This is a genomic window from Winogradskyella sp. SM1960 (assembly GCF_020179375.1).
GTDB lineage: Bacteria > Bacteroidota > Bacteroidia > Flavobacteriales > Flavobacteriaceae > Winogradskyella > Winogradskyella marina.
In genome coordinates this window covers 288357-332302 of record NZ_JAICBG010000005.1, presented here as the reverse complement: position 1 = coordinate 332302, position 43946 = coordinate 288357, and the positions used below count along the sequence as shown (strand labels likewise).

Sequence of the window (43946 nt, the reverse complement as noted above, 5' to 3'; positions counted from 1 at the left end):
TCATTCTCGTAATAGCTAACAATGTATTGTGTTGGGTCTTGACCGTTTAATATTTCGTCTGCCTTTGTAGTTAAATCAAAGCTTGCAAAACCATCGGCTGAGATATCATCACATGCTTCTAACGGTGTTGGTGCTACTAACTGTGGTGTTGGCTCTACGATTAACTCTAATTCAACAATTGTTGCACAGTCGGTTGCTATCGTTGGACTTTCTATTCGAGCGTAAAGCGTTTGGGCATTTTGAACAATATTGAAATAGTCTACTGTGGTATCTATAGCGTTTGCTCCGGTATTGGCATTAGTTTCGGTTTCGTGATAGGTAACTTCTAAGCCCGTGGCTCCTCCGGTAATTTCAGCATCTGCATCGGTGAGTGTAAACACCCCTGTACCGTCATTATCTGGATCACAGTATATAAGCGGTTGTGGTGTAAAGGCTATTGGTGCTTGTTGTACTATGAGTTCTAAACTTGTAGTATCATAACAGCCTGTGGTAGTGTTTTCTACTCGCGCATAGATAACTTGACCATTAGTTGTATTGGTGTACAACGTTGGTAGTGGACTTGCTCCTGTTTCTGCATCTCCTAAGTTTTCATGGTAGCTTACGGAATAGGCTGGATTGCTCCCTGTGATCTCACTATTCTTAAGGCTTAAATCCATTTCTGTTATACCGTCTGGTGTGCCATCATCACAGACTTCTAATGCCGTTGGTGCGATTACGGTTGGTAAAGGGTTAACGATAATGTCAAAACTTGTTGTGCTATAACATGTTGGATTCATCGTGTCTACAAACCTAACATAAATTGTTTCCTGATTTATAGTAGAATTTATATACGTCGTCGGTAAGTCATTTACGTTATTATTTGCATCTTCTAGGCTACCATGAAAAGTCATGGTATATCGCATTGCATCTTGTCCTCCTAATATTTCTGCTTCTTGACTGCTTAAATCAAAAGTACCAAAACCGTCATTGTCAGTATCACAGATTTCTATATTATCTGGTGTTGTGGCTATAGCTCTGTCGTTAACAACTAAGTTAAAAAGAGCTGTCTCAGACACAGTGTAACAACTAGAATCACCTAAACTCGCTACTCTCACAAATATCGGTTGTGGGTTTGCTGTATTGGGAAAGTCTGATGGTAAAGCTCCGTCTCCTGAATCTGCTTCTGCAAAACTTAAATGATAAGTAACCGTGAAATCTACGGCTGATTGCGCCCCTAATATCGTTGCATTTTGTGCGCTTAAATTAAAGGTTTCAAAACCATCATTACTTGTATCGTCGCATAACTCTAGATCTGAAACTGGATTAATGGTAGGCTCAACAGCTGTAGATATTGAGAATGATATAATATCTGCACAAATTTGAGATGCATCTGCTAAACGTGCCCAAATCATTTGAGGACTAGCAGTATTAGTATAAAGGTCTGGTAAAGGGTTAATATTATCTATAGCATCTTGTTCCGAAAGATGGTAGCTTACAGAAAAAACTGTTGAATCTTGGTCACCTATTATAAGATCGTCGTTTACTCGTAAATCAAATTCCTCTGTGCCTGTTTCACTACAAAGAACTAAATTCGAAGCTGTATTAGCCATTGGGCTATCTCTAAATTCAACAATAATAGGATCGGCAGAACCTGAACAAACATTGTCTAATTCAAAATCGGCATAATAAACTCCTGGCTCTGTTACTGTAAGTGTTGATGACACTTCACCAGGAATAACTACATCATCTTTATACCAAACATGGGACCCTAGTTCAACCCTTGTATCTAAAACAACTTCCGATCCACCACATTGTGCAGTACCAGCTGCAATTGTAACGTCGTCACCTAAATCACCTCCTAAGTTAAAACTACCACCTTCAATAAAAACACCAGAATCAAATAGGTTATCCCTATCATCTCCAATAACCAATTTTATGGTATAAGTTTCACCTGGAATAACTGTTGATTCTGCTAAAAACTTAGCTGTTCTACCATCAAAGGCAATTGGAGGTCCATTAGTAGGAGTATAAGCTCCAAAGTGACGCTCATTAACTGCTCCACAAGACCCATTATCTGGGTGAATATTAGTCACCAAAATAGGCTCCATTGAACCCGGTATAACTGCCAAATTAGAAACGTTACCATCAGAGTCTGTCAATAAAAAAGCAAATGCATCTGAAAAATCACATTCAAACGTACCCATATCGTATTCTTCAGAAGCCATTAAAAACTCAAAACTGAAAGTATTAGCCAACGGTACAAAATCAAATTGAATATATGTCGCATTATGAGAATCAACACCTAACTCATCATCTAAATCATCATCTCCAGGCCAAACCCCAGACCCATCGCTTAAAGTTCCGTTATCATTGGGCCCTCTAGCCTCACTCGCATCACCACTTGTAAGCAACAAACCATCTTTAAAAGGGAAGTCTAAACCATTACTAATAAAATAGCCGATACCATTTGGTTCATCTGAACTATAAGAAGTACCCGTTACAGCAACGATATTAGATACCGTAGCACATGGACTATCTATTAGGACATCTTCAATTAATTGTTCAGGAGTAAACGTTTCTTGGTCTACAACAACATTTGGACCCAATACAAAGACAGTAATGGTCTCTGTTGCTGAACAGCCTTGTGGATTGTTATCTGTAACAGTTAAGGTAACCGTATATGTTCCGGCTGTACCGAACACATTAGTAACATTGGTGCCTGTTGCTGTATTATTATCTCCAAAATCCCATTCATAAGAAGCATCTGTTCCATCTAGAGAAAACGAAGCACTTGCAGAAAAATCAACAGATTCAAAAGGAAGTATACTAACAACACCTGTCGCATTAGTTGCTGGCGTGGTTTCATCTATTGATACTACAATATCTTGACACGGAGTTGCACATAATATATCGGCTTCCCAACCATTAAGATTACCACCATCATTAGACACAAACTTTATAGTTAAACACCCAGAATCATTATCTTCTGAAGCTGAAATAATCCCTGGATTAGATGTTCCATTAAAGGTTCCTAACAATGGATCTGATACATCATCACCATCATAAATATACATTGTGTCTGGTTCCGGACCTAACTGTGTTGTAAACAAAGTAAAATCAAGAATGATAAACTCATTTTCATTTTGAGGGCATATGGTCGTTATAATATTTTCATCATCACCATAATTTCCAAACTCACCACCAGAATCATAAAATTTATAGGGAGCACAACGTGTAAACGTCCCATCTTCCATTAATATATCTTGAGCAAAACCAATTGTTGAAATTAAAAAAATAAAAAGATATAGGAGTTTTTTCATAAAAAAGTACTTCAATTCATAAGTGCGTAAATTCTTAAATAAAACCCAAAAAACAAACGCGAAAATTCTATTGAGCTCGAAATTTAATCAAATTATATTAATTGACTTAAGATTACAGTTATAAAACAACATCTAAAGGTTGAATGTTTCAGCTTGATATTTCATACTTTTGCAAATAAAATAATGGCACATAAAATGGCACAGACCAAAATTTCCATAGTCACAACATCTAACGATACCATAAAGAAGTTTGAAGCTGATCGATTTCTAACCAATCACAACAGCTTTGAATTCAACAATATAGACGACGCAAAGCATTCACCTTTAGCTCAGCAATTATTCTATCTTCCATTTGTTAAAAAAGTATATATCGCTTCTAATTTTATAGCCATTGAACGCTATAATATAGTTGAGTGGAAAGACGTAGAAGATGATGTTGCGCAGCAAATTGAAGACTACATATCTAAAGGTGGCATCATTGTTAGTGAAGATGCTGTAAAACCTAAAGCTGCAGTTACTGTATATGCAGAAAGCACCCCTAATCCTGGTGTATTAAAATTTGTTTGTAATAAAGTTTTAGTTCCAAGTTTGTTTGAGTTTAAGTCTATTGAAGAGGCTAAGCCATCACCTTTGGCAACGGCTTTATTTCAGTTTCCATTTGTGAAAAACGTATATATGGAAAAGAACTTTATCTCTATTACTAAGTTTGATATTGTTGAATGGGGAGATATCACACTTCAATTACGTGAGTTTTTAAAATCTTATGTCGAAGAAGGTAAAACTATTTTAAATGACAATGCTCCTAAGCAGTTAGAAAAAACAGAAGAAGCCATTGAACAAAAATTTGAAGCCTTAGATGATACTTCTAAAAACATTATAAACATCCTTGAAGAGTATATAAAACCAGCGGTTGAAAGTGATGGTGGAAATATAGAATTCAAATCTTATGATGCTAATACCAAAAAAGTAGAGGTTTTATTACAAGGAGCTTGTAGTGGATGTCCTTCTTCAACCTTTACTCTAAAAAATGGTATAGAGAATATGCTGAAGGAAATGCTAAATGACAACTCTATTACAGTTAATGCTATAAATGGGTGAAAATTTGTACCTTTAGATGTGACGATTTCAATTTTTTTGTGTCATATATTATAGTTGTATTTATAGTAAATGAAGTGATTTTTAACATAAAATAAAAGTTAGAAAGTATCGTAAGAGAAATTTAAAAAAAATTCTTAGACCTTAATCAAACAAAAAGTCGAAGTTCAAGACTAAAGTGTTATAATATTAAATTAATTTAAATAAACATAGTTATGAAAAAAGTTAAAATACTCTTAATAGTATTATGTTGTGCTTGTTATGCTATTAACGCACAAAACGTAAATGTGGATTCAAGAGGTAAAATTATTTCTATTAAAGCCGTTGATACAAATATTGATACTGAGGGATCAAAATATATAAATAAAAACTTCACACCGATTACTATAGCACAATTTGAAGATAAAATTTATAACGGAAGATATAATGCATTTAGTGGTGAAATGGAAGTTAATTTAGGCGATAATAAAGTGCTTTTATTAGATAACAATACTGATTATGAGATTACATTTAGTCATAGTAAGAAACTCTATAGAACAGAAAATTTCACTAATAATAAAGGAATAAAAAAAAATGGCTTTTTAGTTGTTGTACATGAAACAAATAAATCTGCACTTTTAAAAGAAGAATCAATAACATATCATAAAAAAGTTGATGCGGCTTCGTCCTATGAAAAAGACATACCTGCAAGATATATTAGAAATAAAGATGCTTATTATATAGACTATAATAATACGATTACATATATTTCTCATAGAAGGAAAGATTTATTAAAATCCTTCCCAAACGAAGCAAGTAAGTTAAAATCTTATATAAAGAAAAATAAAATTAATCTCAAAGAGGAAGATGATTTAATTAAGTTAGTTGATTATATGTCTAATCTCTCAAAATAAAATATAAAAATTAATAAAATGAACATGGACACACAAAAATGGATTGACGAAGGTTACAATTTTATAATTGAGTTTGGCCCAAAAGTACTTGGAGCTATTCTTATATGGATAATTGGTAACTGGGTTATTAAAGTACTTCTGAAAAGCATTAAAAAAACAATGGATAAAGGTGACTACGATGAGAGTTTAAAAAAATTCTTATCAAACCTTATTAATTGGATCTTAAAGATCGTTTTAATTGTTGTTGTTCTTGGAACTGTTGGTGTAGAAACAACATCCTTTGCCGCAATTCTTGCTGCAGCTGGTTTAGCCATTGGTTTAGCACTTCAAGGTTCTTTAGCTAATTTTGCTGGTGGTGTATTAATTATGATTTTTAAACCGTTTAAAATTGGGGATTATATTCAGGCACAAGGTGAAGCTGGAAGTGTTAAGGAGATTGAAATCTTTACAACAAAACTAACAACACCAGATAATAAAGAAGTTATTATTCCTAATGGTAGCCTATCTAACGGCAATATCACTAATTATTCTACGGAAAACAAACGTCGTGTTGATTGGACTTTTGGGGTTGGATATGACTCTGACATTAAGAAAACCAAAGAAGTTATTTTGGAAGTCATTCAAAAACATCCTTTAATCCTTCAAGATCCAGCACCTGCAATTAACGTATCTGAATTAGCAGATAGCTCAATTAACTTTTTTACTAGAGTTTGGGTGAACACACCAGATTACTGGGCTGTAAAATTTGATATTACAGAACAGACTAAAGAAGCCTTAGATGCAGCTGGTATAGATATTCCTTATCCTCATCAGGTGGAAATACATAAAGAAGGTTAATGCTTCTTTTTTAAAGCTACAAAATCTTTTAAATAATAAGGTTCAAAATAAGCGACATCTTCGGTGTCGCTTTTTTTGTGCTTGTTTTCAGCTAAAAGCGCCATCTCATTTGCAGAAGGTAATTTCCCTTCAATAAAAACAGCATTAGGATGCTGAATTAAGCTTTTAGTCTTTTCAACACCATTACCTATAAAATAAACCTTATGATCTTTAAGAAGGTCACTATAACTCTCTTCTGTAAGAATTTCGGCCTGTATTTCTCTATGTAATTCTAAATTTGAATTATAAATAGCAGCATACACTTCCATACGTCTGGCATCTAACATCGGGATTATAAATCCATCTCTAAAGTTAACTTGATGCGCCAAACTTTCTAAGGTAGACACTGCAATTAAAGGTTTATTTATCGCAAAACATAAGCCTTTAGCAGACGATACACCAATACGCAAACCTGTATAAGATCCAGGACCTTTACTTACAGCAACCGCATCAATTTCTGAAGGTTTATATTTTGAAATCTTAAAAACCTCATCAATAAAAAGGTGTAATGTTTCGGCATGTGAAAAGCCTAAACTATTATCTTCTTTTAAAACTAAAGTCTCTCCATCCTTAGACAGAGAGACTGAGCAATTTGTTGTTGCTGTTTCTATATTGAGCACTAATGCCATTGGCAAATTGGTGTTTGTTATTCCTCTGTATTAGCCTTAGAAGCCTCTGAGGAATTTTTATTTGTTATTTCAATTAAATCCCCAGGGTTTAAGTTTTTAGAAACCATTATATAAGGACCAGTTATAATTTCATCGTCTTCAGATAAACCTGAAACAATTTCAATATTAGTATCATCTTGAATACCTGTTTTTACAACTCTTAGTTTTGCTTTTCCATTATCGTTAACAAAGACACATTCAAACTTTTGTTCTTCCGAATCAAACTCACCAGAATCTGTCGTCATTGTTTTTTCATATGGCTTTTTGGTCGAACTTGTATCTGTTTTAATCACAATGGCACTAATAGGAACAGAAATAGCACCTTTTCTCGTTTTTGTAATAACATCTACTGTAGCTGTCATTCCTGGCCTAAAAGGCGAATAGCTTTCAGGCTTTCCTTCTGTTAGATCTTTATAAGATTCTTCAATAATTCTAACCTTAACTTTAAAATTAGTTACCTGGTCTGCTGCTAAAGTTCCTGCTGCAGAATTAGCGATTTCTGTAACAACACCCTTAAATTGTTTTTTTAAATAGGCATCAACTTCAACAATAGTAGAATCTCCGATAGACACTTTTACAATGTCATTTTCATTAACATCGACTTCAACCTCCATGTTTTTTAAGTTTGCCACTCGTAAAATTTCTGTACCAGCCATTTGTTGCGTACCAACCACACGTTCACCTAACTCTACACTTAATAATGAAATTGTACCGGTCATTGGTGCATAAATCGTAGTTCTATTTAAGTTGTCTTTTGCTTCATTTACACTAGCTGCAGCACTTTGCACGTTGTAATATGCCGAGTTCTTCCCAGCCACTGCAGTTTCGTAAGCTGCAATAGAACGGTCCCAATCTGCTTTAGAAATTACACCTTTGTTAAAAAGCGTTTCGTTTCTCTCGTAATCGGCTTTAGCTTGTTTTAAATTTGCTTCAGCTTGTTCTAAACCAGCTCTCACATTTTGATAAGACGCTTGGGTTCTACTCACCGCAGATTGAATTAAATCGGGATTCACACGAACTAACAAGTCACCCTTTTTAACCTCTTCTCCTTCTTTGAATGGTAATTCTAAAATTTCACCTGAGACTTCTGAAGATATTTTGACTTCAATTTCTGGCTGAATTTTCCCAGTAGCAGATACGGTTTCTACAATATCTTTTAAAGTTACTTCTTTAACAGTTACCGCTTTAAATTCTCCTTTTTCACCAAACCATCCCATTTTAGATCCAGCAACTAAGATTAGTAGTACTACAACGACAAGTGTGATTATAATTTTTGTTGTTTTGCTCATAATTAAAACTTTAGTTCAGTTGCAGGAATTCCAAAATATAATTCGAGTACCTTCAACTTAAAAATGTAATCGTATTTAGCACGATTCAATTCAATATTTGCATTATCAAATCTTAGTTTAGATTGACTAAAATCGAATGCGTTAGTTAAACCTACGTCGTAACGTTCTTTGGCATAGTCATAGGCTAATTGTTGCGATTCTACTGCTGATTTTGCTGCTTCATAAGATTTTAATGCTCCTTTAGCATCAACATAAGCTTGAAATACCGTAGATTCTAAATCTAATTCTGCCTGCTCTAATTGAAATTTAGTTCGTTCTAAATTAATTTTATTTCGTTGAATATTGCCTTTGGTTGCAAATCCATTTAAGATAGGAATATTTAATTGTAAACCATAAGAAATACCATCATTTTGATATAGTTGATCTACAAAAGGATCTGCACCAACTTCTACAGCAAAAGTGTTTGGAACCTCACCAACCACCACTTGACCAGTTCCTTGAACAGTACCAATTTCTTGTGTAATTGTTGGGTTGTTTGGATCTATACGTTGATCAAATGAAGCTGCATCTGTATATCGTGTATCATATCCAAAGAACGCTGATAGCGTTGGGTAATTAGCACTTTTAGCAATTTGTAAATCTTTATTTGCTAGTTCTACATTTTGCTCAGCAATTTTAATTTCGGAACGTGTTTCTTTTGCTTTAGATAATATTTCGGATACACTTTTTTCTGAAATGCCTTCGTCTATAATATCATAACCTTCATCTTCGATATCAAAATTTTCGTAATCTTTAATTAATAATAACTGTGCAAGACTTATCAATGATATCTGAATGCTGTTTTCTGCATTTATTATAGATTGTTGTTCACTAGCATCGGTTGCCTTTATTTCTAAAAGGTCACCCCTTGGAAGTGATCCAGCATCTACTAATTCTTGAGTTCTTTGAATCTGTGCTTTGGTGACTTCGTTTTGAGACTTAAATACTTTAAGATTAGCCTTATTTAATATGACTTGTAAATAATTATTAGCAACAAAAAGTGAAATATCGTCTTTCATTTTATCTAAACGATACTGACTTGCAATTTTTGAGATGTCTGCACGTTGCAATTCTCTAAAATTTCTAAGTCCATCAAACAACGTATAACCTACATTAACGCGACCTGTAACGGATAAAAATGTAGTGGTTTGCGCGTTGTTTGTTACCGGGTTAAAACTTAAACCCGTATTCTCCGAAACTCCACTATTAGCACTTATCGAAGGTAAAAAATTACCAACAGCAGAAAGTCTCTCGATATCTGTTGCTAATACGTCTAATTCACTTTGCTTAACAGAAATATTATTCTCCAAGGCATATTCTACACACTCTTGTAGCGTCCATTTTTTATTTTGTCCTTGTACTATAACTCCAAAAAGAAGTAATGTGACTATGATTGATTTTTTCATGATACCTATATGTCTACGTAAACCTTAAAGTGTTACATTAAATTCTAAAAATTATTGTTGCGCGTATTTTGGCACTCCTTGTACTTGATTCCAAACTTTTATTTTATCTGTTTTTGAAATCCCATTTTTTACTTCTACAAAAATACCATCACTAATTCCTAACGCAATATCTTTTCTTTCAAATTTTTGATCTCCTATCTCAATCTCTACGTATGGTTTTTTTGTTTCTTTATCGTACTGTACTAAAGCTTCCTTTATGGCTAAGACCTTTTCAGCCTTATCTAAAATAATAGAAGCATTTGCACTTAAACCAGCTCTAATGAATGTTGAATCGATTTTCTTTAACGTTCCTTTTATTTCAAATTGTATGGCTCCATTTTCTGCAATTCCTTTTGGCGCTATGTAATCTAATACAGCATCGAAGCTTTTATTTTCAATAGCACCAACAGTGATTTCTAACGGTAAGCCTTCTTTTATTTTACCGACTTCACTTTCATCTACTTTCCCTTCAAAAATCATTTGTTTTATATCAGCGATAGATGCAATTGAAGTTCCTTCATTAAAGTTATTAGCTTCTATAACTTGGTTGCCGGCTTTTACAGGCACATCTAAAACCATCCCAGAAACCGTAGCTCTTACTTGTGTCTGTGCAATATTTCCTAAACCAGATGTGGTTCCTGTTTTTATTATATCATAGTTCTGATTGGCAGAGTTCACATTAATTTTTGCTTGTTCTACACTTTGTTTGGCTTGTAGGTACGCATTATTTATACCCTCGAAATCATTTGCTGAAATAACTCCTTTATCGAACAGTGCTTTTTGCCTATCGTAACTGGCCTGCTGTGTTTGTAAATTTATTCTTGCTGTTTGAAGTGCTGTTTGATTAGAGGCTATGTTATTTTTAGCACTTGTCAGAGAAGAGGCATTAGGGATAACCTTAATTTGAGCTATAAGATCCCCTTGCTCAACATATTCTCCAGCATCTATAAAAATCTCTTCGATAACACCAGAAATGTTAGGTTTAATTAAAATTTCTTCCTTAGGAACTATACTTCCTGTTGCTACCGTTTTAACAATTATAGTTTCTTCTGTAGGAGATTCCGAAGTATAAGTAATAGGATCTTCTTGGTTTTTTTGCCATAAATAATATAGCGAAACTCCAAATACAGCTACAATGGCTATAAGTAGGATTATGGTTTTAGTTCTCTTCATGATTGTGATTGATATATTGTTTATTCTATTCTTAAAGCGTCTACAGGTTTCATCTTTGTGGCACTATTAGCAGGAATTAATCCGGCTAAAACACCTGAAACTATTAATATTATTAAAGCGGTAAATACAACTTCCATGCTTACGCTTGGATTTGCAAAATTTTCTACTGATCCGGCATTATCTAAAATGGTATTCATTACCCAAATTACCAGAGCAGCAAATGAAATACCAACCATACCAGATAGTATCGTTAATATTAAACTTTCTTGTAAAATTTGTGATTTTATATTCCAAGGACTGGCTCCTAAAGCTCGTCTTACTCCAATTTCTTTGGTGCGTTCTTTAACAACAATGAGCATAATATTACTGATGCCAATAATACCAGACATTAACACTAAAGCTCCTACAAAATACCCAACTAAAGATAATATTGAAAACAAGCCATTAACGCGCCCAAATTGTTCTGACAAATCAAAATGACCAATAGCACGATCGTCTGTTGGATCTACTTTGTGTCTAAATTTCATTAAATCGAAAACTTGCTGTTTTAAGGATGTGATACTGACGTCATCAACGGCAGTAATCGCCATCCAACCCACATCTTCACCTCTATTAAAGGCCTGACCAAATGTTGTAAACGGAATATAAATGGTACTGGCATCTTGCTCATCATCACCTTGGCTATTACTCATTTTAAAGGTTCCAACAACCAAAAAATTCACACCATTTATTTTAACATAGGTTCCTAATACCGCTTCACCTTTATCGTAAAGTCCTTTTTCAACACCTGTACCAATAACACATATTTTTCGTTTAGCATCAATATCTGAATAACTAATAAAACGGCCTTGAAGAATATCTAAAGGCTGTTGATTTATAAATTCTGGATAATCGCCATATATTTCAAAAGCACCTGTTTTTGTTCCTCGTGTTACGTTATTTGCTCCATTATATCCACCTAACTGGTTTCGAGGTGACACATATTTTAAATTAGGAATCTCTGATTTGATAGCAGTAATATCATCTATTTTATAGTTAAAATTACGCCCTTTTGGCAACCCCTTATAAGGTTTTGAAGTACCTCGCGTCCACATAAACATAGAATTTGTCGCAAAATCCCCAAAGTCTGCAGTGACTCCATTTTTAAGACCATTAGTTAAGGCTAACAATAGTACTAATATGGTGATTCCCCAAAACACTCCAAACGCTGTTAGAAACGTTCTAAATTTATTAGCGTTTAATGCTTCAAGTATTTCATCCCAACGGTCTCTACTAAACATATTATTCGTCTCTTAATGCGTCAATTGGTTTAATCATAGCGGCTCTATACGCTGGAATAAAGCCTGCCAAAGCACCTGCAAACACTAACAAAAACACTGTAGTTAGTGCAATATTAAAATCTACTTGTGGGTATTTTATAAAATCACTCTCTATCAATGGTCCTACAAGTTCTAATAACCCGAGCCCAAAAATTAACCCAAATAAACCAGAGAACATGGTTACAAATACAGCTTCTTGTAAAATCATCCCAACAATAGACATTGGCAAGGCTCCTAAGGCTTTCCTAATGCCGATTTCTTTAGTACGTTCTTTAACGATGATGAGCATAATATTACCCACACCTACAATACCGGCAATGATCGTTCCTATACCCACAAACCAAAACACAGCTCTGATGGTCGCAATTAATGAATAGATTTTTTGAGCTTGCTCTAATGTATTATTTACTCTTACAGCACTTACATCGTCTGGCGCAACAGTATGAATTTCTTTAACTTTCTGTTCTATGCCTAAAGCAATGGCATTAGACATGGCTACGGCTTCATCAAAATTATCTGCCATTTTCACTGTAAATGCCATGTTTCTAATATTCTCTCCAGCATTAAAAACTTTTTGAGCAGTAGTAAGAGGAATATAAACCTGACCTTCTTCTCGATCTCCACCTGGATCATAAAAAACCCCAACCACCTTAAAGTTCATTCCGAAGACTTGAATGTTTTGATTGATTGGATCTTCTCCATTAAAAAGATCCGTTTTTATTTTATTACCAATAACGGCTACTTTTTTAGTCTCTTCAATATCAGATTGACTAATAAATCGACCAGAACCTATATCGGCATTTTCAATAAACTGATTGTCTGGCATGGTTCCTCTAACACGGTAATTTCCGGTTTCATTATTATAAGTCACTGTTCCTCCCCAAATCATATAATCTTTAGTTCGGTATTCGAAAAAGTCATCATATGCATTTTCAACAGCGTCGAAGTTGGTGTTTTTAAGTTGAATATAACGTCCCGGATTTAAACCTTTATAGCCTTTGGTAGTTACACCTGTCCAAACGGAAATTTTATTGGTTGCATCTTGTTCAAATTGCGACTTTACACCATTGGCAATACCTTCACTAAAGCCAAGAAGAATTACTAAAATGAAAATTCCAGAAGCTACCGAAAGCCCTGTTAAAAACGTTCGCAATTTATTTTTGCTTAAAGTTTCAAAGATTTCTTGCCAACGTTCTATATCAAACATGTGCTGATGCTCTAATTTGTTCTACAGGACTATCGTCGATAATTACTCCGTCTTTTAGATTTACGATACGCTTAGTCATATGTGCAATATCATCTTCGTGAGTAACAACTAAAATCGTTTTACCCTCGTCATTGATGCCTTGAATAAGATCCATAACCTCATAAGATGTTTTGGTATCTAAAGCACCTGTTGGCTCATCTGCTAACAATACTTTTGGATCACTTGCGAGTGCTCTAGCAATGGCTACACGTTGTTTTTGACCACCAGAAAGTTCGCTAGGCAAATGATGCGACCATTGTGCTAAACCTACTTTTTCGAGATAATGCATGGCCTTTTCGGTACGCTCTTTTCGTTTTACCCCTTTGTAGTATAAAGGCATAGATACATTGTCTAATGCACTTTTGTAATTGATTAAATTAAACGACTGAAAAATGAACCCTAGAAATTGATTCCTGTATTGTGCCGCAATTTTTTCATTAAGATTTTTAATAGGAACTCCATCGAGAATATACTGACCTTCATCAGCTTCATCTAACATGCCTAAAATATTTAATAATGTAGATTTCCCTGAACCAGAAGATCCCATGATAGATACTAACTCTCCTTCTTTTACATCAAAATTAATACCTTTTAAAACATGGAGTGAATTGGTTCCCATGTGGTAAGATTTGTGCAAATCTTTTATTTGAATCATAATTGTAGTTGGTTAGCTATTACAATTTTAATGAAATTCGTAAAGTTATCATCCCAACGAATTGTTAATACTAAATAAACGACAGGCTATTCCTATATATTGTTTGGCTTCCTGTAACTGATTATGTATAAGACGATCTAACACAAAAAATGTTACAAATTCTCGTCTATATTTTCTAATTTATTTGGTTTATTAAATTTTCTGTAAATAATAAAACCAATTGTACCAACCAAAATGTAAGGTACAGCCATTAAAAAAACGATACCATCATTAATGCCTTCCGCCATGGATTGATCTTCACCACTTTCTAAAACTGCTCTACACATTGCGCATTGTGCATTAGTTTTAAAAACAAAGAGAAAAAACAGAAGAGAAAAAAGAATTTTACGTTTCATATTTAAGTATAATAAGGGGAAATCATTAGATAAACTACAACTCCGGTTATAGCAACATATAACCAAATCGGGAAGGTGATTTTGGCAATTTTTTTATGACGCTCTATATCGTTAGTTATTGCTCTAACATACGTAATCAATACAAACGGAATGATAATAATAGATAGTATGATATGCGTAATTAAAATAAAGTAATAGATATACGCAACGACCCCTTCTCCACCAAATTTTGTTGAATCGCTTGTCATATGATATGCTACATATAGCACCAAAAACACCACGGAACAATAAATAGCTGTAGTCATTAAATTTTCGTGTAAAACAACATTTTTATTTTTTATTGCCATAACGGCACCAATTAAAAGCACAGCTGTAAATCCATTGATTGTAGCATAAATAGGCGGCAAGAAAGTTAAAGGCTCTACATCATAACCCAGACTGCGAAGGTTAACGCCAAATAAGGCAGCCACTACTAATGGAATTACGATAGATAATACAACAACCCATTTGTTATATTTTTTTGCTTTTACGTGATCTACTTCACTCATCGTTATTCCTTTAATAATTTAGCAATATCTTCCTTCAGAATTGTTATTTCTTGAGCCATACCATCTTCGTCTACTCCTTCTTCTTCAGAAACTAAACCATTGTAAAAGATCTTAGGGTTTCCAAAATCGTCTTGCCTAGACCTAATAAAACCTTCTTTATCTATTAAGGCAAAATTACCTGAATGTTCGAATCCGCCTTCAACACTGTCGTCTTTTGCTGTATATAAATTAAAGCCTTCATTGGCTAAATTATAAATAGCCGATTCATCACCTGTCATTAGGTGCCAATTAGGGTTGGTAATACTATATTTTTCGGCATAAGCTTTTAAAACTTCTGGAGTGTCTATTTCTGGTGCAATTGAAAACGACGCGATTCCAAAATCTTCAATTCCGGTGAAATCACTTTCAACCTCCACTAAGTTTCTATTCATTATTGGGCAAATAGTTGGACAGGTCGTAAAGAAAAACTCTACAACATAAACTTTTCCTAAGTAGTCTTCATTTGTGACTGTTTCACCGTCTTGATTTGTAAAACTAAATGCAGGTACTTTTTTAGGCTCACCATTAATTTCTAAATAACTTAAGTCACTTTTCTGTGAGTTTCTCGCAGTAATTGTTGAAACCCCTTTACTTCGACTATCATCTCTGATGATATCTCCATCGTTTACACGATCTATAATTTTTGGAATGAATATAATTCCGAAAACCAAAATTATAAATGCAATTCCGACGTACGAATAGTTTGATTTATTACTCATTGATCTTGTTTTAATTCTCTATTTCTTCTCGAATTTGAATCTTCAAATTCACCTTTTCGTTTTTCACGATATTCTGTAAATAGAATTCTAACATCATCACTCATCATATTTTTAATCTCAGCAACCTCTATCGTATTGTATCCATAAACACTAAAGGCCGGTTTATTTTCCTCTATCTGTCTTTCATCCCTTCCGTCTAGTCTACCACGCTGATTTAGATTTTTATCAATGATATAAACATTATTTACTGCAAGGTTTTCAGATAGAACATCTTTTGTTTTTAAGGAACTATAAAGCGATTTTATATCACCTTCCGTACCAAATACATAATGCCAATATTTTAAATCTTCGTATGTATTTATTTCTTTTTTTAGTAGTTCTATATCAGCTTCCGTTCCTTTTGGGACTACAATGACTATTTGAAAATTTTTAAATCCTTTAAACTTGTCATACACCAACTCCTTGAGATTTGAAGCGGAAATCATATAATCTAAAGGTGAGTTACCTAAAAACCCTAATACGGTTATATGATCTTTTAAAAGTACGTTTTCGTTACTGTCTGCACTAAACCTATTAATATCAGCGATCTTACTATTTACAACATCTAAGGGATCATAGTTGTGCTTTGCGGGATATAGCATCAATAAAAACGCCACAGGTAAAAAGAATAATATACTAAGAACTATATAGCGTTTTACTTTATTTGCTTTCATCTTTTCAGAGCTAAAATCCGTGTTATACTTGGTTAAATCACCAATTACCTGTTTATAAAATCGTTGGTATGCAAAAATAGAAAAGGTGGTTTATATAAACCACCTTTTACCTGTATTTAACACTTAGTTAAGTGTATGCTTTTATGTTTAAAAATCGCGGGTGATTATAGAGTCTTCACCATGGTATGCATGAAATACATAACCACCTTCTTGTAATAAGATAAACACCAAATACGCAATTAGAAAAACACTAGTCCAAACTACCATTTTTCTCATGCTAGAGGTTTCATCTCTAATGTGCATAAAATCCCATGTAATATAATAGGCTTTCACAATTGTAAGTAAGATAAAAATGAGGTTCAATGGTTTCATATAAACAATTGGTGATAGTATAATGTTACCAAGTGTTGCAAAGAATCCCCCTTCAAAAGGATCTAACCAAATATCCATTAAAATAGCTGGTTTATAGATACCTAAAACAACTTCTATAGCTGTTATTACTGTTAGAAGCCATAAAACTCCCCAGATTTTTTGTGTGTTAGATTTAAATTTCCAACGTCCTCTAAATATCTCTAATTTATGTTCTTGTGCCATAATTTAATCTTAAGTTTCTTTTTATACTAAATAGAAGAATGTGAATACAAATACCCAAACTAAATCTACAAAGTGCCAGTAAAGACCGACTTTTTCAACCATTTCATAACTACCTCTTCGTTCATAAGTTCCAAGAACTACGTTGAAGAAAATAATAATATTAAGAATTACACCTACTGTTACGTGAAAACCGTGAAAACCAGTAATAAAGAAGAAAAGGTCTGCAAATAGTGTTGGGCCATACTCATTAACTTTAAGGTTTGCACCTTTAACTACCAACTTCCCATTTTCTTTAATTTGCCTAAGCGATTCACTTCTAGACAATACTGTTTTATGACCGTCTTCATCTAAATATTGTGTTCTTACTCTAATATTATCGTTTGCGGCTAGACCTGTATAGATTTCATCAACTGAGAAAAGTGGTAGTGGAGCTTCTTCTGTAAACCATAGTCCATTACTACGATCGTGCTCTACACGATCTCCAGCTACTGGAATTGCAATATCTTCAATTGCGATACGTTTAAATTTCTCTTCACCATCTACATTTACATATTCGCCAAACTGTAAAATATTGCCCGAATTTGTCTGTACAGCACCATAATCTCCTTGAATAAATGTAGCCCATTCCCAAGCTTGAGAACCAACGAATACAGCTCCACCAATAATGGTTAAGAACATGTAGAAGGTAACTTTGGCTTTATTCATATGGTGACCAGCATCTACAGCTAATACCATCGTTACTGACGACATAATAAGAATAAACGTCATAAACGCTACATAGATCATAGGGTGTTCTTGACCATGTAAAAACGGTACGTGTGTAAACACTTCATCCGCAATCGGCCATTCGTTTACAAACTTAAATCTTGCAAAACCATAAGCGGCCAAGAAACCTGAAAATGTTAATGCATCGGATACAATGAAAAACCACATCATCAATTTTCCGTAACTTGCTCTAAGAGGTCTATTACCTCCACCCCAAGTTTTTTCTTCTGTACCAGTACTAGCTACTGTAGAATCCATAGAGTTTATTTAAATTTTTAAGATTGGACAAAAATAATCAAATTATATATCTAAAAAAATATAAAAACAAAAAGAGCACAAGCCAAAGCATATCTACGAAATGCCAAAAATTGGCTGCTAGTTCAAAACCCAACATATTGTTGGAGTTATACTTTTGTTTAAAATGATTATAAATTACAACTATCAAACATACCAAACCAGCAATAACGTGCGTTATGTGCAATACTGCAATCACGTAAATGTAAGACATCGTTATATTACTTGTTGGTCCTGTAAAATTATAACCCATTTCTATAATTTCGCCAAAACCTAAAAATTGACTGTAAACAAACCCTATTCCTAAGCCCAAAGTAACCAATAACCAGATGGTTACCTGCTGCATTTTATTTTGTTGTAAAGCCCGTTTCCCTAAAATAAAGGTTAAACTACTTAGCAAAATAAGTACTAAACTTATAAAAAATCCATTTGGTAATTGAAAGTCTACCAACCAATCTTCATGTAACCGTTGTTTACTACTCACAATAAAAGCACTAATTAAACCGGCAAAAGACATAATTAAGCCTCCAATACCAAACCAAAGCATCATCTTTTTAGATCGTGCTGTTTTTACCTGATGAGTTCCTTGTGTTAAATCCATTTATCTTAAAAATTTATCCGCAACATAGATTATTTGCAATAGGGTAATATAAAACACACTAGAAAGCATGAGTTGTTTTGCTGCTTTTATAGAACGCTTTTTAAATAACTTAAGCGCATAAGTTAACATTACTAAGCCGAGTACAAACACTAAAATTGCACCTACTATTGACAATTTTAAATCACCTGTAAACCCTAAAACCGGTATAACAGATACAATAATCGTCCAAACACTATACATTATAATTTGTACAGCTGTTCCTTTATCGGGTTTTCCGGTTGGTAACATGTGAAAACCACCTTTTTTATAATCTTCGTGTAAAAACCATCCTATAGCCCAAAAATGGGGAAATTGCCAAAAAAATTGAATAGCAAATAGTGTTCCTGCTTCAATTCCGAAACTATTTCGAGCGGCAACCCAGCCCAACATAAACGGTATGGCTCCTGGCAATGCACCAACAAATACAGCTAAGGAGGTTTTCGTTTTTAACGGTGTATAAACACTCGTGTATAAAAATATGGAAATAGCTCCATACATCGCTGTTTTCGGATTAATTATATATAAGGTTATTAACCCTAAAATTGTAAAGGTTGTTGCTATAACGAATGCTGTATTTACAGACATTCGACCTGCAGGAATTGGTCTATTTTTTGTTCTTTCCATAAGCGCATCTAAGTCGCGCTCAATGATTTGGTTATATGCATTTGATGCACCTACCATAAAATAGCCACCAAAAGCTAATAAAACGAGGGACGTAAAACTTATGGTTTCTGCACCAAGAAAATAGCCAGCAATAGAAGAAAACACAACACTTAAGGACAATCCCATTTTGGTAATTTCCTTAAAATCTGTTATCACAGAAGTTGTTGATATCGAAGATTTTGTATAACTCAAACTATACGATTTTTTTTCTTTTTAAAGCGGAAGCAAAGATAGTTTGAAAATTGATTATGACCAACGTTAAACTTTAGTTTTATTCATACATCAATCTAGCAGCTTGTGGCTAGGTTAATAAAAACACCTTCTTTATCTCGACACCAAAACTACGCTTGTATGATTTTAGAAATATCTATATATCATTATACCAATTGAACAAATCTGTACGTACACCAATACTAAACCAAACGGTATTAGAGTCCATAGTTGATGCCGTTACTGCATCTGGATTAAAATCTCTATAAATAATATTAGTAAATAACTTAAGATTGGTTTCAGGATTTAAAAGATAACCAGCTTGTATTTCTGTCATAAAGCTATTGGTTTTATTTCCTTGACCAATAGTAACACCTGTATCGGCATTTCGATCATTGTAGTTTCTATAAATATCTCCTCCATAAGAAAAGCTATCTTCATCGGTGTTATAATCAAAACCACGTTGCCCAATGATAAATTTAGCATCACCAAACCAGCGTTTATAATTATAACGTCCTATTACAACTAACTCTCTAAAGTTTGCTCCCCAAAGGTGTGCCATTGGCTGATTAAAATGACCGTAATTAAGAATTTGTGTATTGTGCGAATACGTATAAGGTCGCACTCTATTAAATTCTGCTTGAAGTAATAAGTTATCAACTTCAAAGGCGTTAAAATACTTAACACCTAACTGAAATCCGAATTTATTCTTCCAACTTTTTTCACCTCCTTTAACATCACTCAATGAGAATTCATCCAATATAAATTGCCCATAAACATTAACTTTATTGTTCCATTTGTATTTAGAAGAAAGTCCAAGAATTGCGTTTCCGGCACCTTGTCCTGTTTGAAATTCTATGGCTCTAAAAAATATAATAGGATTTAAGTAATTCACATCAAAACCTCTTCCGTTAGCATCAGCCCACATTACTGATTCAAACAAACCAATATTTAATTTTTTAGAAACATTCCAGCTTAAGTAGTGATTTGCCATGTATTTGGTTAAAAATGCTTTATCAACCACAACTTCATCTCTAACGTCTTTTAACCACATCCATGTACTTGTATATTTAATTTTCCAAAACGTAGCATTTAATTTTAAGAATGGATAAGGACTTGCAACATCACTTTGCAATAATGAACGGTAACCATCTCCTATAAAGTTTTTTCCATGACCAAATTGAATGTTTAAAAAATCTGCAGGCGTATACGACATATACGCTTCTGCAATGGGATAATCATAAGAATTCTCTTTGAAACGTTTGGCAATTCCTCGACCCGAAATAATAGCTGGATCTGGTCCAAATGCCTTTAAACTTTCACCGTATTGATTAAAATAATCAGCAAAACGCCCTTGGCTTTCATACACAGAAGCTGTTAAATTAAACCGTTTTCCTAAACCAGCTTGTATGTTAACACCTCGAGTGTTGTTCCAGGTTGAATTGAAGTCAGCTTCGGAATCTTTACCCACTTGTAAATCTAATATAGGATCTACGGTAAACCAATAATCTTTACCTTGTATCTCTACTAAATGTTCATTAAACACTTTTCGTCCTAACCAAGAATCAGTGTCCTTTGATAAGCTTTCCTTTTCGGCTTTAATATCATAATATCGTGCTACGTCACTATATAAAAATGGTTTTGCCGCAGTGTGACTATTAGTGCCAATAGCATTCATTTCGTCATCAAAACGTGCGTAGTACGAATGTGTAAAAGGGATGTTTAGCTCACTATTATATTCTAGTTTTTCATAATCCTGTATTGCCTTGTTCACATCATCAAACTCACTTGATAAGGTGGCATTAAGACTATCTTTTGCCGTAAGATTAACCTCATCCGTTGGTAGTACAGTATTTTCAACAGGTTCTACTAAAGGTATTGAAATACTAATACTATATTGAACAAATGTAGGATTACCATTATAAGTTGCTGGTTGTATTTTAGGGAGTGAATCGAAAACACGTTTGCTTTCCTCCTTTAATTCATCATAAATCGCATCAGTATAAATGGCTTTAAATTCACCATCTTTATTAACTTCAAACAGTACTTTAACATCACCAACGTAAGACTCGTCCGAAACTATTTGAGGCACTTTAAAGTTCTCATAAATAAACGTGTTTAGTGTAAAATTGAAACAGGATTTTAATTGTTCAACAGCAACTGAATCACATTCTTCAAAAACTGGTGACTTTTCGTAAGTCAATAAGGTTTGCGTATAACCCAATGAGGTGGTTAACAGTATAGCAAATAGCACAATGCGCTTCATAAAGGACTAATTTTTAATGTGCGAAAGATACTTATTTTTTTTAGTAACCTAGAAACCAATTGTTGTATAAAAAAACCGTTATTCTGAGAATAACGGTTATCTTTTTTACTGACCAATTGTTTTTCTAATATCTAGAATCAAAAACAATAGGTAATGTATAGATGACACCAACTGGAACTTGTCGCTGTAAACCAGGTTCCATTTTAGGGATTTTATTGATTACACGGTTCGCTTCTTTTTCTAGAGCAGGATGTGGTCCTCTAATTTTTATGTCTGTAACATTCCCAAATTTATCGATTGTAAACTGCGTAGAAATTCTTTGTTTTCCTGTTATCCCATACTTGGACCCAATATCTAAATTAAATTTCTTTCCAATTAATTTGGTGATTTTATCGGACATACATTTTTTACGATCACTATTAGTAGTGTATTTCTCGCAACCTGGATAAACTGGTACTTTTTCAATTAAAGGAAATGGCACAAAGACATCCGTATCTTCTGGGTCTTCTTCCTCAGGAATACTACTTGGTAAAATGGGTTTTGACACAGGCTCTTGCTCTTCTGGAGTGATCAATTTCTTTTCTATAATGTCCTTGTCATCTTCAACCGTCTCATATGCATCAATTAACTTTGTACTTCGTTCAATTTCTGGCTCAACTTTTTTAGGTTGAATAACTTCTGGCACCACTGCAGGCATAACATCAATTACAGCTAATTCATTATCTGTTAAAGGGTCAATAGTAACAACCCGTTCTTGAAACTTCATTTCGAACAGTGCATAGGTGCCTAATAAACAAAGAATCAACCCTATTTGAAAATAAAGGGTTGAGTTTTTTTGTAAATTTGCATCATGCTTGTGTGATTTCTTTGCTTCAGTGGTGCTCTGACCAGCAACACCGAAGTCTTTGTTAGAATTTTTCATAATATCTATGATTTAAATGTTAATATTATGTAAAAATCACAATAAGCATACCAAAACGAAAATCCCGCTCAATTAATTTTGAACGGGATTTTTATATAAAAACTGTTGACTTATGTTTTAGTCTTGTACTTGGAATACAATTGGAATAGAGAATGGCATAACCACTGACTTTCCTCTTTGTTTACCAGGTTGCATTTTAGGCAATTGACCAATAACTCGTTTTGCTTCTCTTTCTAGTCCTGGGTGAGGACCACGAGCTACAATGTTTGTTACATTACCAGATTTATCAACTTTAAACTGAACAAAGATTCTTTTTCTACCAGGAGGTAATCCTAAATCACCGGCTAAATCTGTATTAAATTTTCTACCAATGAATCTATTCACCTTTTCATTCATACATTCTTTCTTTGCTGCGTTAGTTTTTTCCTTTTCACAACCAGGAAAAACGGCAACATTTTCAATAACTGAGAATGGTACTTCTAAATCTTCTTCTACCTCTTCAACTACAACGTCTTCAACTTCCACAATTTCTGCTTCCATTTCCGTCTCTGTAGATTCTATAATAGTTTCTTCTACCTCTTCTTCATCTTCTACAACCTCTATAATTTCTGGTGCAGGTGGTGGTGGTGGAGGTGGTGGTGGTGGAGTCACAATCTGTTCTGTGATTGGCACTTCTTCATCTAATTCATCATCTAGGTTTAACGAATCTGCAACAACATCAACTTTATCGTAAGTTTTATAATTGATTGTCAAATAGGTAATACCCATCATTAAAGCTAAACCAACAGCAAAAAACAGCGAACTGTTTCTGCTAACATCTGATTTCTGATTCTTTTTAGGTTCCATAATATCATTTTTTAAACAACATCGCTAATTTAACTAAATAATAGTAAAATAAACAAGGGTTTGGGTTAATTTAATTTATATACATTTATTTTAACTGCAATTAGCGTACCAAAAATAGCACCAATACTGTTTGCAATTAAATCATAGGTGTCGTAGGTTCTATTAGGGTTAAGAAAAAATTGTAACAGTTCTAATATATAACCGAGAAAAATAGCAGAAAGGCAAATGATAACATATAACCTCTTCTTTTTAATTGGTTTAATATATAAAAGCCATACTAATGTTAAACCACAATAAGCAACGACATGATATATTTTATCGTCGAAAGAAGTCCCAACACTTGGCATTCCAGACAATGTAATTAAGCTTGCTATTACCAATGCCAAGGTATAAACTATTGACACCAATAAGAACATTTTTTTAACCACTGATAAGTGCTTTATAATCTTCTGCAGAAAGCAAACCTTCTATTTGTGATGCATCTGAAAACTTTAATTTAATCATCCAACCTTCACCATAAGGGTCAGAGTTTACTTTTTCTGGTTCGTCTTCTAAGTTGTCATTGAACTCTATAATCTCACCAGATAAAGGTAAAATTAAATCTGAAACTGTTTTTACAGCTTCAACTGTACCAAATACTTCTTCAGCATCTAAAGTTTCATCTAAGGTATCTACTTCTACATATACAATATCACCAAGTTCTCCTTGTGCAAAATCTGTAATTCCAATTATAGCGGTTTCGCCTTCAATTTTCACCCACTCGTGGTCTTTAGTATACTTTAATTCTGATGGTGCATTCATTTTTATAGGATATAAATTGTTTTGTGCAAATGTAATTTTTTAATGGGTTCAATTCAAACTTAATTCCCAAAATTATAACGTAAGGTAATTCCAGATCTTAGTGATGTTTGTGGGAATGATGTAGAAATTGCAAATTCTGAGAACGTATAATCAAAATAGAAGATAGCTGTTAGGTTTTTGCTAAACGCGTAATCTGCATTGTATTTAAGTCCCCATATAGTCTGACCCGCTGTAATCTGGTTATTCTCTAAATCTAAATACCTAATAATGGTTTTGTTATCTCTAACGGTAACATCTAAACTCATGTTTAAATCACTCACAACAATTTGCCTTGGTCCTGCAAGTTGCGACCTAATTCTTAAATCCTTAATACGATATCCTAATCCTAATGTGTATTCTTTACCTTGGATTTCAGTCATTAGATTATTATCAAAACTCAATGATAAAGTTCTATCCGTCTTCATTTCGGCTAAAACTTTTATAGAGTTTTTCATTTCGAAATCTAAACGGAACAATGGACTAAACTGCTCTTCTAAGTTAATGTTACTATATAGCGTTTCGTTTTTAAAATTACCGGCTTGATCTATGACATCGACCGACTGATTATCATAAGACAACCCTGGGATTAATTCTTCTGTATCTAAGTCTAAGTTCGTTCTAAACTGATTTATAGTGTAGCGTGATCTATAGCCATGCTGAACAGAGAAACGTTTAAACGTTTTCTTAAACCATGGCAATTTCATTAATCCTGTATATTTTAAAGTCCAATTTGGAATAGGAACATCTCTAAAAGCATCTGTACTTACTTTTTCTGGATCAGTGCCATGATATGCTGATAAAAATGCTGGCAACAATACGCGCTGGCTATTTTTACCAAAACCTTCTGGATAGCCTTCTGCATCTGTATTAAATGGTGTTGCTCCATAGAAATCTCTTGCTAAACGATTGGCGATAACTAATCGGTTGGCTCTAAAATCATTAAAAGCAGCGGATTGATTTTCATCACTTTGACTAAAAGCTGTTTTTATTAGTGCGGTTGAAATCATAAAATTCCCAAAAGAATTAGTGATTAAATCTTCATACGTATCACTTAAGCCATCACCATCATTGTCTATTGCTCTAAAACTTTCAGAGATATTTTCGGCATAGGTTCTATTTCCGGTTAAATCTATTTTTAAATCTCTCATCGGTTCTACATTTACCGAATAGTCGAGAGTCTTGTTTTCTACTTCTGTATATTGTTCGTTAAAATCAGGGAACGTGGTTAACCAACCATTTCTTGCTGTTATATCTCGTATATTTCGTTGGCTACCAAAAGTGTATCCTAAAGTTGGTCTTAACGTCCCTACAAATCCTGGTGTTGGTAAATAGCCTGGTAAAAATGTTCCATTGTTTTCAGCATAACTAAACTGAACTCGCTTCACCATAGTCGCCAAATCAATTAAGGTATTGTATGCTTTTTTTCCAGCACTTAGTTTGTTTGGATCATCTGCATTCTCACCATTTTCCTGTCTATTATCTGGTGTTGCTCCTCGTCTCCTTACCGCTGTAGTTCTTGTTCTACCTCTAGCGTTTTGGTTCCCTGCCTTAACCAACCCTAAGGTTCTGTACAGGGTTTCCATATTAAGGGTCGTATTAATATTGTGGGTGTTTGAATTCTGAATTGAATTTCCTAAATTATAGGTATTGTAAGTCCCTAAGTTATTAGGATCTTCAACTTGTAAGCCTTCATTTAAATCTGATCCTTTTTGCCAATCAAACGCACCATTATACGCATAAGTCGTTCTTAAGAAACTTAAAATTGGTATTTTATGTAGTGGTAATTCATAATTTACCTGCAATTGCTGTGTCTGGTAATTTGGATCACCAAAATCAAAAAAGCCATCCCATACATCGAGTTCTGGATCTTGCAATCCATTAATACGATTATCTACAAAATAATTACGGACTATATTGGTATTAGCGGCGTTAAAGTTAACACTTAAAGCATCTGTTAGGTTATAATTTATAGCGTACTGAAAATCGAAGGTATAATTTCTTCGGAATAATTCTTCGATACCAATATTACCTTCTGCTAATTCAACCTCTCTAAATTTTTGCTTATTAAATTGTCTATTAACATCTGTATTTACAGAAAAACTAGATGGTAATAAATTCAAGTTAAAATCCTTTAAAATTTTCCAGTTTTTACCAGTAAATAACGAATCGTTCTTTTTAAAAGGTTCGTATTTTAATGGTTCAAAAGCAAAATTATAATTTACTCCGGCTCTTACCGTTTGGTCTAATGCATTTTCAATTTCAAAATCGCGATGCTCTACTTTATTATAAGAGTAATTAAATGTTAGGTTTTCTACATCGTAAACACGAGGTTTAGAATCTCCTGTTTTTTGCTTTCTTACACCAATAAAGTTAATGCTCTTTCGCTTGGTATAATCTTCAGATTGTTCTCGTATGCGATCTTCTTCGGCACTAGAACTTGCGGCATCTAATCGCGATTCTAAAGTAAGGTCATTATAAAACTGATCGAATTTAGGCGTTATCATCTCCTCACTTTGCGCATAATTGAATGGTAGCTGAATTCCCCATTTTTTTGGTAATAATTGTCCTAATTGAATATTAGTAACCACATCATATTGTGCTACGTCTTCTAAACTACGCTGGCTTGGTCCTTGCTCTACTCCACCAAAACCGATTGTACTTCGTCTTCCTGTTGCACTAATACTTGCAAAATCTGCAATCTTGGTGTCCATACTTAAAACAGCTGCCCAACCACCTTCATTGTCCATATCGGACATACGCAGCTCATTAAACCAAAACTCTCCACAAGAGTTCATGCCAGTAGAACCAGAGTTTTTAACACCAACCATCAGTACTCTAATGTCTCCAAAATTTGGATTTCCTTTAATACCAATACGTTGTTGTTTTTGAGTTCCATCAACGGGATTATATGGTGGATTTAAAGTCGTTTCGTCTAACTCACCGTCTATAACATTATAAAATGTAGGATCTTCACTATTTAGATTAGCACCAATACCAAGGGCTTTAATTTTTTGCAAAAACTCTAAAGGAATATTTATTTCATTCTGCTCTGGCCACACTTGCTCTCTAGGACTACCTTCTGCTTCTGACGATGGTAACAATGGTACTTCTATTTGATAATAGTTTTGAGTAAAATCACTACCCATTCTAATAAATGCAACCATTTCACCGGCTTGCAGCATAGAGCCTTCTTGTGCTTCAGCGTGTACAAACATACGTAGTTTCTTATACTGACGCATATCTACATTAATATTTTTATAAACTCCTTTTGCATCGGTTGGTCTTAGGTCACAAGCCTGAAGCACCAAAGATTGCTCGTTTTGTCTTATAATAGTATTGTTATTGTTTAGCTCCTCTTGCTCAACTCCTGGAGGCCTTACATAACTTGCATTATCCTGTACGCCAACAACTCCTACATTAAATTCTGCATTCGGACTATTATTTGTATCGTCATTATCTAAGTCTAATGTATATCGTCTCCAGTCACTACGTACTAAATCTAAAGTCGCAAAACGCAAGACTGTATTTTGAGTAAAATCAGACACATATAAACGTGCAAATCGAATAGATCTAATATCGGAAATTCCACCAATTGATTCACGAATGTCACTCTCTGCTATAGGAATTCTAAATTGGTACCAGTTGACATCATTTCTAACATCTCCATTAGGTAAAACAACTTGCACATTTTCCTTTACATCATTAATATAAGGATTATCTAAATTTAAGCTAGATGGTGTAATATCTACTTCATACTCATAGTAGCTATCAATAGTATTCATGGTATTATCTCTATTGATATCTTCTACATCTGGCTGTGTTGTAGATCCTCTATTGGTATCGGTAAAGGTTTCTGGCGTATTACCTTCAGTACCGTTATATTTTTTATAGCGCTCAAAAATATCACCATCCGTATTTAAATAATACTCATAATTATCTTTTGAGGGATCATCTCCAAATTGTGCTCCAAATTCGCTAATCTCCTCCATATCATTCAAACCGTCCAAACCTACATCTTGATTTGCACGTTCTGCTCCTGTTGTTCCAAACGTATAAATTAAGGATTGATTTTGTGGTACAACAGTTCCAAACTCAGTTCTCTCTAAGTTTGATATATCACCATTTTCTGGTAAACCGTTTTCGAATTGCTTTTTGCCATCTTTAATAATGTCTTCTGAGATGTTACCAAGATTTACAAATAATTTACCACCTGTATTAGATGGGTTATCTAAAAACGGATCTTGAACCCAAAATTCTATATATTCAACATTAGCTTGTTCAAAATCTGTCGACGTAATTTGTCTTGTAATACCAGCCCAACTTTTTGATGGATCTAAAGGATTTTCATTTGCAGCATTTGGATCAAAGTTATATGGTCCACGCTCTGTAGGATAATAGGCTAAATCTAATGTATTAATTACTGAAGATTGCCCTTGTACAATATCTTGATTAAATAACTCTTCAATAAAAATACGACGTGTGTATAAATCCGAAACATCATCATCTGTGATACCATCTGGACGCTGATTACTATAAAATATAGGATCTACAGTGTACCAATTTAAAAGTGCTCTTCCGTAACCGTTTTGAGGACCATTAAGATCATTTCCTGGAATTGTATTTGGCAAACCTACTGGTCTACTAGATAAGTTCCAAGACAAAGGACTCAATAAATTTATGGCTCCTTGTGTGCCTTCAAAATCATCGATATAGGCCGTTGGTTCATTATTAAAATCTGCACCTTTTGACGCTCCTGGCAATAAATAGGCAAACTCACCTCTCAGTGAAAGATCAGAAGGTACATCTGTATCTATATTTGGTAGTTTATTGACCATTCGCGTTAAAAATGGAACTTCAGTTGAGTAGTTTCCATTAAATCCAAAAATGGTATTGTTTATAGGTTCAGAATTAAAATTAGCTTTTTGTGTTATCGGTCGTTCGTTAAGATTTAATAAGGTGGCACCTAAAACAAAATTTTCGTTAAATTGATGCTCAACATTAATTCCTGTAAAACGTTTTGTTTGCTGACCAAAAACAGCATTGTTTTCAACAGACACATTAATTGGTGTGTTAGATGCCTTTAAAGCTTCGTCTAAAATTTCTACACGTCCCAATTGGTAATTTACGGTATAATCTACACCTTCTACAAGTTGTCTACCACCTGCTGTTACTCTTACCGAACCTCTTGGCACATTAAAAGCACCTATAGGAATTCCGCTATCTCCACCACTACTTTTAAAACGGCCTTTTATTTGAAATTTATTCTTTTCAGCTTCATCTAAGGCTGCCGTTTTTGTTGATTTATAAAGTATATCGTAAACGTATTTTTTCTGATTCTCGTTAAATCCACTTTGCGTATCTGTAATATCCTCGTAGTCTGCCGCATTGTTATTTGGGTTACCGTCATTATCTAAAACATCGAATAAATACCGTCCAAAAGGTTCAGCTTTGGTAAAAATAATCTTTCCGTTTTGCGACAATACGGTGACTCCTTCTACATAATCGAAGAAACCATCTCCACGTTCTTGCGGATCGTTATTAAAATTTAATTGATCTAAATGGAATAATCGAATTAATGGTGTTTCACTAATCTCGGTATCATCAGCCGGATTATTTGGTGTATTACTATCAAAAGTTGGGAAAGGAACCTCTACACCACCGACAACAACAGGTTTAATGAAGTTTACAGCAGAAGCTTCTGTGTAAAAGATATTTAACTTAAAATCTTCTTGACTAAGTTGAAATGCTCCAGTATCATAAATGTTTTTCATCATTAAATCCCAAATAGGCTGATCTACCGAAGTAACCGCACTTTTTAGCATCTTAAGGACTAAACTTTGATTATTTACAACATCATTACCAGATGTATTGTCTACTGTTGTAGCATCGACACCATCATTGGCAAACTCACCGACTTGAAACACTTCTCCTCCAACTGTATACTGGAATGCCACTGCTAAAACCTCGTCGTTAAGCAGACGTTGGTTTAACGATATATACCCTAATTTTTCATTTAGAACGTATTCTTGTCCTTCTCTTAGTTTCCTTGCAGATTCTAACTTACCAAAATCAAAACCTTCTTGAATATTTATATTTACACCTGCTTGCGTGTTGGTAATATTTCTAACTTGTTCTGTTAATAAAGATCCTGGACCACCTATATTAGTTGGATCAAAATCGTTATTTTTATTATTTGGCTTTGCATTAGGAATATTTACAAAACCTGCAGGTAATGGGTCAAGTCCAATGTTTTCGGGCTTAGACTCTCCTAAATCTTGGAAGGCAACAATATTTCTAACGTTCTCTGTTTGATTATTTCTATTGGTTACCCAAACCTCAATTCTTGTAATTTGAAGACCTTGATTATCAATAAAAGGATATTGTAATAACGATTTATCGTATGTTTCCTGAAAATGTTGCGCTAAAAAGAAGTGCCTATTTTCATCGTAATCTCTTGCAAAAAACTCAAATTCCTCTACAGTTCCACCACCTTCTGCGACTACCGATTTTGATTGCGACTGTTGCTCTGAAAATACTGCTGTTACTCTAGTTTTACCAAATTGCAACTCTGTTTTAACACCAAACAGACTTTGTGCACCTGTAATTAACGAACTGTTTAATGGCATGTTAACATTACCAACTTCAATTTTACGAATAATATCGTCTTCCGTTGGAGTGTACTCTAATTTTACAACCTGTTGAAAATCGAAAGTTGCTTCTGTATCATAATTTGCCGTAACCTGAAGGCGTGTTCCTACTTTACCTAGTAAACTCAGACTAATTCGCTGATCAAAATCGAAAGTAAAATTAGTTCTATTTCTTGGGGAAAAAGAAGGGTTATCTTGTTTTGAGAACAGTACTCCCAAATCTACCTCCACAGAACCTTGTGGAATAACATTTATAGTGTTACCTCCAAAAATGGTTTCAAACAATCCTGAGTTCACATAAAACTCTGGCAGTAAATTTTTCTGATCTTCTTCTGAACCTTCTTTTTGTCCAGCTTTAGCATCAGCCATTCGTTTATAATACGCTTTTAATTTTTCTTGCAATACAAGCTCCTGAAACTCTTCAGGTGTTAAAATTAAAGGGTAATTAATATTAAAATTTCCTATTTTTTCTGAATAGACATAGCGATCTAAAATAGGGTCGTAAGTATATTTTGAAATGATGCTGTTTGGGTTAGGCATTTCCAATTTCCCAAATGCAAAGGTCGTCTTAGTAGAATCTTGTTCTGTTTCTGTTTCTTGCGCAAAAACAGAATTACCAACTAGCATTGTAAAAGTTAGTACACATAAGTATACATAGGTAAAGCGTTGCTTATGTAGCGTTCTATTCAATTGCATTATAAATTTTTTAGAGCTGCTTTAATAATTTGCTCCACTTGGGCATCAGGTTGGGTTTGTAAAATTTTATCGACAACTTTTTCGGATTGTTTTTTATTAAATCCTAAAACATCTAAAGCAGATAACGCTTCTTCTTTGTGTGTATTGTTTGGCACTGAAGAAAGTTCATCTAAGCCATAGACTTTTAACACTTTATCCTTTAAATCAATAATAACTCGCTGAGCGGTTTTTAACCCAATTCCTTTTACACTCTGAATTAACGCCACATCTTCACCTGCAATTCCTTCTTTGACTTGGTCTGGTGTTAATGACGACAACATCGTACGTGCTGTATTGGTTCCGATACCACTAACAGAAATTAATAATTTAAAAATCTCACGTTCTATCGTCGATGAAAATCCGTATAAACTATGAGAATCTTCACGCACTTGAAGATACGTGTAAAGTCTTAAATGTTCTTTATCCGGAATTTGGGAATATGTTTGTAATGATATATTTATAAAATAACCGACACCATTGCAATCAATAACAACGTCTGTCGGATTTTTTTCTACAAGTTTACCCTCTATATGTGTAATCATTTATAACCAAAAGTTGAAAAACCAAATGTAATAAAATTATTTTCATTAAAACATTTAGAGTCAAACTATGAAAATCAGATGCTTTTCACATCTGATTTTCTGAAATTTACGCTTTTTAAAACAAGAATTAAAAACAATTCCTACGCATGTTTGTGCTGTCTTTTTTCTCTTTCTTGCGCATCTACCACGGCAATTGCAGTCATATTTACAATTTCGTCTACACTTGCACCTAATTGTAAAATATGAACAGGTTTACGCATTCCCATCATAATTGGTCCTATAGATTCTGAATTATTAAGCTCTTTTAATAATTTATAGGTAATATTAGCGGCATCCAAATTTGGAAAAATAAGCGAATTTACCTTTCGACCTGCTAATTTTGAAAACGGAAAAATATCTTGAAGCATCTTTGCATTAAGTGCAAAATCTGTCTGTAATTCACCATCAACTATCATCTCTGGATAAGCCTTATGTAAATAAGCCACAGCTTCTCTTACTTTTTCTGCTCTTGGATTTTCTGAAGACCCAAAATTAGAATACGAAATCATTGCCGTTACAGACTCAATACCAAACATTTTGGCAACACGCGATGTCATTCTTGCAATTTTAGCCATGTCTTTAGCAGAAGGATCTATATTTATAGACGTGTCACTTAAAAACATAGGACCTCTTTGTGTCATCATAACATTGGTCGTTGCAACTCTTGTCACTCCATCTGCCATCCCAATCAACTCTAACATTGGTCTTACCACTGAAGGGTAATTACGCGAATAGCCTGTAACAAGTGCATCTGCATCACCTTCATTAACCATCATGGCTGCGAAATAATTACGCTCTCTCATTTTCTTTTCAGCAGAATACAAGGTTACACCTTGACGTTTTCGTTTTTTCCAATACGCTCTTGCATAGTTATTTTTACGTTCGGTCTCTTCATCTGATTTTGGATCTATAATCGGAACATCTGCATCGAATTCAATTTCTGTCATCAATTCTACAATAGTTTCCTTTCGCCCTAAAAGAATAGGTTGTGCAATACCTTCATCATATGCAATTTGAGCAGCCTTTAATACATCTAATTGATCTGCTTCTGCAAAAACCACACGTTTTGCGTTTGTTTTAGCTCTACCTAACAACATACGAACTAACTTATTATCAGAACCTAAACGCTCTAATAATGAGTTTTTATAACGACCCCAATCTTCAATTGGCTCTTTAGCCACACCAGATTCCATGGCTGCTTTGGCTACTGCAGGAGGCACTTCAGAAATAAGTCGTGGATCAAAAGGTTTTGGAATGATATAGTCTCTTCCGAAAATCAATTTCGTTTCCGCATAAGCAATATTAACTTGTTCTGGAACCGATTCTTTTGCTAAATCAGATAAGGCTTTAACGGCTGCCATTTTCATAGCTTCGTTAATTTTTGTCGCTCTCACATCTAACGCTCCTCTAAAAATAAATGGAAAACCAAGCACATTATTTACTTGGTTAGGATGATCACTACGACCTGTTGCCATAATGATATCGTCTCTTGTATCAACAGCAAGTTGGTATTGAATTTCCGGATTAGGATTTGCCATTGCAAATACAATAGGATTCGCTGCCATTGATTTTAGCATCTCTGGTGTCACAATATCAGGTTGAGACAAGCCAATAAACACATCGGCATTTTTCATGGCTTCATCTAAGGTATCAATTCTTCGATGTGTTGCAAATTCTGCTTTTTGAGATGTTAAATTATCTCTATCATCTCTAATAACACCTTTACTATCTAACATCACAATGTTTTCGCGCTTAGCGCCAAAAGCTTGATACAATCTTGTACAAGAAATTGCAGCTGCTCCTGCTCCACTCACTACAATGTTAACCTCTTCGATATTCTTTTCAGCAATTTCTAAAGCATTTAAAAGTGCTGCTGCCGAAATGATTGCGGTTCCATGTTGATCGTCGTGCATTACAGGAATATCTAACTCTTCCTTTAAGCGACGTTCTATTTCAAAAGCTTCTGGTGCTTTTATATCTTCTAAATTAATGCCTCCAAAAGTTGGTGCTATATTTTTTACGGTTGCAATAAAAGCTTCAACATCTTCGGTGTCCACTTCAATATCAAACACATCAATGTCTGCAAATATTTTAAACAGCAAACCTTTACCTTCCATTACTGGTTTAGAGGCTTCCGGTCCAATATTTCCTAATCCTAAAACTGCTGTTCCGTTAGAGATTACGGCAACTAGATTTCCTTTTGCCGTATATTTATAAACGTTTTCTACATCTTTAGCTATTTCTAAACAAGGCTCTGCTACACCAGGAGAATACGCTAATGAAAGATCTCGTTGTGACGCATACTTTTTAGTCGGTACAACTTTAATTTTACCAGGAGTTGGTTTGGCATGATATACTAGGGCTTCTAAACGTTTACTTTGTTTGCTCATAATCTTTAAAAGAATTAAGCTACAAAGATAAGAAAAGGAATGCACGAAATAGATGTCATATTTATTTAAATACATGAGATCTCTACATATCACAATGATAAAAACCGATAAGAATTGAAAAACCAAGAGGGTATTAGTGTAACTATCCCTTTAAAAACTTAATACTCCCCTTTAAACCATCAAACTTAGTGCGCTTCACTGCAGAATTCTGAAGCACTTTTTTAAAGGTATCTTCCGTGATTTCTTCCCAATCTTTGGCAAATTATTTCTAATAGGAATAACATTCATAAACAGGATAATAGAAATACATTAAATCACTTTAGCCTCTATTAAATAGAATCTACTAGTGTTAAACCTACTTTTTATATCTTTAATTTCGACTATTTTTCTAATGTAAAAATAAATGTTGCTCCATGACCAAGTTCAGATACTACCTTAATTTGCCCATCGGATTTTTCAACTATCTTTTTCACAGTAGCTAAACCAATCCCATTACCTACAAAACCGAATCTATCTTGTTTAGCTACTTTTTCAAAAATATTAAAGATTTTATTGTGATTTTTAGAAGCAATTCCTGGTCCATTATCTTTCACAAAAAACTCATAATGTGTTTGGGTTTCAGATACACCTAACTCAATCTCAACTTTAGGCTTATCACTATATTTTATAGCATTAGATACCAAATTCATTAAAATATGATGGACTGCTGTTTTGTTGGTTTCTATTTGACTTAAAGATGAATTTAAAATCAGTTTAAGGTTATGATCGTAATTAAACAGATCTTCAATTTCTGACTTTAGTTTTTCTAAATTAATGGTGGTTTTCTTTTGTTTTAAAATGGTGTCACTTCTACTATAATCTAAAAGTCCATTGATTAATTCTTTAAGGTTGTCTGAAGATTTAATTATCATTTCTAACAATTCAATACCATCACTGTCGATCTGTAATTTATAGTCTTCTAAGAATAATTCTGCTAAACTAGCAATATTTATAAGTGGAGATTTAAGATCGTGCGCAGCGATATACGCAAACCGTTCTAATTCCTGATTTTTTTCTTCTAAATCCTTTAATGCGATATCTAATAACGACTTGCTTTTGCGAAGTTCTAATAAATTCATTACCTGATTTGAAAGTGCCGACAATGATTTTAGTTGACTCTGACTGAGAAAATTTGGCTTATCGTCTAAAACACATAAGGTCCCTAGGGGCAATCCATTTTCACTAGTAAGCGGAACGCCTGCATAAAATACAATTTTAGGATCGCCAGTAACTAAAGGGTTGTTTTTAAAACGATCATCTGTTCTCGCATCTTGAATAATAAATATATTATGTTCATCATTTATAGCATGCGCACAAAACGCATGTTCTTTAGGTGTCTCGCTTTCGTCTGTCCCATGATGTGACTTAAACCATTGTCGTTTATCATCTATAAAACTAATGAGTGAAATAGGAGTGTTACAGATTTCTGCTGCAATGGCTGTAATATTATCGTAATCAATTTCTTGAAAGGTATCTAATATGTCATAGGATTCTAAATTCTTTAAGCGTTGTACTTCATTTATGTGTGGCTTTGGGGCGATCATAATAAATATTTATAGTGTCCAAAGTTAAACATTACTCTTAAGCACATGTCATACAATTTTCATAAATTATTATTTAAAACCTTGTTAAATCACAAATTCACTATTTTAACTTACTGAAATACAATTTCTTAAACTAACATCATCAATGATTTTTTTAAAAGTATGCGTATCAGAAGGACGTGGTGCATTATCTAAAACAATTTCATTATTTTAATTGAAAATGACCTATCGTGGTATAAATTCAACTTTTAGTACTTAACCTAAAGAGGTATTTTTTCCGCCTAATATTAAATATTGATTTCTGACATTAAGAAACTTGCTTAACTCACTTCTCGATTTTTTCCAACTTTCTATATCTTTATCTATGGAGAGGTAGATCCACTCTACATTGTTTTCAATAGCTAATTCATCCTTAAAATCCGTTTCTTTTTTTATTTCATCAATGCAAGGCCTGCACCAACTGGCCCAAAAATTTCTAATCCTTCAAAAAATTAATATTCCGCTTTAAACCGTCAAACTTAGTCCGTTTTACAGCTGATTTTTGAAACACTTTCTTAAAAGTATCTTCCGTAATTTCTTCCCAATCTTTTTTGGTCATTTCCAATAATTCAGGATGTGGATTAAACAACAGTTCATTATGTGATTTCGAAAACCGATTCCAAGGGCACACATCTTGGCAGATGTCGCAACCAAACATCCAATCGTCCAATTGGCCTTTGAAGTCGTTTGGAATATTGTCTTTCAGTTCAATGGTAAAATATGAAATACATTTGCTACCATCTACCACATAAGGTTCGGTAATGGCTTCCGTTGGGCAAGCATCTATACATTTTGTACAGGTACCACAATGATCAGTAACTGGTGTGTCATATTCTAGTTCTAAATCGATGATTAATTCGGCAATAAAATAGAATGAACCGACTTGTTGGGTTAATAAATTAGAGTGTTTTCCTATCCATCCCAAACCCGATTTTGCTGCCCAAGCTTTATCCAACACTGGCGCCGAATCTACAAAGGCACGTCCACCAACCTCTCCTATTTCATCTTGAATAAAATATAATAAAGATTTCAGCTTATGTTTAATCACATGATGATAATCGTTGCCGTAGGCGTATTTGGAAAGCTTATAAGAATCTTCATTCTGTATTTCAGAAGGATAATAATTCAATAATAAAGACACGACAGATTTTGAACCTTCGACTAATAAGGTTGGATCTAAACGTTTATCGAAATGGTTTTCCATATAGCGCATTTCGCCATTCATATTCTTATTCAACCATGTTTCTAGTCGCGGAGCTTCGGTTTCTAGGAATTCTGCTTTGCTAATACCACATGATAAAAATCCGAGGCGTTTGGCTTCGGATTTAATAATTTCAGTGTATTTAGCTTTATGATTTAACACTACTATCGTTTTTCAAACTTTAAAAAAGCGTTTTTTGGCTTTAGGGTAATTAATGGTGTGATATCAATGGTATCAAACTTTGGAATTATTTTAAAGGCAGAAACTAATTCTGAAACCGCAATAATCATTTCGAACATAGCGAAATTATTTCCGATACATTTTCGTGGACCGGCTCCAAAAGGAAAATAGTGTGAAGAAAATTTACGGCCTCCTTCACTAAACCGCTCAGGTAAAAACGCATCGGGTTGATCCCATAATTTAGGATGACGATGCATTTCATAAACCGAGAATAAAAGATTACATCCTGCTTCTATTTGCAAGCCATTAAAAGTATCTGCCTCCTTATTTACACGATCTATAAAATAAACTGGTGGATATAAACGCATCCCCTCTTCTATGACTTGCTGACAAACTTTTGACTTGGTGACCAAGTCCATTAAATCATCGCTATCCTCTAGAATTTTGCTCCGTTCTTTTATAATCTTTTCTTGCCATTCGGGATGCAAGGCTAACAGTTGCGTAATAAAAGTGAGCGCATTAGATGTCGTTTCATGACCTGCTGTGAATAGAATTAAGATCTCATCAATGAGTTGCTCTTCTTCCATTGGGTTACCATCGTCGTATCTAGCGTCTAAGAGCATGTCTAATAAATCGTTTTCCTTAACTTCGGACGCTCTTCGTTCATTAACAATACGCTTTAAAATTTGTCGTGCCTCACCAGTTAAATCAATATGCTTTTGAATTTCACCACTTACATTAAACCACCAACCTAAATACGGTTGACGTAACTCTTTAACCAACATTTTTTGAGCAGCTTCTGTAATATATTGAAGCCTGTTAATATCATCTTGGTTGGCCGCACTACTAAATAAGGATTTTACAACGGCTTGAAACGCTAAATCATTTAAGATTGGAAATATATCTATAACCTTATTCGTTGTAATCTTACTATATTCAGAAAGTATAGCATTTTTGATACTGTCTAAAAGATTTGCTAATTGTTTTTTATGAAAGGCAGGCTGAATAAGTTTGCGTTGTTTCTTCCAATGCTCGCCTTCTGCTGTTAACAATCCGGTACCAACATATTTTACTAAATCCTCTGTCTGGATTTTAGATTTGGTATAATTTTTCTGATTCTTCTGAAGTACATATTCTGCGAATGCCGCATCTCTAACAAAGACAACACTATTTTTAAATCCGATTTTCAATCTGAAAACATCTCCTTGCTCTTCAAAATTTTGATGATGAAACGGCAATGGATTCTTTAAAATTTCTAAAGAATGTTTAAAGAATCGACTTAAAGGAACTGTAGGTATGTTGCTTTCTGATTTCAATGTATAATTAGTGATATTTAAATTAAGTATAAAACGGGTTACACATAAGAACTATCCACTTTAAAATAGACCTCCTTGTGTCGGGCCTTTCACCTTCCCTAAATGTTTGTAAGCTTGTTCTGTGACTTCTCGACCACGAGGTGTCCGCATAATAAACCCTTGTTGAATGAGAAACGGTTCATAGACTTCTTCAATAGTCTCTGGACTTTCACTAACAGCTGTAGCAATAGTGGTAATCCCAACCGGACCACCTTTAAATTTATCGATTATAGTGGTTAGAATCTTGTTGTCCATTTCATCTAATCCGTAAGCATCAACATTCAGTGCTTTTAAAGCAAATTTGGCTATGGCAATATCAATTTTGCCATTGCCTTTTATTTGCGCAAAATCTCTAACACGTCTTAATAACGCATTCGCAATACGTGGTGTACCTCTACTTCTACCAGCTATTTCTATGGCAGCTTCCATAGTGATTGGCATGTTTAATATAGAAGCACTACGTTGAACGATGGTGGTTAGTAAGTCTGTTTTATAATATTGTAAGCGACTTTGAATCCCAAAACGTGCACGCATTGGTGCTGTTAATAAGCCTGAACGCGTTGTGGCTCCAATTAATGTAAATGGATTTAAATTAAGCTGAACCGTTCTGGCATTTGGGCCAGATTCAATCATAATATCAATCTTATAGTCTTCCATCGCAGAATACAAATACTCTTCTACAATTGGACTTAACCTATGGATTTCATCAATAAAAAGCACATCTCGGTCATCGAGATTGGTTAGTAGCCCTGCTAAGTCACCTGGCTTGTCTAAAACAGGTCCGGAAGTGACTTTTATACCAACATCTAACTCGTTGGCTAATATGTGTGCTAAAGTTGTTTTACCGAGTCCTGGAGGACCATGAAATAAGGTGTGGTCTAATGCTTCTTCTCTAAGATTTGCAGCTTGCACGAAAACTAACAAGTTTTCCAACACCTGATCCTGACCTGTAAAGTCTTCAAACGTTAAAGGTCTTAATTTCTTTTCAACGTCGAGTTCTTCAGGACTAAAATTATCGCTGTTTGGATTTAGGTTTTCGTTCATGCTACTTCCTGCGAAGACAGGAATATTATTGAGTTATACTGAGCTTAAAAATATACAATCTTCCCATCGCTTTAAACGACGTAGAAGAAAACAAATATAACGAAAAAGCCTTTCTGAAAACAGAAAGGCTTTGATATTGTGATTCTCTTTAATGAGATCCCTTTTTTAAAAGAGATTTTAGTGTTGTAATTCCTCTTCACCTTCCTTTAATGGTATATTTTGAGGAACGAAGTCTTCTTCATGTCCTGGCTTACTGTAATCGTAAGACCAACGGTATACATGAGGTATTGCTCCTGGCCAGTTACCATGTATATGTTTTACAGGTGTTGTCCACTCTAAAGTTGTAGATTTCCAAGGATTTTGAACTGCTTTTTTACCATAGAATATACTGGCAAAGAAGTTATATAAATAAATGATCTGTGCTAAACCACCAATTATAGCAAATATGGTAATGATCACATTGGTATTTGCTAAATCATCGAATAATGGGAAGCTAGAGTTGGTATAGTAACGTCTTGGTAAACCTGCCATTCCAATAAAGTGCATTGGGAAGAATACTCCGTAAGCACAGATTGCGGTAATCCAGAAATGTATATAGCCTAAATTTTTGTTTAACATACGACCAAACATTTTTGGATACCAATGATAAATACCAGCAAACATTCCATATAAAGCCGAGATACCCATTACTAAGTGGAAGTGAGCAATAACAAAGTACGTATCGTGTACGTTGATATCTAATGCACTATCACCTAAAATAATTCCTGTTAATCCACCAGTTATAAATGTTGAAACGAATCCTATACTAAATAACATGGCCGGATTCATTTGGAGATTTCCTTTCCAAATTGTGGTTATCCAGTTAAAGGCTTTCACAGCTGAAGGAATAGCAATCAATAAGGTTGTAAATGTAAATACAGATCCTAAGAATGGATTCATACCAGATACGAACATATGGTGACCCCAAACAATTGTTGATAGGAATGCAATAGCTAAAATTGAAGCAATCATCGCACGATAACCAAATATAGGTTTACGTGAATTTGATGCCATAATTTCAGATACTAATCCCATTGCTGGAAGAATAACGATATATACTTCTGGGTGACCTAAGAACCAAAATAAGTGTTCAAATAATACAGGCGAACCACCCTGGTAATGTAACACTTCACCTTGTATGAATATGTCTGATAAGAAGAATGACGTTCCAAAACTTCTATCCATTATTAACAATAATGCAGCAGAAAGTAAAACTGGGAACGAAACCACACCAATAACAGCTGTTACAAAGAAAGCCCAAATCGTTAAAGGTAATCTCGTCATAGACATCCCTTTTGTACGAAGGTTAATAACTGTAACAATATAATTTAATGATCCTAACAATGATGAGGCAATAAAGATAGCCATAGATACAAGCCATAAGGTCATACCTAATCCAGAACCTCCAGAAGCCATCGGTAATGCCGATAACGGTGGATAAATTGTCCATCCTGCAGCAGCTGGACCAGCTTCTACAAACAATGAACCTATCATTATAACACAAGATATAAAGAATAACCAATACGATACCATATTAAGAAATCCTGATGCCATATCTCGCGCACCAATTTGCAATGGAATCAATAAGTTACTAAACGTACCACTTAAACCAGCTGTTAATACAAAGAATACCATTATGGTTCCGTGTATGGTTACTAATGCTAAATATACATCGGCATCCATAACTCCTTCTGGAGCCCATTTTCCTAATAATGCTTCAAATAATACGTTTGGCTCTTCTGGCCAAGCAATTTGTATACGAAACATAATAGACATTAAAACACCTATAACACCCATTAACGTACCTGTAATTAAGTACTGCTTAGCAATCATTTTATGATCTTGGCTAAAGATATACTTCGTTACAAATGTTTCTTTGTGATGATGTACGTCGTGGTCTTCGTCGTGCACGTGTGTATCTACTGTTGCTGACATAATCTCTTTATCTTTTTCTTAAAACCTTTGTTAATTTAATGAATTTGGGAATGTTTTTTGTTCTTTCATCCATGCATCAAATTCTTCTTGAGTTTCTACAATAATCTTCATTTGCATATTGTAGTGCGATTTTCCACAAATTTTATTACATAATAAAAGGTAATCAAATTCGTACAATAATTCTTGACCAGATTCTTCAATCTCAACGACTCTTTCTTTTCGAAGGTCATTAATATTTTTTACTTTCTCAATAATGTCTGGATTCTGACGCATCTCTTCAGTAGTTACAGTAGGAGTAAATGCAAATTGCGTTACCATTCCTGGCACACAGTTCATTTGTGCTCTAAAATGCGGCATATAAGCTGAGTGTAATACGTCTTGCGAACGCATTTTAAAAACGACTTGTTGACCCACTGGTAAGTGCAATTCTGAAACAATAACATCATCTTGCGCATTAGGATCATCTTCATCAATACCTAATACATTAGCACGATTAATATCAATTAATCTTACGTTTGCTTTTCCTAAAACATTGTCATTGCCACTATATCTAGCTGTCCATTTGAATTGTTGTGCATATAATTCGATAACCATAGGATCTTCATCTTCGTCGACATTCATAATATCATTCCAAGTGAATAAACCATATATTATTAAACCAGCCAAAACAATAACAGGAATAACAGTCCAAATAAATTCTAAAGTATTGTTATCAGCATAGAACAAGGCTTTTTTACCTTTCTCACCTCTATACTTATAAGCAAAATAGTGTAATAAAAATTGGGTGATAGTTTGAACAATAAAGATCACTACCATAGAGATAATCATAAGATTATCAATCCCCTGTCCATGCTCTGATGCAGCATTAGACATTAAAGGAAGATCACCAATAAACCAAAAGCAAAGGATAGTCATTACATAGATGAAAACTAAGAATCCCATCATTAGGTAAGCATTTATCTTGTTGTCCTGATCATCCGCAATTTGCGTATTAGTCGTTCCAACCTGAGCTAGGTCAAATATTTTCACCATTTGCCATAAGGCAACAGCTACAAAAAGTACAATTATAATCGTTAATAAAGCAGTCATTATCGTTTCTGTTCTTATTTAAAATTAATAATGGAAATGTTCACTTTCCTTAACAAAAGGGTTTCCTTTTGCTAATAATGGATACTTGCCAAGTGCCGTAAATACGATAAGCAAAAATAATCCACCAAAGAATAAAATTGATCCTATCTCTGGAATTCCAATAAACCATCTGTCACCAACGGTTGCCGGCATAATCATATTAAATATATCTAAATAATGACCACCAAGAATTACAATACCTGTCATTATTACAAACCAATTTACACGTTTGAAATCACTATTCATTAATAATAATAGTGGGAAAATAAAATTCAATGCAACCATACCGAAAAATGGTAAATTATAGTCTTCAATACGTGTTATAAAATACGTTACTTCTTCAGGTATATTAGAATACCATATTAACATAAATTGAGAGAACCATAAATATGTCCAGAAAATACTAAAACCAAACATAAACTTACCTAAATCGTGGATGTGACTATCGTTAACATATTCTAATAAGCCTTTAGATTTAAGATAAATCGATATCATAGCAATAACAGTAACACCACATACAAGCATACCTGATAATACGTACCATCCAAATAAAGTACTAAACCAGTGTGGATCTACACTCATTATCCAATCCCAAGACATTACTGATTCTGTATAAATAAAGAATACTAAGAAACCAG

General features: G+C 34.1%; 35 protein-coding genes and 1 pseudogene (1 of these 36 only partly in view). 3 read left to right on the top strand and 33 right to left on the bottom strand.

Translation table 11 applies throughout. The annotated features are described in order from the left end of the window. Positions 1-3299: choice-of-anchor L domain-containing protein (locus K1X16_RS13790; protein WP_225036812.1), on the bottom strand; the 3299-nt coding region annotated here is incomplete at its 3' end. Between the two features lie 195 nt (positions 3300-3494). Here K1X16_RS13790 and K1X16_RS13785 point away from each other — a divergent pair. The 3 genes from K1X16_RS13785 (at position 3495) to K1X16_RS13775 (ending at position 6124) form a co-directional block, all read left to right on the top strand. Then, on the top strand, positions 3495-4397 hold the full coding sequence (locus tag K1X16_RS13785) for a NifU family protein (RefSeq protein ID WP_225036811.1): 903 nt from the start codon (positions 3495-3497) through the stop codon (positions 4395-4397). Positions 4398-4609: 212 nt separating this feature from the next. After that, positions 4610-5287, top strand: a complete 678-nt coding sequence (locus K1X16_RS13780) for a hypothetical protein (protein WP_225036810.1) — start codon at positions 4610-4612, stop codon at positions 5285-5287. A gap of 24 nt (positions 5288-5311) precedes the next feature. Then, on the top strand, positions 5312-6124 hold the full coding sequence (locus tag K1X16_RS13775; RefSeq protein ID WP_195872464.1) for a mechanosensitive ion channel family protein: 813 nt from the start codon (positions 5312-5314) through the stop codon (positions 6122-6124). Here the strand turns inward: K1X16_RS13775 and tsaB are convergent. The 32 genes and pseudogenes from tsaB to K1X16_RS13615 all read right to left on the bottom strand — a co-directional run. Continuing rightward, on the bottom strand, positions 6121-6792 hold the full coding sequence (gene tsaB / locus K1X16_RS13770) for a tRNA (adenosine(37)-N6)-threonylcarbamoyltransferase complex dimerization subunit type 1 TsaB (RefSeq protein WP_195872463.1): 672 nt from the start codon (positions 6790-6792) through the stop codon (positions 6121-6123). The genes K1X16_RS13775 and tsaB overlap by 4 nt on opposite strands. Before the next feature lie 17 nt (positions 6793-6809). Next, entirely contained in the window at positions 6810-8120 is a 1311-nt protein-coding gene (locus K1X16_RS13765; RefSeq protein WP_225036809.1) for an efflux RND transporter periplasmic adaptor subunit, read from the bottom strand. 2 nt (positions 8121-8122) lie between these two features. After that, entirely contained in the window at positions 8123-9565 is a 1443-nt protein-coding gene (locus tag K1X16_RS13760) for a TolC family protein (protein ID WP_225036808.1), read from the bottom strand. Positions 9566-9616: 51 nt separating this feature from the next. Continuing rightward, positions 9617-10777, bottom strand: coding sequence for an efflux RND transporter periplasmic adaptor subunit (locus K1X16_RS13755; RefSeq protein ID WP_225036807.1), 1161 nt, complete (start codon positions 10775-10777; stop codon positions 9617-9619). Between the two features lie 20 nt (positions 10778-10797). Further along, complete coding sequence (locus K1X16_RS13750) at positions 10798-12057, bottom strand: ABC transporter permease (protein WP_225036806.1); 1260 nt, start codon at positions 12055-12057, stop codon at positions 10798-10800. Position 12058: 1 nt separating this feature from the next. Next, positions 12059-13303: an ABC transporter permease gene (locus K1X16_RS13745; protein WP_195872458.1), complete on the bottom strand. Its 1245-nt coding sequence runs from the start codon at positions 13301-13303 to the stop codon at positions 12059-12061. After that, positions 13296-13997 (bottom strand): ABC transporter ATP-binding protein, encoded by a 702-nt coding sequence (locus K1X16_RS13740; protein ID WP_195872457.1) that lies wholly within the window; start codon positions 13995-13997, stop codon positions 13296-13298. Before K1X16_RS13740 ends, K1X16_RS13745 begins: the two co-directional genes overlap by 8 nt. A gap of 152 nt (positions 13998-14149) precedes the next feature. Next, positions 14150-14392 carry a hypothetical protein gene (locus K1X16_RS13735; RefSeq protein WP_195872456.1) on the bottom strand — a complete coding sequence of 81 codons (243 nt, stop codon included), beginning with the start codon at positions 14390-14392 and terminating at the stop codon, positions 14150-14152. A 2-nt stretch (positions 14393-14394) separates the two neighbouring features. After that, the gene (locus K1X16_RS13730; RefSeq protein WP_225036805.1) at positions 14395-14940 is read right to left on the bottom strand and encodes a DUF420 domain-containing protein; all 546 of its coding nucleotides are present in this window, start codon (positions 14938-14940) and stop codon (positions 14395-14397) included. A gap of 2 nt (positions 14941-14942) precedes the next feature. After that, complete coding sequence (locus K1X16_RS13725) at positions 14943-15698, bottom strand: SCO family protein (protein ID WP_225036804.1); 756 nt, start codon at positions 15696-15698, stop codon at positions 14943-14945. Continuing rightward, positions 15695-16411: a hypothetical protein gene (locus K1X16_RS13720; protein ID WP_195872453.1), complete on the bottom strand. Its 717-nt coding sequence runs from the start codon at positions 16409-16411 to the stop codon at positions 15695-15697. The genes K1X16_RS13725 and K1X16_RS13720 overlap by 4 nt, the downstream gene beginning before the upstream one ends. Before the next feature lie 147 nt (positions 16412-16558). Then, positions 16559-17005: a cytochrome C oxidase subunit IV family protein gene (locus tag K1X16_RS13715; RefSeq protein ID WP_195872452.1), complete on the bottom strand. Its 447-nt coding sequence runs from the start codon at positions 17003-17005 to the stop codon at positions 16559-16561. Between the two features lie 21 nt (positions 17006-17026). Further along, positions 17027-18028, bottom strand: a complete 1002-nt coding sequence (locus K1X16_RS13710; RefSeq protein ID WP_225036803.1) for a cytochrome c oxidase subunit 3 — start codon at positions 18026-18028, stop codon at positions 17027-17029. A 37-nt stretch (positions 18029-18065) separates the two neighbouring features. Beyond that, complete coding sequence (locus K1X16_RS13705; protein WP_225036802.1) at positions 18066-18665, bottom strand: heme-copper oxidase subunit III; 600 nt, start codon at positions 18663-18665, stop codon at positions 18066-18068. Beyond that, on the bottom strand, positions 18666-19559 hold the full coding sequence (gene cyoE, locus K1X16_RS13700; protein ID WP_225036801.1) for a heme o synthase: 894 nt from the start codon (positions 19557-19559) through the stop codon (positions 18666-18668). Positions 19560-19734: 175 nt separating this feature from the next. Beyond that, on the bottom strand, positions 19735-21843 hold the full coding sequence (locus tag K1X16_RS13695) for a gliding motility protein RemB (protein WP_225036800.1): 2109 nt from the start codon (positions 21841-21843) through the stop codon (positions 19735-19737). Between the two features lie 124 nt (positions 21844-21967). Further along, positions 21968-22765: an energy transducer TonB gene (locus K1X16_RS13690; RefSeq protein ID WP_225036799.1), complete on the bottom strand. Its 798-nt coding sequence runs from the start codon at positions 22763-22765 to the stop codon at positions 21968-21970. A gap of 117 nt (positions 22766-22882) precedes the next feature. Continuing rightward, positions 22883-23611 carry an energy transducer TonB gene (locus K1X16_RS13685; RefSeq protein ID WP_195872446.1) on the bottom strand — a complete coding sequence of 243 codons (729 nt, stop codon included), beginning with the start codon at positions 23609-23611 and terminating at the stop codon, positions 22883-22885. Positions 23612-23676: 65 nt separating this feature from the next. Beyond that, on the bottom strand, positions 23677-24027 hold the full coding sequence (locus K1X16_RS13680) for a VanZ family protein (RefSeq protein ID WP_225036798.1): 351 nt from the start codon (positions 24025-24027) through the stop codon (positions 23677-23679). 4 nt (positions 24028-24031) lie between these two features. Further along, complete coding sequence (gcvH, locus tag K1X16_RS13675; RefSeq protein ID WP_225036797.1) at positions 24032-24412, bottom strand: glycine cleavage system protein GcvH; 381 nt, start codon at positions 24410-24412, stop codon at positions 24032-24034. Positions 24413-24471: 59 nt separating this feature from the next. Continuing rightward, on the bottom strand, positions 24472-31794 hold the full coding sequence (sprA, locus tag K1X16_RS13670) for a cell surface protein SprA (RefSeq protein WP_225036796.1): 7323 nt from the start codon (positions 31792-31794) through the stop codon (positions 24472-24474). After that, complete coding sequence (gene ruvA, locus K1X16_RS13665; RefSeq protein WP_195872443.1) at positions 31794-32375, bottom strand: Holliday junction branch migration protein RuvA; 582 nt, start codon at positions 32373-32375, stop codon at positions 31794-31796. Before ruvA ends, sprA begins: the two co-directional genes overlap by 1 nt. Before the next feature lie 140 nt (positions 32376-32515). Beyond that, positions 32516-34804: an NADP-dependent malic enzyme gene (locus K1X16_RS13660; protein WP_225036795.1), complete on the bottom strand. Its 2289-nt coding sequence runs from the start codon at positions 34802-34804 to the stop codon at positions 32516-32518. 142 nt (positions 34805-34946) lie between these two features. Continuing rightward, positions 34947-35060, bottom strand: a pseudogene (locus K1X16_RS13655) (tRNA epoxyqueuosine(34) reductase QueG); the annotation flags it as partial. A 124-nt stretch (positions 35061-35184) separates the two neighbouring features. Beyond that, on the bottom strand, positions 35185-36387 hold the full coding sequence (locus K1X16_RS13650; protein ID WP_225036794.1) for an ATP-binding protein: 1203 nt from the start codon (positions 36385-36387) through the stop codon (positions 35185-35187). A gap of 255 nt (positions 36388-36642) precedes the next feature. Then, complete coding sequence (locus tag K1X16_RS18100) at positions 36643-36867, bottom strand: TlpA family protein disulfide reductase (RefSeq protein WP_195872467.1); 225 nt, start codon at positions 36865-36867, stop codon at positions 36643-36645. Then, positions 36863-37789 carry a tRNA epoxyqueuosine(34) reductase QueG gene (queG, locus tag K1X16_RS13640; RefSeq protein ID WP_225036793.1) on the bottom strand — a complete coding sequence of 309 codons (927 nt, stop codon included), beginning with the start codon at positions 37787-37789 and terminating at the stop codon, positions 36863-36865. Before queG ends, K1X16_RS18100 begins: the two co-directional genes overlap by 5 nt. Positions 37790-37791: 2 nt before the next feature. Then, positions 37792-39123 carry a cytochrome P450 gene (locus K1X16_RS13635; RefSeq protein WP_225036792.1) on the bottom strand — a complete coding sequence of 444 codons (1332 nt, stop codon included), beginning with the start codon at positions 39121-39123 and terminating at the stop codon, positions 37792-37794. Positions 39124-39183: 60 nt separating this feature from the next. Continuing rightward, positions 39184-40206 (bottom strand): Holliday junction branch migration DNA helicase RuvB, encoded by a 1023-nt coding sequence (ruvB, locus tag K1X16_RS13630; protein ID WP_195872438.1) that lies wholly within the window; start codon positions 40204-40206, stop codon positions 39184-39186. Between the two features lie 177 nt (positions 40207-40383). Further along, complete coding sequence (locus K1X16_RS13625; RefSeq protein ID WP_195872437.1) at positions 40384-42180, bottom strand: cbb3-type cytochrome c oxidase subunit I; 1797 nt, start codon at positions 42178-42180, stop codon at positions 40384-40386. A 30-nt stretch (positions 42181-42210) separates the two neighbouring features. After that, positions 42211-43269 (bottom strand): cytochrome c oxidase subunit II, encoded by a 1059-nt coding sequence (locus K1X16_RS13620; protein ID WP_195872436.1) that lies wholly within the window; start codon positions 43267-43269, stop codon positions 42211-42213. A 24-nt stretch (positions 43270-43293) separates the two neighbouring features. Continuing rightward, positions 43294-43946: the end of a quinol:cytochrome C oxidoreductase gene (locus tag K1X16_RS13615; protein WP_225036791.1), read on the bottom strand. 688 nt of this gene lie beyond the right edge of the window; only the last 653 of its 1341 coding nucleotides appear in the window; its start codon lies beyond the right edge, outside the window — the gene reads right to left on this strand; its stop codon occupies positions 43294-43296.

Bases quoted from the DNA above. Each gene is read 5' to 3' on its own strand.
- K1X16_RS13705 (WP_225036802.1), bottom strand. From the start codon at position 18,665: ATGGATTTAACACAAGGAACTCATCAGGTAAAAACAGCACGATCTAAA.
- K1X16_RS13785 (WP_225036811.1), top strand. From the start codon at position 3,495: ATGGCACAGACCAAAATTTCCATAGTCACAACATCTAACGATACCATA.
- K1X16_RS13625 (WP_195872437.1), bottom strand. From the start codon at position 42,180: ATGTCAGCAACAGTAGATACACACGTGCACGACGAAGACCACGACGTA.
- K1X16_RS13740 (WP_195872457.1), bottom strand. From the start codon at position 13,997: ATGATTCAAATAAAAGATTTGCACAAATCTTACCACATGGGAACCAAT.
- K1X16_RS13720 (WP_195872453.1), bottom strand. From the start codon at position 16,411: ATGAAAGCAAATAAAGTAAAACGCTATATAGTTCTTAGTATATTATTC.
- K1X16_RS13765 (WP_225036809.1), bottom strand. From the start codon at position 8,120: ATGAGCAAAACAACAAAAATTATAATCACACTTGTCGTTGTAGTACTA.
- K1X16_RS13690 (WP_225036799.1), bottom strand. From the start codon at position 22,765: ATGAAAAATTCTAACAAAGACTTCGGTGTTGCTGGTCAGAGCACCACT.
- gcvH (WP_225036797.1), bottom strand. From the start codon at position 24,412: ATGAATGCACCATCAGAATTAAAGTATACTAAAGACCACGAGTGGGTG.
- ruvA (WP_195872443.1), bottom strand. From the start codon at position 32,375: ATGATTACACATATAGAGGGTAAACTTGTAGAAAAAAATCCGACAGAC.
- K1X16_RS13745 (WP_195872458.1), bottom strand. From the start codon at position 13,303: ATGTTTGATATAGAACGTTGGCAAGAAATCTTTGAAACTTTAAGCAAA.
- K1X16_RS13660 (WP_225036795.1), bottom strand. From the start codon at position 34,804: ATGAGCAAACAAAGTAAACGTTTAGAAGCCCTAGTATATCATGCCAAA.
- K1X16_RS13760 (WP_225036808.1), bottom strand. From the start codon at position 9,565: ATGAAAAAATCAATCATAGTCACATTACTTCTTTTTGGAGTTATAGTA.
- K1X16_RS13725 (WP_225036804.1), bottom strand. From the start codon at position 15,698: ATGAGTAATAAATCAAACTATTCGTACGTCGGAATTGCATTTATAATT.
- K1X16_RS13735 (WP_195872456.1), bottom strand. From the start codon at position 14,392: ATGAAACGTAAAATTCTTTTTTCTCTTCTGTTTTTTCTCTTTGTTTTT.
- K1X16_RS13680 (WP_225036798.1), bottom strand. From the start codon at position 24,027: ATGTTCTTATTGGTGTCAATAGTTTATACCTTGGCATTGGTAATAGCA.
- K1X16_RS13775 (WP_195872464.1), top strand. From the start codon at position 5,312: ATGGACACACAAAAATGGATTGACGAAGGTTACAATTTTATAATTGAG.
- K1X16_RS13685 (WP_195872446.1), bottom strand. From the start codon at position 23,611: ATGGAACCTAAAAAGAATCAGAAATCAGATGTTAGCAGAAACAGTTCG.
- K1X16_RS13780 (WP_225036810.1), top strand. From the start codon at position 4,610: ATGAAAAAAGTTAAAATACTCTTAATAGTATTATGTTGTGCTTGTTAT.
- K1X16_RS13695 (WP_225036800.1), bottom strand. From the start codon at position 21,843: ATGAAGCGCATTGTGCTATTTGCTATACTGTTAACCACCTCATTGGGT.
- K1X16_RS13710 (WP_225036803.1), bottom strand. From the start codon at position 18,028: ATGGATTCTACAGTAGCTAGTACTGGTACAGAAGAAAAAACTTGGGGT.
- K1X16_RS13715 (WP_195872452.1), bottom strand. From the start codon at position 17,005: ATGGCACAAGAACATAAATTAGAGATATTTAGAGGACGTTGGAAATTT.
- ruvB (WP_195872438.1), bottom strand. From the start codon at position 40,206: ATGAACGAAAACCTAAATCCAAACAGCGATAATTTTAGTCCTGAAGAA.
- K1X16_RS13650 (WP_225036794.1), bottom strand. From the start codon at position 36,387: ATGATCGCCCCAAAGCCACACATAAATGAAGTACAACGCTTAAAGAAT.
- K1X16_RS13730 (WP_225036805.1), bottom strand. From the start codon at position 14,940: ATGAGTGAAGTAGATCACGTAAAAGCAAAAAAATATAACAAATGGGTT.
- sprA (WP_225036796.1), bottom strand. From the start codon at position 31,794: ATGCAATTGAATAGAACGCTACATAAGCAACGCTTTACCTATGTATAC.
- K1X16_RS13755 (WP_225036807.1), bottom strand. From the start codon at position 10,777: ATGAAGAGAACTAAAACCATAATCCTACTTATAGCCATTGTAGCTGTA.
- tsaB (WP_195872463.1), bottom strand. From the start codon at position 6,792: ATGGCATTAGTGCTCAATATAGAAACAGCAACAACAAATTGCTCAGTC.
- K1X16_RS13620 (WP_195872436.1), bottom strand. From the start codon at position 43,269: ATGACTGCTTTATTAACGATTATAATTGTACTTTTTGTAGCTGTTGCC.
- K1X16_RS13750 (WP_225036806.1), bottom strand. From the start codon at position 12,057: ATGTTTAGTAGAGACCGTTGGGATGAAATACTTGAAGCATTAAACGCT.